The organism is Tenebrionibacter intestinalis, from assembly GCF_016632365.1.
GTDB classification, from domain to species: Bacteria; Pseudomonadota; Gammaproteobacteria; order Enterobacterales; family Enterobacteriaceae; genus Tenebrionibacter; species Tenebrionibacter intestinalis.
Genome location: NZ_JAEPBH010000006.1, coordinates 1 through 57671 on the forward strand (window position 1 = coordinate 1; position 57671 = coordinate 57671).

Below are 57671 nucleotides of genomic sequence, written 5' to 3' on the forward strand. Positions count from 1 at the left end.
ATCAGCACCAGGCGGACTGACTTATTGTCGTCTCATAGCTGTGCGCTGTGCAGCGTTGAAGGGCTGCAAAGAATTCCTACGGAATGGTCGGGAAACTCGTCGGTGATAGCTTGTAGAACTGCGGTTGCACGGGAAGGGGATAGCCCCTTGTCTCTTCGGCTGGCATAAGGATTAAAAAGTATTTGGGGGGAAAGTGCCGCAGGCGGCAGCTCGGCAGGCAACGGCACAATGTACTGGGTGTCGATCGCTTTCGCGCCCAGATCCTGCAGAATATATTTGTACTGCTCCACGATATTGAGCGTGTTTGCAGCAAAACCCATTTTACGATTCACACAGCGCAGTGAATCATCAAGGGAATAGAGACTCGCCGGGCGGAGTAACCGCATAAAAACGATTTCGGCAGGTTGCAGTCGTCCAACCAGATGAACAACGACATCGACATTACTTAGTTGGTTCACCAATTTGCGTAGTTCACCAAGCCCTGGATGCGGTTTCGTAACGATGACTTCATCCACACCGAAGGTGTTGGTATGCATTTCAGCTAACTCGTTAACCGTAAGTACAGTCAATCGGGCATTGAGCTTACGTGATTCGCGAAAAAAGAAAGAAGATACGATGGAGTCGCCCAATTTTGCATCCCAGCGAAGCAGAAGAATATGCAGTTTTTCGCCGGGGGTTTTCGTGGGCAGAGGTTTGTCCGCCAGCAGGCGAAATATCAGCCTGGAAATTGCTTTGCGTAAAATCTTTAAACTTAACAATGTGCTCATCAGTCCTTTGCTCAGAGGGCCGATCCCCACCATACGGTTTTTTCGGCGTGATGCGGTGTATTCTAATTAGCCTCAAACTCCATCTTGCTGCCAATTGGGAAGCGCAATAGCAAGCGAGGTGAACTGAGATTTATTAACAGGACGGTAAGCAACTAACGGTTTATACCGACCAAGGAACACAAACGCACTTAAATCAATGTTGTTCAATACCGAGCGCGCGCCTGATGAACGTCTGATCCACGAACCCAATCGATCGACTCCAAACGTCCTGAGTATCCCGAAGATACTGGCACAACTCATCCACATCAGCCTGGTCGGAAAATTCCAGCAAGTCTACCAGTCGGTGTAACGTCTGAATGGGAATGCCCATCTCTTCCAAGGCATTTACACCTGGTGGTAGATGGAAACTTTCGAACGCCAATTTGACATGCTTGTAATCGACTTTGCTGCGGATACCTCGCTTCAACGCGTGGTATTTGACTACATCCTCCATCAAGCTGAGCACCTTAGGTAGGGTGTAACCGAAGGTATTGGTGATGAGCTTCAAATCATTGTTGAGGGCGACGGAAAGAGTGCGCTTCTCCCCTTCAGACACCCACTGTCGTGCGTAATCGATCTGATTTTTCAGATATTCCGAATAGCTTTCAGCGCTTAAATAGCCGGCAAGTTTGGCGACCATGACATCCGTAGGCTTAACAGGGACTCCATTGCGACTGAACGTATGGGGAACCAGTCTGGCAATGATCTTTGCAAAGATCTTGAGGAAGTTTGTCGCCGGGGTCCAGTGAAATACCAGCGAGGAAAATTCGGTGTCGTCCATCATCTCGAACATGCTTTGCAGCACTTCGAACTGCTCGACACGGAAGTACGAGTGCTTCTTCACAAGGTCGATGGAAACACGGTCGTTTATGAAGACCTCATCAAAGCGATCCTGTGAAAACTCGGACAAGTGGTCTGGTTGAACGCTGGCCAAGAGGTTGATTGGGGTATCAATGTCCTGAATACCGAGTGGAATATCCACCTCTTGATTGAGGTTGTCTTGCGGGATTTCCTCCAGGCAAAAGATTTTGCCGACGAAGTGAACGCCCATGCGCCCGGCGCGGCCCTTAATGTTCCCATGGGTGAATTTGTCAATACTGCGAGTTCCATCGCGGTTGTCGTAGATCACAACGTTCTTAGCGATAGTGTTGACACCTTCAATGATCGTGGAGGTGCAGAGTAAGAAGCGCAGTTTTCCAGCATTGAATTGGTCGGCGGTGTATTGCTGCAGCGCCCTAGGTAGCGCGCCAAAATGCAAGCCGATACCGTTTCTGAGTGCGACCGTGTAATCCCAGTCGGCATCGAACTCTTCGCTGACCCAGTCGACATGAGGACTCTCAATCAGAGTGCCATGCCCAAGCCTGATCAGCTCGCGCGCCACCTGGCCGGCAACAGTTGGTGATTTGCAATAAATGATCGTTGCGCCGACGCATGCGCGCGCGATCTTCCCCAGTGCGTTGAGCTTAGTTTCGTCGTCATTCGCTTTAATGCCGAACGTCTGAACATCTAACGCGACAGTATTGAAGTCAGTGGAAACGAAAGTATGCGGATACCCAAGTCTTTCGAGACCGCGAATACTGTTAACGAAAGGTCCTGTCAGGTAAAACTGCCTGGAGACCTTAAGCAGTTTGCTCAACGCAATGTTGAGCTCGATGACTCGCTCGTCTTGATGATCAGTGGCCCCGCTTTTGAGTTGCCGGAACGCCAACTTGTAAAACTCGTCAATGACGAAGAGGTCAATGTCGACGATGTCGTCACGCTCGTTCACTCGCTCCTGCGTTAACACGTAGACAGCCTGATCGGAATGGCACACTTGGGAACTGTGGTGAATGATCTGATATCGGTCACCGAATCGCTCTTGCAGTCGGCGACGGGTTTCGTCGGCAAGAGCCACAGTCGGAACAACCAGAACGAGCCGCTTCAACGTTCCCATGCCGAGCAACGAATCGACGATTGCGCTTTTGCCCATGCTTGTAGGCGCGCTCAGTACCACGTTTTGACCGGACTTGAGCAGATCGAATATGTGGAACTGCATTGAGTGGAAAACGTAACCATCCGAGAATGGCGTTCGGTATAGCTCAAGCACCCTCAGGTCGTCCGGTGTCAGGCCGGTGAACTCCTTTTTGAGGTACGGGAACAAACCTGATTTTCTCACCATATTTTTCAAAATTGTGGTGTGCTCGGAAAACCGCTCGCGCGAATCGAGAGCACGCACGATCAGGTCCCGTCCCAAGTCATACGAAACAGGATTGGATAACAGCTTGTTGACCGCAAACAGGTAATTGAAAGATGAGAAGTCCTCACCCTGCAGGCTATGTTTCGCCTGTTCATAGACCTCTGTCATACAACCTCTCTCACCTTCTCATCAACCAATTGGGTTAACCGCTCAAGACTCGGAGCTGGGTAAATGAACACGTGGATGCAAAGATTCGCGAACGGCGAATCCTCGATGAGGTCAGCCACGAATTTTTCGAACAGCACCGTTGTTTCCTTCTCCAGGTCATCCTCGAACCCCGGCGTTTCAGGCTCGGTTAGCAGGTTCGAGTCATAGCCCACGAACAGAACAAACGTGAAACGATCGAGGTGAGCATCGAAAGGTTGGCTGCCATCAAGAATTTCGTCAATGTCGTGGCGAAGCAGGTAGTCATCGTCTTTAATGTCGAGGATCTTTCTGCGTGCTGTATCGATGCAATCCGAAATGTCCTCGTACAACCGATCCCGTATCTCCGGCAATCTGACGGCAATGTTAATATCAGTCACCAATTCGCTGAAGCCAATCCAAAGCTGATCACCTTCTGGATCGCGGCGAACGATATGCACGTTTTCAAGAATTTTTTCGGCCCCTGCTTTTTCCACGTATAACATGCAAGGGATAGGCTGGCTTTCGTGGTGTTGCCGGATCGTTGCGTGCAACAGCACTCGACCCAAAAATTCGCTGACGTCATGGAGCGATTTGAAGACGGAATTCTTTAGTCGTTCTCGCTTTTCAATGAATGTCAGTTTATGAATATCAGACATTTCTTTTGGTCGGAGAAAGACCTCATCCAACCATTGGCAGACGTTATCCGCGATGTGCTTGTAGCGGTATTTCTTAAGCGAGTACTGCTGATGTAGAACTTGGCCTTTACGCTTAGCGCAGGCCGAAGCCATAGGCGCTCTAAATGGCGTAAGGATGTGGGGTAAGTCCCGTTTGACGTAGATTTTGCGGCCTGACCGAGATTGGTCATCTTCGACACGCTGTTTGAACCACTCAAGTAGGTCTGGTCGTAAGTAGGACTTGTCATCAGCACTGTGAATGCGTCGAGAATGCTCGCCCTTGCGCGTCACGGTATCAAGGATGCGGCACCAAATGTCTTCGGCGACGGTTTCGGAACTGAGAATGACCCCATGTAGATCTTGGGAGGCTAGCCGTATGTTCTTGATCCCTAGAAGTTCCAGTTCGCGTAGGGATGAAAACACTTCCCATGTAGCCGCATCGATCCAATCTGAAACGCTTATACCTGAGTCTGTTAAATAATTGCCTGTGCGTTTGTTGAGATCATCGATGAGTTCCTGTCTACCTGGCTTATCTAGTCGGGCGTTTTGGCTGATCGTCAAGTACTCAAGGGTTTTGTTGACCTTTTCCTCTGTGACGATGGAGTACCTCCGCCCAAGGGCCGGGTCAGACTCACACTGCATTGATTTGTGCAAAATTGAACTGCAGGGAATCGTCTTTTTACCAGCACCTTTTGAATTCTGAACGATGTCCGAAATGTTCCAACGTGTTTTGCCGGTGCTTTTTACCTGAACGAAGTCGATGTATCCATCAGATACAATGTCGATATCGTCTGTGACCTCGCAGCGAACACTGCGGATAGTCTTGTCACGAAGCATTCGGGTGACATGGTAAGCGGCTACGCAGTCCTGAAATAAGAAACCGTGCTTGGCGGCGACTCCACCTGAATCGTTCGATTCCATTTAGGCATCCGTGACAATTTTGCGAAAATTAAGAAGATTTTATGACACAGCCCAATCGGATGACTGAATCATCACCAGTGATCTAAATACTTCACAGCCGTTCTCGGTCGCAGGTATCAAACTTTTTAGGGAAAAATAAATATTGGAACTATAACATACTGATCCAACTCACGGGAGGTGGACACAGTCTTAGGCGAGGCTCTGGTTTTCAAATTGTTCAGGGCCTCGAGCGCCATAGGCACTATGGTACCGCCGGCGATTGTAATCACACTTGATATAATAAAACACAGTTGGGTGCATTATTTTCTGGTTGGTAAGGTCATATCTCATTGCGTTTTGAGCAAGGTCAACATCGAGTGTTCATGGCTTGCTATGTTTTTGATGCCTTGTCCTTCTGATCCCCATTCCTCATAGCTCATCATGATTGCTTGTTTTAAGCTCTCTGCTCGCTCTGTTTCGACGTAGAAATTTTTCTTGTCTGCCGGTGAATAATTACTGAGTCTCGAGTTGCTGCTTGGTGAGATCAGGGCACTCAGATGCGGCCATGTGCATAGGTGGCAATTTGTGTGCGCCATAATCTCACCACCACATGGCCAATCCTTTATATTTTACTTCACCACTTCCATCAGCTTACCGAAGCTATCCACTACGTCATACTTCACGTTTTCTGGAGCAAACTTCTTGTTGATCTCATCGAAGAATTTACGGGCACATTTAATCTTGGTGGCTTCAATAGGCCGTAAATCCAGTGATGACATCGAGCCCTTGGTCTCAGCAACGAAATACACATGCTTGACCGAGCCTTCTTTAAAGGAAATGGCCCAGTCGGGGTTGTAATCGCCGACAGGGGTTGGGATCAGAAAACCACGTGGCAACTTGGCATATACCACCACATCCTTGCTGGTATCCAGCTCTTCGACGAACTTGCGCTCAATCGCAGAGTCGGTAAGCACGTAGTCATAGATGTGATTTCGCAATTTATTCCCGGCCTTACTGAGATCCTGTTTGCTCTGGCCCGTGGTAAAGATGTCCAAATCAAACTTGTCTTCTAGCGTGTCATAAGCCAGATGCTCGATGATGACATTGGCCTTTTGTTCGTTGACCAAGCGAATGGCTTCGGCAATGAAGCTTTCCGGGTTACTCTTGAATTGTGCGAAGATGTCAGCATTGAGGCCTTTTAGAATTTCGGCAACGGTTCGTCTTGTAAGCAAAGTCCCCTCTGCTAACTTGCCAATCAGATCGTACTGCACAGCGGAGTGGATGGAGGCGTTGTGCGATTCTGTTTCGGTAACTTTCAACTCGAAGGCATTACCCTTTTTGAGGTCATCGTAAGTTGCCGTATCAGCCTGCTCGCCACGGTGAATGGTGTATTGCAACGGCGTCACACGCAACCCAGCATTCTTGTCATTGAGCGCCTTGATCGCATTGTTCACTAGCTCAACATCATCAAACAACACGTTGTAAGTAGCCTTGCGATTGATTCGCCCCCACAGCGCCTTGAATTCCTGCTTTTCAAAGTTGGCGTTGGTCTGCAGTCTTTTGGGCTTGCGTCCATCTTCTACCTGCATGAGCTGGCTTTCGCTGAATACGCTATCAATCAGCTGGAATATTTGCTCTGCATAGGGCTGCAGTTCATCTGGCAATGCCTCCAGCGCGCCGTCTTTCTTAGCTTGATGGTACTTCTCCGTGATATTGCGCTTCTTATCGACATAGCCGTTCTGGATCAGATAAAACTCAATGTCCGTGGCCTGGTCGTCCGATACCGTAATCGGGCCTTCCTTCGTGTTCAGCATCTTGCCCGTGAAGTAGGCCTTGTCCGCCACACGCGGACGAGCTGACAAGGACTCGCTAATGTCCTTCTGCAAGGCGGTCACGAAGTCCTTGTAACTTTCGCTGGCCACGACTGTCAGTACGTTAATGTCATGAACAATGGACGGGTGATCCATGCGATCACCATTTTGATTAACGGACAAACGCAGGCCGCGCCCGACCTCCTGGCGGCGTGAAATGGTGTTATCACTATGCTTGAGAGTGCAGATAACAAACACGTTCGGGTTATCCCAGCCCTCACGCAAGGCCGAGTGTGAGAAGATAAAACGCACCGGCTCAGCTAGTGATAATAACCGTTCCTTGTCTATGAGGATCAGATCATAAGCATCTACATCATCCGACAAGCCAGCATTTTCACCGCGCGCAGCGACCTTGGGATCGATGAGGCGCTTACTCTTCTTGTCGATGGAAAAGTAGCCTTTGTGCGTCTTATTGGCTGCAATGCGGCGTAGATATTTAGCATAAGGGGAATCCCCCTGCATAAACCCATTATCAAAGGCTTCTTGAAGGTGCTGAGTGTACTCCTCTTCAAAGATTTTCGCGTACTCCCCCTTTTCATCGGCAGCGGAGTAGTCCCGGTACTTGGCTACTTCGTCGATAAAGAACAACGAGAGAACCTTCACCCCTTTATCGAAGAGCTCCATCTCCTTGTCAAAGTGTGCCTTGACCGTCTCACGGATCTGAATGCGGCGCAGCGCTAACTCGGAAATATCACCAGTCGCATCACCCACCGTCAGCTCTACGCCATTAGTAAAGCTCAAGGTGTCCGTATTGGCATTGATATCCGATACCACAAGCCCATCGCGGTATTGATCCAGCTCGTTCGATAGCACAAACAGATTGTCACCCTTGCCCAGTTTGCGAGTGACGCGCTTGATGTTTCCTCCGCTGAGTTTCTGTTCAAACTCCACAATCGCGACTGGCGGTTTTTTGTTTGAGATTTCGATGGCTTGTAAATAGAGATATGCGTTGGTTCCCGCCTGTCCCTTCACCGAGATCCCGCGCACCTCAATCTTCTTCACCAGCTTCTGGTTGTAGGCATCAAGCGCATCCAGGCGGTGGATCTTGTTGTGTGTGGTCTTGTGGGTAGCGGAATAGCGCAACACCATCAGAGGTTTGAAATTCGCCAGGGAATCCAGCGTCTTGCTCCCCTCCATCCGCTGCGGCTCGTCGAGGATCAAGATGGGCCGGTTGGCGCTGATCACATCGATAGGGCGGCGTGACTGAAAATCATCGAGCGCTTCATAGATGCGGCGATTATCTTTGCCGGTGGCGTTAAACGCTTGTACGTTGATCACCATGACATTGATACCGGCATCGGAGGAAAAGCTCTCCAGATGGTGCAACTGCTTAGAGTTGTAAATAAAGAAGCGCACCTTCTTGTGGTAGGTCTCCTGAAAGTGCTCGGCCGTGATTTCCAGCGATTTGGCCACGCCTTCGCGGATGGCAATGCTCGGCACCACTATGACGAACTTGCTCCAGCCGTACTGTTTGTTCAGCTCGAAGATTGCCTTGATGTAGCAATAGGTTTTGCCAGTACCCGTTTCCATCTCGATATCAAGATTTAGCTTGGCGACCGTGGTCTTGACCAAGTTCTCCGACAACGGCAAATTTTGCTGGCGCTGCGCCTGTTGGATGTTATCAAGCAAGGCAACCTCACTGAGGGTTAGCTCAGCATTTTTAAAACCGGTATCTAGCGCAAACAGATCACCCATGCCGTTTTTGGTATTACCAGGGTCAAGGCGATAGCTCATGGCCGCATCAGAGGCCGGTAGCTGCCCCTGAAAAATATCTACGACCGCCTGCACGGCGGCAGCCTGATAGGGCTGATGTTTGAATTTAAGTTTCATCACATGCCCCTCAGATGCATTTCACTTCGGTGGCGGGCGACACGAGCTTGAAAATCTGCTCGACGTTGATTTTGGCCGCGCTGTTCTTGTAGCCCGCGTCGCGGAATACCACGCGCAGCGGCTGCTGCTTAGCCAGTTCCTTCACAAAGGCTTCGTCGATGCTGCCGCTGGCGTCGAAGCAGGCGGCCAGTACATTGCCATCGACAAAGAACACGTCCTTGCCTTGGATGGACTGCTTGGAGATAGGTAGAGCCAGATCGACCCCCCAGTTCAGCATTACCTGGAACAGCAGATCCTCAGGCGTGCGGTCAGGTTTGATGTTGTCGACGAACAGATCGAACTTGGCTTTGTCGAGCGCGTCAGGGGTGTAGTAGACGTCCGCCATGTTAGACGCATCAATTTTAAAGACTCGAAAGCCAACGTCCGGTCTGTCGCCGCTTTCGAGCGCACCGAATTCCTGCTGAGTCATAACCCCAGAACGCCGAATTCGTTCCTTGGAAATCTCGGCGATAGAAAGCGGAATACCTTCACTCCGGCAGAACTCGATGACGGACTCATACTTCTTGTTTTTCTCGTCGATCAGCTCGTTGACTTGCACCGCTATGAAGCGGCGTTTTCCCGTGTCCCCCGTATTAGCGAGCATCACTGCATGGGCCAGCGAACCGGAGCCGGAGAAGAAGTCCATGAAGATTCCCTCTCGCCCGTTATAGAGATCAATGCAAGTGCGTAGTAAATGTACCGGCTTCTTGCCATCCGGAAAAGGAATCCCTCCTTCCTTGCCTACATTGTTGTAGTCGAAATTATCCCAAAATGTGCCGAGTTTCTCTTTCTTGATGATCTTGTCACCGCTGGCGTCAGCCACGTCATGAAGCCAAATGACTCTGCGTACGGATGGGCTGATATATGCGTGTGTTACCTTCACACCCTTGTCTCGTCCAGAGCGTGGAACATATTCAACTTCAAGGAGCTCACTGTCGTCGAGGCTCCCCACTGCATCGATCACACGGGTGCGGATGCTAGTCTGGGCATTGGTATCCGAGAAAATCTGCTTGAAGTATTTCTGATACGCCTCCGCTTCGGTAAGACCTTCGTTCTTGCACACCTTACTGATCGTCGTCCGCTCAACACCCTTTCGCTTGTAAATCTTGATGGCATTGCCGTCGCCATCCTTCACTTCGCCAAAGAATGTCCGTTCACCTGCCCCAAGAAGAATGCTCGTGTACTTCCAGCTTTCACCGGCGTCACGCATTTCCTTAATGACATCGGTCAACGGCCGTTCTGTATATAGATGCGACAGCGGATTGAACGATCCTAGTGACTTGGCGTATATGATTATGTACTCGATATTCTTCTTTAGCCGCTTATCCTCTCCCCCTCCAGAGGCTCCTGCGGACACCTTGGCCATGACACTGATGGTGTTGACATAATTCTGCTCGCCAAAAACTTCGTTACATAGCGCCAACGTGTTCTTCAGTTCGATATCGCTGATGGAAATACAAATTGCTCCGTCGTCAGCAAGAAGATTGCGCGCCAGACGCAACCGTGGGTACAACATCGACAACCATTTAGAGTGAAATTTTCCACTCGACTCGGCATTTACAATCATGCGATTCCCAGACTCATCGATCTGAAAGGACTTTCGGAAATATTCCTCTGCCGATTCGGAAAAGTCATCTTCATAGATAAGATCGGAACCTGTGTTATAGGGGGGGTCGATGTAGATCAACTTGACTTTGCCGAGATAGCTTTCCTGCAGCAACTTCAACGCATCGAGGTTATCCCCTTCGATGAACAGGTTCTTCGTGCTATCGAAGTCTACGCTTTCCGCACGGCAAGGGCGCAGTGTTTTGGCAATCGGCGCGTTGGCTGTAAGCAAGGCTTCACGCTTGCCCGGCCAGTTCAGGTGGTAGCGTTCCTGTGGCCCTTCAACAATCGACTCGGCAAGCTCTTGCCGCAACTGATCGAAATCTACCGCCAGCTTCACGCTAGCATCCTCGTCCTTGGCTTCGGTAACGCAGCCCGGAAACAAATCACGAATACGAGCAATGTTGTCCTGCGTGAGATTGGGCGAATGCATTTTTAGCTTTTCCATATTCTTTTCCTCTGGTCGCCAGTATTTATCGGCTCATAACTCAAGTTCGTATTGGTATAGTCAGTCGCCTTGTTGCCAATTCTGGCAAAAGTGCGTGCGCAGACTTTCAATGGTGTATGGCAGGCTGCCCTGGCAGGTCACACCCAAGTAGGTGGCGGCGCGAGTGGTGCCGACGTACAGATATTTGTCGAACAGCGCCGGGTGCAGCGTGGCTAGCTGGTCAATGCTAACAAAGAATACCGCCTCGAACTCCAGGCCTTTGATGTGCTGAATGTCGAACACGCGCACGTTGCTTTCCTGCCCCACAGTCTGGCCCTCTCGGCAGGCGATGACATGGATATTGTGCTCCGCCAAGGCTGTGTTGAGTGCTTCGGCAACCGGGGCTACGTCGTCCTCGGTATTTACAAAAATGGCGGTAGATGGCAACTGTCCGACAAAGCGCTCAATCTCGCGAATGCGATCCGCCAGCCAACCGACAATGGGTTCTGCGTTGGTCGCGTGCTCCAGCAAGGCAGGCGCAACGCCCATGCTGTCCATATGCGCAGGCAAGCTGGCGTTTTGCTCGGTGCCACCGACAGCGCGGATCATGGCGCGAGCCAGATCGTTCAGTTGCTTGCTCTGCCGATAAGAGACCGTAATCTCCTTGATATCAAAATCAGCAAAGATCCACTTCAAGTCGTCGACAGAGCGTGTGCCCCAAGCGGTCAGTCGCTGATTAAAGTCACCACAGGCAAAGAATGAGCGCAGTCGTGGATGCGCAAGCGCCGCCATACTCGCGAGCTGAATAGGCGAGAAGTCAGTGGCTTCATCCACCAGGATCTGGTTGCAGTAATGCCCCAGTATGGGCTGAAGTGATGACCAAGCGGGACTATCAATGTCGCGCTGGACGTTGGGCCGACTGAGCAGATTGCCTGCGGCGCGCAAGATCGCGAGCAGTACGATGTCCAACTCCAGTGGATGGATGTCGCGCGCCTCAAAGCCTTCGTGGCTATACCAGGTATTTGCCGGTTGGCGTTCACGCCTGAATGCACGGTAGCGCTTCGGGATGCCGTCTAGGTAGCGCTTGACCGGATTAACGAAGCGGCGTGCACTGGCCTGCACCAGAAGGCTTGCACCCACTTCAGCGCGATCCGCTTCTGTCAGCCCGCGCTCTCCCAACCACTCGATGATTTTGCCATTGCGAGAGGCTTTGCTGACTGTGCGCTTGGATGCTGCTGCCCGGGCTTGGGCGCGTACCGCTTGCATGTAGGCACTGAGCGCGGCGGCACGGCCTGTACGGGGGGCGGTTGCGTCTTCTTCTTCATCGGTATCCGGGTCGTCCTGGTCGTCTACATCAGTCGCTTGCGCCTGTTGCAGGCTGTCGATCACGTGGGCCAACTCATCTAGAAAACCTCGGTTGCGGTTGAGTTGCAGGTTGAGTGCGGCTTTTATCTTGATGTCCGAGCCTTCCTTCAGGTTGCTGACGAGTACCTGCACTTTGGCTATCTCCACAGCCAGCGAACCAAACATTGTCGCCAGTGCGCCATCGGCCGCCCGAGACAAGATGTTTTGCAAGCGTGTGCTGAGACTAAGGACTTCGGGAGTTTTGGCATCGTGGAGTTGGGTTGCGGCTTCACGCAGCTCCTGCACATAGGCCTTCTGCTGGTATTCGTTGAAATCGTCAAACCATTGAATGGGACGCTCTACTGCGGCATCGGTCAGGCTGGTCAGTCCGTCTTTTAGAACAAAAGTACCGCCACCGGAAGCCCTTCTGAGGACACCGAATACGTTTCGGGCCAGCTCGCGTCGATAGTCTTGCCACGTTCTGATGCGCAGATCCGAGGCGGGAACACCTTCACGCGCAAATGCCTCCTTGAGGTACTGCTTGAGCAATTCCGTGGGCGTGAACATCAACCAGCTGTTGGCGTGCGCAATACCTTGGGCTGAGGCGATTGTTTCAACCAGACGTTCTTCGCCTTCTTCCAGGAAGGCGGTATCGAGCTTTTGGCCGAGTCGGCGGATCAGAGTGGTCGTCTTGCCTGTACCCGGCGGGCCCAGGATCAAAAGACGATTGTCGATAGGGCGGCGGAAAATCTCATCTTGATATTGATCGAGAATGGGCTGATCACGTAGTCCCATCTTTGTAATAACGCTGCGGCGAACACCGTCGATGATGTTGGCCTTGACTAACTCCTCGGCCAGCAATTGGCCAATAATGTCTTCAGTGACTTCTTCTCCCGCAACCACGGTCAGCAGCGCACGCAGCGACTCGATGGTGAACGGCCCAAAATGCTCGGCTTCAACGATGGTGTCTCGAGAGTCCCACCCATCTGCAAGCGGATTGGGCCGAAGCAGAGCCCGCTCAAGAACCTCAACGACGGCTCCATTGGGGAGCGTGAACTCTGTGCCAATTGCCAACGAGGCCAAACGTCCAACCGGCGCACGGTAACTAGACAAATTGGGAAAGCCTGATACCGGCATCGTGCGGCAGATGTAGTAGATTTTTTCATCACCCTCTTCATCGCTCACCACAACGCGGGCGATGGCAGGCTCTGTCACTAGTACCTGATAGCTTTCGCGGTTCGCCTGGCTGATCTTATCCAACCTTTGGATGGCTGAACTGGACGTCATTGTGTTGATGTTTGCCAGCGCATCTGAACCAAGTGTCCGCCCATCGTTGAGCTTGCCCCTAGCGGTTTCAGCGATCCTTTCGAGTTGTGCCAACGCTTCACCGGCGATCTGCTCGATGTGTATCCTTGACTCATCATTCAAGCTCTGTGTCATGCACTCTCACTCCCGGTCAATTCTTCAAGTTCTTTTTTAAGCAGCCGCAAATGCGCGTTGATCTCTACTTTGCGGTTGAATTGCTTTTCTTTGGCAAGTCTGCTGGCAGCTTTCTCAACCTCACGCAGCTTGGCTTCAACCAGTTCGACGCGTACGACCAAGTCAGCGAGACTTTCTCGTGGGCGCGCAGGCGTGGGGATTAGGCGGTGAAGCATCTGCTCATACAAGCCGCCCAAGTCGAGTGCTAAAGGCATGGCGGCGCGCTCACAGTCACTCGGAAACCAGGCTGTCGTAAAGTAGTCACTAATGACCCAACGGCTGGTGTCTAACTCATTCGGTCGCTTGTATGCAGCGATCACCTTTGTTCGGCCATCAAAGCTAAGCTCGAAGATGATGGGAAACTGCACCGCGCCATCGATGCAACGCAAAACATCCAGATTCAGCTCCGATGTCTTGAGCTGGATTGAGAAAATCTGAAGCTCAGGCACTCCCGGCCTGGCGGGCAGATTGATCGTTTCCGGGGCCAACTTATATTGCCAGACGATCTGCTCTACTTGCTCGACGAACAAGTCCTTCAGCCTTGTATTGGCGCCGCTGTGTTCGTAGATCTTATTCTTTGGCAGGGTACGACCAAAGACAGCCTGCTTCGGATAGTAGATGAACGCGGTATTCGACCCAAATCGCGCAGACTGACTCATCCGGCCTCCTGAATCACGAGGAAGGTAATCAGTTCGAAGTCGTCTAGCCCGACGATAGTATTGACCAACGCGGTGGTCTTTCCGCCGCAGAAGAGGCTGTCCAGATCCTTCTCTTCCTTCACCTCGATCATTGAGCGGATGGCCTTGCCAAGCAGGTCCGAATACATCTGCATCTTGCGGCCATCGGCCGTTTCCTTATTGAACAGGAGACAGGCATCTGTAATAGGCTGGGCTTGTCCCTTGCAGCAGGAGCGAACCAGATCCAGCAAACGTTTGACTTCGGTGTAATCGTGAATGACTTCCCCCTCGCGATTAATGTAGACGAGGTAAAAAGGGTGCAGGCGGTTGTGCTGACTGACGTTGACGCTTGGATTCCGGTTGCGTAGCGTGAAGATCACACCCGGGCGTAGGCCCATCTCCGGCTTGGCAGGCACTACGGCGTGCATCCCGCTTGGCACGTTGCTCAATTCGCCATTGACCTTCACATAGTTGAGCAAGTCCATTCGGAAGTCATTGAGCCCGAGATCAGTAATCGACACTCCGGTTTTCAGGTCTTCCAGCTCAATCACTTCCTCTTGCAAACGTCGCAATTGCTCTTTGCGATAAGACACATCGTTGGCTTGGGCGCTCAGCACATTGTCGTCACCGGTGGCTGTAACATCGGCAATCATCATTCGGCTCTCAACCCGTTCCTTCAGGTTGATGTATTCGTCGAGAGATATGTCTGGCCAGTAGTTAACCAGTTGGATGCTGCTGTTGGGGGAGCCGATGCGATCCACACGGCCGAAGCGCTGGATAATGCGCACGGGGTTCCAGTGGATGTCGTAGTTGATGAGGTAGTCGCAGTCCTGCAGGTTCTGACCTTCAGAGATACAATCGGTGCCGATCAACACATCTATCTCTGCCTCCTCATTTGGCAGCACGATGGCTTTCTCCTTCGAGTGCGGCGAGAAGAGGGTAAGCAGTTCCTGGAAGTCATAGCTCTTCTTGAGCGTGCTCTTCGGTGCCCCTTTGCCGGTGACTTTTGCACTGTGCAAGGTCTGTGTAGCCAGCAATTCCTGAGCCAAATTGGCATACAGATAGTCAGCGGTGTCGGCGAAGGCGGTGAAGATCAGCACCTTCTTGTTGCCGGGATTCAGCGGTGCTGCGATCTTCTCCAGAACCAGTGTCTTGAGATGCTGCAGTTTGGCATCATCGGCAGCCGTGATCTTGTTCATCGACGTCAGCAAAGCATCAATGATTTCCAGATCGACCTTCAGCTCGTGCTCCCAAGAAGGCAAGTCCATATCGGCGAGGCTGATTTTGACATTGCCTCCGATCTTACTGTCGCCATTGATTGGCAGGTCGTCGTCCGCGTCGAGGTTTTCTAACTGGTCGGTGAGGTCATTGATTCTGCTGTCAATGCCACTGAGGCCGCCAGTCTCATTGAAAGTGCTGATCTTGCCTAGTGTATTCGTGTGGTTCGCACGCAGGGACTTGAGCGTCAAGCGGAAAGACTCAATCGAGCTTTCCAGGCGCTTGAGCAGGTTGGTCGTCATCAATGCCTGCAGGCTCTTTTCTCGGTCGACTTGTTTAAGCTTGCCTTTCCCTGCAACCTGAGTGTCATACATTTCCTCGTACTTCTTGAGCCGACTGGGCAGGATGTAGCTGATCGGCGCGTAAACAGCGAGCTTGAGTAACGACAGCTGCTCGAAAATTTCGTTGAAGCTCATCACATCCGTTCGCTGCGTGAGCGGGCTATGGAACGACAAGGGTTTGCGGCGCTCAGGGAATTGGCCGATTTCCTTGGTATCATAGAAGGTCTGAATATGCTTGCGCGAACGTGCGATGGTGACGCTGTCGAGCAATTCGAAGAAGTCGAAATCCAACGAATCCAGGATGGCCCGCGCTGTGCGCTCTTCCGATGGAAGCTTTGCCCACGCATTGAAGCTGGCCTGTGCACTACGGAAAATGTCCTCTACCGTCTTGCCGGTGCGCAGCTTCTTGCTGAGGTTTTCGGAGTCGCCTTCGTAGGCCAGTGCCAGTTGGTTGCGCAGGTCGTTGAAGCGGTTGTTCACCGGGGTGGCCGAAAGCATCAATACCTTGGTTTTCACTCCCTCCTTGATAACCTTGTTCATCAGCTTCTGGTAGCGGGTTTCCTTGTCCTTATAGGCGTCATTGTTGCGGAAGTTGTGCGACTCGTCGATGACGACAAGGTCGTAGTTGCCCCAGTTGATACGATTCAGCGGTGTGCCGAACGACTCACCGCTCGTACGGCTGAGGTCGGTATGACAAAGCACGTCGTAGTTGAACCGGTCGCGAGCAAATATGTTGGTCTTGAGGTTGCGGCTGTAGTTCAGCCAGTTGTCCGCCAGCTTCTTAGGGCATAAAACCAAAACTGACTTGTTGCGCAGTTCGTAATACTTTACCACGGCCAGCGCGGTAAAAGTCTTTCCCAAACCCACGCTGTCGGCCAAGATGCAGCCGCTGTAGCTTTCAAGTTTGTTGATGATCCCGGTAGCAGCATCTTTCTGGTAATTGAAGAGTTTGTTCCAGATGAGCGTGTCTTGATAGCCCGTGCGGTCGTTCGGCAGGACATCCTCGTTGATGTCGTCCAGAAACTCATTGAAGATATTGTAGAGCATCAGGAAGTAGATGCTCTCTGGCGAGTTTTCTTGGTAGACGGATGCAATTTGATCGCAGATCTGCGCCGTTACATCCTCCAGCTTCTCGGGGTCCTGCCAGATCTGGTTAAACAGACTGAGGTAGGTCGCCGTAAATGTCGGCTCGTCCATCTTGTTGACGAAGTTGGAGACAGCGTTGCCCTGCTGGTAGCCGAGATCGACGGCGGTAAAGCCGTGCAGTGGCATGTAGGCAGTATCTGCGGCAGCAGCCTGAATGCAAGTAAACTGCTGCATCGGTGCCTTGCTGCGATTGGACTTGAATGTTGCCTTGCGCCGCATCCAGTCCGCGCACTCTTTTGCAATTGCGCGCTGGGTCAGTTTGTTACGCAACTGAATTTCGAACTCACTCCCGTACAAGCTCCGTTCGCGGTCAGCCTTCGGTATGTGGAATTCTCTGCGTTCCTTGCGAATCTTGTCGGTAACCTCGTTAGCGGTAAACGTCGGCGAGGTAAAGATGAATTGCAGCTCGTCGATTTTTTCCAGCTCTGCTTTGAGCGCTTCGAACGCGTACATCGAAAAGCAGGAAGCGGCGATCTTCAGGCGAGCACCAGGTTTGAGCGTCTGCTTTAGGTCGTCTCCGAGCAGGCGGTTGATATTGTCGATCAGTTCCATTAATAGTCAGCCTTCTTAGTGGCGCTATAGCCTGGTGCCAGTAAGGCATTTTTTACGCCGTAAATTGCGAGATGATCTTTGAGCCATAACCGGTACTCCGGTCCACGAAGGCAATGATCGGGTGAGCAGTCTACCCGCCAGCGCTGCAACATATAGCCCACCACCGCAGCGCGAACGCGCATTCTGATCGAACCATCTGTCATCCCGTAGTCCATCTTGATAATATCGGGCCGCTCAACGCTCGGGTGCGGCACTAAATCCAGCTCGACGATGCGCGTCCACTGGTTGTCGTTATCCTGTCGTTCGTTGGCCTGTGGCTCCTCATCGAGCAATATTGGTGCTTCGATGCGGGTGACGACGAAATCCCGAAACTCGCCACTCTTGCGATCAAAAGCACGGACGTGCCAGCGCAAGCCTGTATCTATCAAGGCAAAAGGCACAATGACACGCGCGGACTCGCCGCTGCTCATCGAGTGGTAGCGGATAGCAACAGGTCGGTTGGCGTGAATAGCTCGGCAAATCGCGGCTAATATATCCATCTTGGGGATGCTCAGGGCTGCGGGAGATTCGCATGGTAATAGCGCCTGCATTAGGCCACTCACGCCATCGCCAAAGCCGAGAGCCAGCGCCGACAGAACGCGCTGTGATGCATGCTCGAACAATGGGGAGAACGCCTGCCCAATGCGATAGATCTTGTTGCTACCATCGAAGGTGATGTTATGCGGCACGATTTCCCGGTACAAAGCCAAATCGCGTGTTGCCCCTGCCGGAGCCACACGGAAGCGCTCAATCAGATCTGGACGACCAATATCCCCGAAAAAGTAGAGCCGAAAATCGATGTAGGCCAGCCGCTCGCGTTGGAGCAGACTCAAGTCCTCAAGCCGCTTAGAAGGGGAGCTAGGCATAAATCATCACTATAGGGAAAAAATGATATTTAATACGGTAATCCATAAAGTGCCATGATTATAATCAAATTGATGACAATCAGCATTAATACTTATGTAACAGCAAGAATTTATGTCTTGAACGTAGGCAGTCATCGTATGGGTTGATGTTTCTATACCGTTAAATTGATGCCATCCAACTATAAAACCTTGCTGCCCAAGGCCCTATAGCCCCCTCAGGCAATTTGCCCTTATCCACTATTTTGGTATTGGGATGAGGGATACCAGAATAACCTAACGACTCAGGGACCGGGATCACAGGCGGCTGTGGCTCGTCGCTTACCTTAATTCAAATTATTTTCAGATAGATATCATTCTTCTGAACATACCCGATTAACGGCAGAATCTCACGATTCTGCCGTTTTTGTATTATTTTTCAGAGGAGTAGTAATGAACAATTCTGAAGGTTTGAAGTCGTTTCACCAATCGCTTTCTGGTCTGCCACAGTGGGCATCAGAGCGGATTCTGCAGCAAATAAACCAGTTAACCGACTACGAGCCAGTGATCGGCATTCTGGGTAAAACCGGCGCGGGAAAGAGTAGCCTTTGCAATGCCTTGTTTGTCGGCGAAGTATCGCCGGTCAGCGATGTGGCAGCCTGTACCCGTGAACCTTTGCGATTTCGTCTGCAAGTCGGTGAGCGGTTTATGACAATCGTGGATCTGCCCGGCGTGGGCGAAAGCGGCGCTCGCGATACCGAGTATGCTGCGCTGTACCGTGAACAGCTTCCCCGACTTGACCTGGTATTGTGGCTGATTAAGGCCGATGACCGGGCGCTGGGAGTGGATGAGCACTTTTATCATCAGGTGATTGGGGAGGCTTACCGGCATAAGGTGCTGTTTATTATCAGCCAGTCAGATAAGACTGAACCCACCAGCGGTAATGGTCAGTTATCAGCAGCGCAGAAGCAGAATATCAGCCGCAAAATCTGCCTGCTGCATGATTTGTTTCAGCCCGTACATCCCGTGTGTGCGGTGTCGGTGCGACTGCAGTGGGGACTGCGGGTGATGGCCGAGCGGATGATAAAGTGCCTGCCGCGCGAGGCCAGCAGCCCGGTGGTGGGGCAACTGCAGTCTCCCTTTCGCACAACGACAGTCCAGGAAAAAGCGCGTGACGATTTTGGTGAAACGGTCGGCGCGGCGCTGGATGCGGTAAGTGCTTTCCCACTGATACCGGCTCCGGTACGGGCCGTAATACAGGCCGTCCGTAACACCGTGGTGTCCGTTGCCCGGGCTGTCTGGAATTTCTTCTTCTGAACGTTTAACGCCTGCCTGTTCTTTCCCAGCCCTGTCGCTAGTGCGGCAGGGCTTTCTTTATTTGTTTTCCCGTTATGAGGAGTCTGCTTATGACCCGTCTGGCTTCGCGCTTTGGCGCTGCAAATCTTATCCGTCGTGACCGTCCGTTAACCCGCGAAGAGCTGTTTCGCGTGGTGCCCAGCGTATTCAGCGAGGACAAACACGAGTCCCGCAGTGAACGCTACACCTATATTCCCACCATCTCCCTGCTGGACAGCCTGCAGCGGGAGGGTTTCCAGCCATTCTTTGCCTGTCAGACCCGTGTGCGGGACCCCGGTCGTCGTGAACATACTAAGCATATGTTGCGCCTGCGTCGGGAGGGGCAGATTACCGGTAAGCAGGTGCCGGAAATTATCCTGCTCAACTCCCATGATGGCACCAGCTCGTACCAGATGTTGCCTGGCCTGTTCAGGGCTGTGTGTCAAAACGGTCTTGTCTGCGGCGAGTCATTTGGTGAGGTGCGGGTGCCGCACAAGGGCGATGTAGTGAGTCAGGTGATTGAGGGGGCCTATGAGGTGCTGGGGATTTTTGACCGTGTGGAAGAAAAACGGGATGCCATGCAGTCGTTGCTTTTACCGCCACCTGCGCAGCAGGCACTGGCAAAAGCCGCGCTTACGTATCGTTTTGGTGAGGACCACCAGCCGGTTACTGAATCGCAGATACTCTCCCCGCGCCGCTGGCAGGATGAGAGCAATGACCTTTGGACCACTTATCAGCGTGTGCAGGAAAACCTGATTAAGGGCGGACTCAGCGGGCGTAATGCTAAAGGTGGACGGACACATACCCGTGCCGTGCGTGGCATTGACGGGGACGTGAAGCTTAACCGTGCGCTGTGGGTGATGGCGGAAACACTGCTCACGCAACTACAGTAGATGTTTCATGTTGCCACGTTGTTAATATCGGACACCACCTGTCCGCGTTGCGACGTGCTGGCGGTCCTCACTCCCCCGGGGATGGTCTGTAACCCCCGCCACAACTGACATTTGCAGAAATGAAAAATACTTACTGGGGTGTCCATACCCTGACCGCGCCCCTCTTTAAAGTAATCATATCATTTTCAGTCAGTTAACTTTCCCGGAGAACCTCTCATGACACAGGCAGAACGCCGCCATGACCGGCTGGCAGTCAGGCTGTCGCTGATAATCAGCCGTCTGGTTGCCGGGGAAACGCTGAGCGTGCGTAAGCTGGCGGCAGAGTTTGGCGTATCGATACGCACGCTGCGGCGTGATTTCCGTGAGCGTCTGATGTACCTGGACCTGGAGTATCAGTCCGGTTACTGCCGCCTACGCACCGCTGGCAGTGAGATGCAGATGGTGCCGGATGTGCTTATCTTTGCCCACCGCAGCGGGCTGGCCGGGCTTTTTCCGGGTCTTGACCGCCGACTGGTAAATGCGTTGTTGATGTGTGATGAAGCACCCTGCGTTATACCACCTGCCAGTCCGGCGTCCTCACCGTCAGAGCCTCTGTCATTCTGGCGACTGGTTCAGGCAATCACTGACCGCAGAAAAGTCACGCTGCTTGCTGACGGGCAGCGCTGCGAGCGACTGGCTCCGTGCCGGTTACTCATCCACCAGCAGACCTGGTATCTGATTGCCGAGCATAACGGACATATTGCCGTGTTCACCCTGGATGAAATTCATCTGGTTCAGCCCCTGCAGGAGTCTTTCCGGCGTAACGACAATTTATGCCGTCTGGCTGAAGACCCGGTTTTCATTCAGGCCTTACCCCATTTTCGATTTATTCAGCAATCACTGCTTGCGTTTGTTCCGGCTGATAACAGGCCGGAATAGTGCAGTTTTTTATCCACCTGGCAGCAAAGAGGAGCCCGATGCTGTTATCGCCAGTATCGTCAAAAATCGGGGTATTCAGCCGACTCCTTGCCCTGACACTACCCACTGATGTACCGGTGGGTATTATCCGGGGCATTTATGTATTCACGAAAACCATTCATCTGATTTCAGTAAGGAAAAAAATGAAACTGATTAAATTATTACCTCTGATGGCAATGATTGCTGGCTCCAGCTTTGCTGCATCACCGGAGAGTACGGTCAAAGCATCAGGCTGTCTGGCAGTAAACGATATGCTTGAGAACCTCAATTCGCGGGAGTCCTGTGTTTCAGTCGATATCACCAGAACCTTATCTGAAGGCCGTTATCTGGCGGTTGCTAACCTGAGTAATGGCAATATCTACCCGGTCCGCATGACCCTCAGTGACGGTGCCATTACCGCACGTCCGGACGCGGATGAGATTGATAAGCTCAATCAGCAGCAGGCGCAAAAGCGCCGGGAAGAGCAGCTACAGAAAAAGCTCGATTATTACAAAGCCCACCCACAAAAAGAGAGCGAGTTCGATAAAGCGAAAAAGGCACATCTGAACCTTACTCAATATCACTCAGCCGCCTGCAGGGCCATTGGCGAAAAAGTATGGGACTCCATTCATGAAGATGTGTCGTGCCTGATGATTGAGAATGCACAGCCGGTCAGTGATACAGAGCAAACGGGAACAGCCATTCTTAGCGGGCCAGGTGCGAGCAAATTTAAGCTCCCGGTGAAGTTCAGTGTGATTCAGGAGAATTTTATCCGTGTTGACGCCGATATTGCTCCGGCTGCGCTGGCGCAGCTAAAGGCACAGATAGACGCGTATAAAGAAAAACTGAACCAGCGCTAATGAACTGAAAAGGATAACAGTATGAAAATTAAACCCTGTTTGCCTGTCCTGCTGTCTCTTCTGGCCCCGGCCTTCACTCATGCAACGGTGACCGAACAGCAGTGGGGTGAATGGTACGGCAATACGGGCGGTATGGAGTTTGCACTCAGCAGCGACAATCTGGCCGGAGAGAAACTGACCATCAGTTGCAGCGACAAAAAGATGGTTGTGGCCTGGCAGCTCCCGAAGGAGGATTACCGCGCCACCTCTGATGAAGGAATGAGCGAGGTGTATCTTCTGATAAACAATAAAAAATACTCGCTTGAGAATGAAACACTGCTTCCGGGCGAGGCTGTTCCGGCTAAGGTGGCTTTTGAAGCACTGAAGCACACTGGAGCAAAAGACACACTGGCTTTCACCGCCTTACAGTCAGGGGAATCGAAACCGTTCAGTGCCAGTGGCTTGCACGATGCGCTGAAAGATATCACCTGGCAGGATTGTCTCGATCAACCCTGACGGATTTTCACATAAGTCATTCGACCAGCCCTGTTGCCCATGTGCAACAGGGCTTTTTACTTTTTAAGGTGTTCATCATGCCTGAATCCCCGTTACTACCACCTGGTTCTTTTACCCGGCAGCAGGCCGAAGCCATTATCTGTTGGTACCACAACGTCACCATCGAAGATGACCAGAACACGCATTTCCGTCTGGTTGTGCGCGACGATGATGGCAGCATGGTCTGGCGGGCCTGGAACTTTGAACCCGATGCTGGTGCAGGACTCAACCCATATATCCGGCGCTATGGCATCCGCAGGACGTTACTCACCGACTGACAATACCCATTTCTGAGAGTCTGCTCCCGAACCATCCATTATTACCCCATAAGCCAGCCATCGCCGCTGGTGTTTTTCTATTGACGGAGACTTACCCATGACAACAGCGACACAGTACGACCTCGTACCCGCTAACGAATCCGATTTCAAACTCACAGTAACGCAGGTTCCCGACGAACAGCGTCTCGATTTCTGGCCGCTGCACTTTGGCTCTATCCCACAATGGATAACGCTGGAACCCCGCATTTTTGCCTGGATGGACCGCTTCTGTGATGAGTACAGCGGCGGTATCTGGTCCTTTTACACGCTCAGCAATGGCGGCGCGTTTATGGCCCCTGATGCTGACAGTGACGATAAATGGCGCCTGTTCAATAGCATGAACGGCAATGGTGCGGATATGAGTGCAGAAGCTGCCGGTATCGCTGTCAGCCTGATTGAATACAGCCATCACGCCTGCTGTACAGAGTGTGACGCAATAACCGCGCACTATTACCGCCTGCGGGACTATGCCCTGCAGCATCCTGAAGCTCAGGCCATTCTGCGCATCATCGACTGAACAGAGGGACAACGGATGAAACAGCTTTCCTTTTTACCCGGCGAAATGACGCCACAGGACCGGCGTCTCATTCAGCGGGCGCTCAGGGCTCTGGAGCAGCACCTGCATGAGCCTGGGGTAGCCTTCACCTCCACTCATGCCGTCCGGGAGTGGTTGCGGCTGCATATGGCCGCGCTTGAGCGAGAAGAGTTCCGGGTGCTGTATCTGGACAACCAGAATCAGCTTATTGCCCATGAGACGCTCTTCACCGGCACGATTAACCGTACCGAGGTGCATCCCCGGGAGGTGGTAAAGCGCGCCCTGTATTTCAACGCGGCAGCGGTAATACTGGCGCATAACCATCCTTCCGGCGAGACGACGCCCAGCCAGGCTGACAAAGCCCTCACGCAGCGACTGGTTCATGTACTTCAACTGGTGGAAATCCGTGTCCCTGACCATCTGATTGTTGGTGGCAGGCAAATCTATTCGTTCGCAGAACACGGTCTGCTTTGAGGTATTACATGAAAATTATCAGTAAACGCAGGGCAATGACGATATACCGCCAGCATCCTGAGTCCCGAATCTTTCGCTACTGCACCGGCAAATACCAGTGGCACGGTAGCGTCTGTCATTACACCGGCAGGGAAGTTCCGGATATCACAGGAGTCCTGGCGGTATACGCCGAACGCCGCCAGGACCGCAACGGGCCTTACGCCTGCCTGATGAGTATCACCCTGAACTGACAATAAAGAGGTTATCAATGAGCCACATCACATGGGGCCTGCAGCGGGATATCACGCCGCGCCTGGGAGCTCGTCTGGTGCAGGAGGGCAACCGGCTGCACTACCTGGCTGACCGGGCCAGTATCACCGGTAAGTTCAGTGATGCCGAATGCCGAAAGCTGGATGAAACTTTTCAGCACTTTATCAGCCAGATGGAATTAATGCTGACTACCGGTGAACTGAATCCCCGTTATACCCACTGCATTACCCTGTACCACAATGGTTTCACCTGCGAAGCCGATACTCTTGGTAGTTGCGGCTACGTATACATCGCCATTTATCCCACTCAACGCTAACTAATTTCACGAGAGCAAAAATGAAACTTCAACCTGCAGCAACTTCGCGGGCGGTAAAGCCCTGCCTGTCACCCGTAGCTGTCTGGCAAATGTTACTGACACGCCTGCTGGAACAGCACTATGGCCTGACACTGAACTACACGCCATTCAGTGATGAAACCGTTATACAGAAACATATCGATGCCGGTATCACTCTGATTAATGCCGTTAACTTTCTGGTGGAAAAGTACGAACTAGTACGTATCGATCGCAGGGGTTTTAGCTGGCAGGAACAGTCTCTATACCTTCGGGCTGTAGATATTCTGCGGGCAAGACAGGCAACTGGCTTGTTGCGACAAAGCTGTAACAATGCAGTACGCTGAATATTGCGTACAACCTTCCCAATTTAAATTTCTGATCTTTCTCCCTTGTTTACATATTGCATAATACGCCTGCCACTACCCGGCGGGCGCGTTTGTTTTTTAAGGACAAAATGTCATGCAAACTGAAGCTGTAGTATTAACCGATCATAGCGAGCTGATTTGCTCGACCAGTATTGAACGCATAGTGACAGGCCGCAATGCAGCACTTAAACAGATAGAACAACTCATTGAGCATCTTAATGCCATTTCACGGTTAACCTCAGAAATTGGCGGTGGTACAGCGCAAGACTGGGCGATGAAAGCCGGGCATCGTTACGATAGCTGGATGACCGAAAAGGTCGATAAAGCGCTGCCTGCCGTTACCCGCAATATTGACCGTAGTATCTGGCGCGATTTGATATTGAAGTCTGGCATGATGGCCTTGATGGATGCTCAGGCCCGTGACCAGTGGCATAAGAACTTGGAGGAGGGGGATCTGCCTGCCATCAGCGAGGCGAATATCCTCAGTACTTTTGAGCAGCTACATCTGAACAAAATGGATGTATTTGAGCGCGGCATTATCAATGTCTTCAAAGGGCTGTCGTGGGATTACAAAACCAATAGTCCTTGTAGCTTCAATAAGAAAATCATCGTCAACAATCTGGTGAGTCACAATCGCTGGGGATTCAGTCTTAACTGGGGTTGGCGACGGGATCAACTAGCGGACCTGGAGAGAATGTTGTTTCTGCTCGATGGTAAACCGATACCTGACAATCGTGGCGATGTCACTACACGGTTGATGGAGCATATTCGGGACAACCCTTCGAAGGATGCCTACGAAGATAATTTTTTCAGTATACGGTACTTCCAGAAAGGAACAGCGCACATCACTTTTAAGCGGAGTGATCTGACAGAAAAAATGAATGATATTGTGGCGAAGCATTATCCGGGGATGTTGGCTGCGAGATGAAGAGGGCAGGGAGGCAATTACTTACCTGACCCATTACCTGACCCAATTCGTATAAAACGAAAAAGGAGTCAGACGATTTCTCATCTAACTCCTTGTTTTATTTGGTGGCCCCAGCTGGACTTGAACCAGCGACCAAGCGATTATGAGTCGCCTGCTCTAACCACTGAGCTAAGGGGCCGTGGCGAGGCATTATAGAGTAACTCGTCGCCCCAATCCAGCGTTGCGCGTTGCGTATGCTGATTTTCTAACCAACGGATTGCAAAGGTTTTATACTGTCATTTCCGTCGTAGAGGAGAAGCAGCATGATTGAAGATATCCTGGAACCAGGATTGCGGGTCGTTTTCTGTGGCATTAACCCCGGGAAATCGTCGGCGCATACCGGCTTTCATTTCGCCTATTCAGGTAATCGTTTCTGGAAAGTTATTCATCTGGCCGGCTTTACCGAACGTCAGCTACGGCCTGAAGAAGAAAAACGGCTGCTTGATACCGGCTGCGGCATAACGATGCTGGTGACGCGCCCAACGGTGCAGGCCAGCGAAATTACGCGTGATGAACTGCGCAACGGTGGTCGTCAACTGATCGCAAAAATGGAAGCTTACCAGCCCACAGCGCTGGCTATCCTTGGGAAACAGGCTTATGAGCAGGCAATGGGCGTGCGCGGCGTATCGTGGGGAAAGCAGCCGCAGGGGATTGGCGATACGCAACTTTGGGTGCTGCCAAATCCCAGTGGGCTGAATCGTTTATCGCTGGAGCAATTGGTTACTGCCTACCGCGAGCTTGAGGATGCATTAAGCGTGGTCGGGCGCAGAGTGTGTTCCACGTGCCGGCCAGTTAAGCTTATTTCCTTCCTGCACGGTTGAGGAAAGGAACTGTTCGCCAGACGGAAGCAGCCTGTCCTGCGCCTTCGGGGCCGCAGGAAAAATAAAGGGACGCGCGGCGGCGTCCCTGAGACTGCTGACAAACCCCGTCCTGTCGCAGACAGGATGGATGAAATACAATAAAAAATAAGTAAAATCAAAGCGTTGATTTTCGCCTGCTTACCTCAAAAAAGAAAAATTTCGTATTTTCCTTCTTTGTCAACAACCTGAGGGACGCGCGGCGGCGTCCCTTATCTCATTTACCAGTGAGAAAACCCCCGTCCTTTTACCCAATGCAGAGTAAAAAATACGCGCTTTGCAACCTAAGCGATCGGCTTTACGCCGCGGTGTTTTTCAGACTCAGAGTTAGTCGTCCAGGAAGCTGCGCAGCACCTCAGAACGGCTCGGATGGCGCAACTTACGCAACGCTTTCGCCTCGATCTGGCGGATACGTTCGCGGGTGACGTCGAACTGCTTACCCACTTCTTCCAGCGTGTGGTCAGTATTCATGTCGATACCAAAACGCATACGCAGCACTTTCGCTTCACGCGCGGTCAGGCCTGCGAGCACATCGTGCGTGGCGGCGCGCAGGCTTTCAGTGGTTGCGGAATCCAGCGGCAGCTCAAGCGTGGTGTCTTCAATAAAATCGCCCAGATGCGAATCTTCATCATCCCCGATTGGGGTTTCCATAGAGATAGGCTCTTTGGCAATTTTCAGCACCTTGCGAATTTTATCTTCCGGCATCAGCATACGCTCGGCCAGCTCTTCCGGCGTCGGTTCGCGGCCCATTTCCTGCAACATCTGACGTGAGATACGGTTGAGTTTGTTGATTGTCTCAATCATATGCACCGGAATACGGATGGTGCGCGCCTGATCCGCAATGGAGCGAGTAATTGCCTGACGAATCCACCAGGTGGCGTAAGTGGAGAATTTGTAACCGCGACGATATTCAAACTTATCAACGGCTTTCATCAGGCCGATGTTGCCTTCCTGAATCAAATCGAGAAACTGTAATCCGCGATTAGTATATTTTTTGGCAATAGAAATCACCAGACGCAGGTTCGCTTCCACCATCTCTTTCTTGGCGCGGCGAGCTTTCGCTTCACCAATGGACATGCGGCGGTTGATATCTTTTACCTGTTCAATCGTCAGGCCGGTTTCTTCTTCAATTTGCTGCAATTTTTGCAGACTGCGATGTACGTCTTCCGCCACGTCGTGCAGCTTTTCAGACCACGGTTTGTTCATCGCAATCGCTGCGTTAAACCAGGTTTCAGCCGTTTCATTGCCGGTAAACAGCGTAATGAAATTTTTCTTCGGCATTTTGCACTGCTCAACGCACAGCTTCATGATGATGCGTTCCTGAGTACGGACCCGGTCCATCATTGCACGCATGTTGCTGACAAGGTAGTCAAACTGTTTCGGCACCAGGCGGAACTGTTTGAAAACTTCGGACAGTTGTAAAATTTCAGCCTGCGCGGCAGTGTGACTGCGGCCTTTGCTTTTAATCGTGTCGCGCGTTGTTTCGTACTGGGTGCGCAGCTCGGCGAATTTTTCACGCGCCAGCTCAGGATCGATGCTGTTGTCATCATCGCTGCTGTCGTCATCGCCGTCTTCGTCGTCATCGCTGTCGTCATCGAGCTCTTCCTGGGAAAGCTCGGAACCTACGTGCGTGGCGGTCGGCGCCATGTCTTCTTCAGCGTTAGGATCGACAAAACCGGTAATCAGATCCGACAGGCGCGCTTCGCCTGCCTCAACGCGATCGTACTGCTCAAGCAGATAGGTGATAGCTTCAGGGTACTCGGCAACCGAGCACTGAACCTGATTAATGCCGTCTTCGATACGCTTGGCAATGTCAATTTCGCCTTCGCGGGTAAGTAGCTCTACGGTGCCCATCTCGCGCATATACATACGAACCGGGTCAGTTGTGCGCCCGATTTCGGATTCTACGCTTGAAAGCACCTGTGCGGCGGCTTCGGCTGCATCTTCGTCCGCGGTGTTTTCAGCCAGCATCAGGTCGTCAGCATCCGGCGCTTCTTCCAACACCTGGATGCCCATGTCATTGATCATCTGGATGATGTCTTCGATCTGATCGGAGTCGACGATATCTTCCGGCAGATGGTCATTGACCTCAGCATAGGTCAGATAGCCCTGCTCCTTACCACGGGTGACAAGGAGTTTTAGCTGCGACTGCGGGTTTTGCTCCATAAGACGGTTCCACACTGTATTTAGGGTTGGTGTCGGTCGGCGAAACCGCCAACAATAACGTATGCGGGCTGTTTTGTTTTCTTGCCGCTGCCCGGCTGTGCGGCCTTCGGATCTATTCCGAGGACATAACGGCAGTTAAGCCGCTTAAATTACTTTTTGGCGCGCGCCTGATTGATAATGCGCACTTCCTCACGCTCCGCAGGCGACAAACCTTCCGTACGCGAACGGGCGATTAATTCGGTGAGCCTCAGCTCAAGCACGGAATCGAAAAGGTGATTCAGCGCATCGGTAAATGTTTTTTCTGCAATATCCTTATCCGCTATATCGTCCCAGGCGGCCAGTTTTTCAAGGGTGGCCGCTTCTTTTGTGCCGCGATAAAGCTCCAGCAACTGGCCGGTTGTCAAACCAGGCTGCGCGAGACAGGCGTTCACCAGCTCGTTGAATAATTTCAGACCCGGAATTTTACTACTGTCCAGCGCGCCAGGGAGCGGCGCCAGCGGCGCCAGTTCTGGGTTTTGCAGCAACAACCCTATCAGTATACGCATGGTTGTGCGTTTTAGCTGTGGCGCTGCCCGGCGGCCGCTGTTTTCCGCAATTTTTGGCATAAGGCGATCGAGCGCCGCGTCGTCAAAAATCCCCAGCTTGTTGCCTAACTCCTGGCGCAGATAAATACGCAGCGTTTCTCCCGGCACCTGGTTGATTAACGGCAATGCCAGCGTAGCGAGGCGGGTGCGTCCGTCAGGCGAACTCAGATCCACCTGCGGCAGCAGGGAGTTAAACAAAAACGTCGAGAGCGGCTGCGCCGTTTCCATGCGTGCTTCAAAAGCGGCTTTGCCTTCTTTACGTACCAGCGTATCCGGATCTTCGCCATCCGGCAGGAACATAAAGCGTAGCTGACGCCCGTCAGACATGTACGCCAGCGCGGTTTCCAGCGCGCGCCATGCGGCGTCGCGCCCGGCGCGGTCGCCGTCGTAACAGCAAATTACTGTGTTCGTCACGCGAAACAGCAGCTGAATATGGTCTGCGGTGGTGGATGTGCCCAGCGATGCGACGGCGTAATTAATATCGTATTGCGCCAGCGCTACCACGTCCATGTAACCTTCGACCACTAACAGGCGCGACGGTTCCGCTGTTGCCTGTTGAGCTTCATAAAGGCCATATAGCTGGCGGCCTTTATGGAAAATATCCGTTTCCGGCGAGTTGAGGTATTTAGGGGTATCATTCCCAAGAACGCGCCCGCCAAATCCGATAACTCGCCCACGCTTGTCGCGAATCGGGAACATTATCCGATTGCGAAAGCGGTCATATGTATTGCCCTGGTCGTTGCTGACCAGCATACCGGCATCCAGCAGCAGCTTTCTGTTATCGCTGTTGCCGCCAAATTCATTGAGCGCGTTGCTCCAGCCCGCTGGCGCATAGCCAATAGCGAAGCGCGCAATGACGTCGGCGCTCAGGCCGCGCGTAACCAGATATTGCCGGGCCGCATCCGCCGCCGGGCTTGTCAGCGCGTTCTGATAGAACGTGTTTAGCCCGTCCATCAGTTGGTAAAGATTTTGCCGCTGGTGGCGCTCTATCTGGCTAAGCCCGGTTCCCGTTTCATAGGGAATGTCCAGATTGTGCATAGACGCCAGTTCTTCGACGCTTTCAACAAAATCGAGCTTGTCGTATTTCATTAAAAAGTCGATGGCGTTACCGTTCTCGCCACAGCCGAAACAGTAAAAAAACTGCTTTTCACCATTTACGGTGAAAGAGGGGGTTTTTTCGTTATGAAAAGGACAGCACGCGTGGAAATTCTTGCCCTGCTTTTTAAGTTTTACGCGCGCGTCAATAAGATCGACAATGTCGGTACGCGCCAGCAGGTCATTGATAAAAACACGTGGTATTCGTCCAGCCATAGGCCCCGGTTTACCCGTTCATAAACGAGAACAAGCCGCGCATTCCTTGCGGAAGCACGGCCTTTACAACAACAACTCCGTCTGAGGAGTGGGAGAGATGCCCCCCACCAGAGACTAGTACAGACGAGTGCGGCGTGCGTTTTCGCGAGCCAGTTTCTTCGCGTGACGTTTCACTGCAGAAGCTTTAGCGCGCTTGCGTTCGGTAGTCGGTTTTTCATAGAACTCGCGACGACGTACTTCCGCCAGAATGCCCGCTTTTTCACAGGAACGCTTGAAGCGACGCAGTGCTACGTCGAACGGCTCGTTTTCACGTACTTTAATTACCGGCATGTGCCTCTCACCTTGTTAAATTCGGTTTGCCGCTGGCGTGAATGCCAGCCTGTTTCAAAATGGTGCGGAATTTTACTGCAACTATCGCCGCTTTGTAAAGCACCGCCGGAACCTGGCCTCTGCTTTTTGCTTTGCCGGGCCCCGATAAAGACCCAATAGTATACACCAGCGCCGGCGAGGAAGTGAGCAAAGTTTTACTTCAGCGTTGTGCGGGAATACACTGCGCGGTATCAACAAAGACAGAAAGTAAAACCATGCGTGTACTGGGTATAGAAACATCCTGCGATGAAACCGGCGTTGCTATCTACGATGACGAAAAAGGGCTGTTAGCCAATCAATTATACAGCCAGGTCAGGCTGCACGCCGACTATGGCGGCGTGGTGCCTGAGTTGGCCTCCCGCGACCACGTGCGTAAAACGGCGCCGCTGATTCAGGCGGCGCTGAAAGAGTCGGGGCTACAGCCTGCGGATATCGACGCCGTAGCGTATACCGCAGGCCCGGGCCTGGTAGGGGCGCTGCTGGTTGGCGCGACAATAGGGCGTTCACTGGCGTTTGCCTGGGGTGTGCCTGCGGTTGCCGTGCATCATATGGAAGGGCATCTGCTGGCGCCCATGCTTGAAGATAAGCCGCCGGCGTTCCCTTTTGTGGCGTTGTTGGTGTCAGGCGGTCATACCCAGCTAATTAGCGTCACAGGCATTGGCGAGTACAGGTTGCTGGGCGAATCTATTGATGACGCCGCAGGCGAGGCGTTTGACAAGACCGCCAAGCTGCTGGGGCTTGATTACCCGGGCGGGCCGATGCTCTCGAAAATGGCGGCTCAGGGCGCGGCCGGGCGTTTTGTGTTTCCGCGCCCGATGACCGACAGGCCTGGGCTGGATTTTAGCTTTTCCGGCCTGAAAACGTTTGCGGCCAATACTATTCGCGACAGCGACGGCGATGCGCAAACGCGCGCTGATATCGCCCGCGCATTTGAGGATGCGGTGGTGGATACGCTGATGATTAAATGCAAGCGCGCGCTGGAGCAAACCGGCTTTACGCGCCTGGTTGTGGCAGGCGGCGTGAGCGCTAACCGTACGCTGCGCGCGAAGCTTGCGCAAATGATGGCGAAGCGTCGCGGCGAAGCCTTTTACGCGCGTGAAGAATTTTGCACCGACAACGGCGCGATGATTGCCTATGCGGGCATGGTAAGACTGAAGGCGGGCAATATAGCTGATTTGAGCGTCAGCGTGCGTCCACGCTGGCCGCTGTCTGAACTTCCTGCGGTGTGATTTTGTGAGAAGCAAAGGGCTACTTTGCTTCTCCGTCATTATCCGGCGTCTTTTTGCGGCGCAGCTTCTTCCAGATTTTGGTTTCCTGCCCGCGCCACAGGCGCTGGATATTATCGTGGTGTCGCCAGAGAATCAGGCATGAGAGCATTGCGACAGGAAAAGTGAACTGCGGTTTGAACCACCATACGTAAAACGGTGCGATAAGCGCGCTGACGATGGCGCCAAGCGAAGAGTAACCGCCCAGCAGTACCGTAAGCAGCCAGGTGCCAGCCATGACGCCGGTCAGGTCCCAGCCAATAGGCGCGATAGCGCCAAACGCGGTCGCAACGCCTTTCCCTCCGCGAAAGTTAAAGAAAATCGGCCAGATATGTCCCAGGCAGGCAGCAATAGCAATAAGCCCCAGCCAGAATGGCGTAACGCCCAGCGCCCACGCGGCCCAGACCGGCAGCATTCCTTTCAGAACGTCGAAAATCAGCACCGCGACGGCTGCGCCTTTACCACCGATGCGTAAAACATTGGTGGCGCCGGGGTTATGTGAACCGCTGTCGCGCGGATCCGGCAGGCCGGCGAGACGGCACACCAGTATGGCGCTGGAAACAGAGCCGCAAAGGTACGCAAGGATAATCATCACAGGCGCGATTGCACTCATAACGCTGTTCCGTTGTGAAAATGTCGTGTAGTTTTCTGCATCAATGGATAATACGCATATTTAGCGACAAGTGGTATCCCCAGGACGCTTTACGGCGCAGGAGCTGAGGCGCTGTTTACCTGCATCAGGGCGCCGTAACGCCGCAGCCAGGCGCATTGCGCGGCATGCGGCAGGGCCGGAAGGATACCCATCAATACGGGTAAATTGTGATGGATATTGTATTTATAGAGCAGCTTTCGGTAATCACCACTATCGGTGTTTATGACTGGGAACAAACCATCGAACAAAAACTGATGTTCGATATCGAAATAGGGTGGGATAACCGCAGGGCGGCTGTCAGCGATGAAGTCAGCGACTGCCTGAGCTATGCCGATGTCAGCGATGCCGTCGTCGCGCACGTTGAAGGCGGGCGCTTTGCGCTGGTAGAGCGCGTAGCGGAAGAAGTCGCTGAACTGCTGCTGCGCCGCTTTCGCGCGCCGTGGGTGCGCATAAAGGTCAGTAAGCCCGGCGCCGTGGCGCGTGCGGCAAATGTTGGCGTAATTATCGAGCGTGGCAATTTTCTGAAAGCAAAAAATAATGTCTGAAGAAGTAAACCAAACGTAGGTTGGCAGGTCATACTGCGTAACGTTTTGGCCGGATGGCCTTTTTTCATTTCAGGGTGTAGAGGATTTTTTAATGGGTGATGTGCATTCACTGGTGATAGCCGCCGTTCTTGGGATTGTTGAAGGGCTGACGGAATTTCTGCCCGTATCGAGCACCGGGCATATGATTATTGTGGGTCATCTGTTGGGATTTGAAGGCGATACGGCGAAAACCTTTGAGGTAGTTATTCAGTTAGGCTCGATACTGGCGGTCGTGGTGATGTTCTGGCGTCGCCTGTTTGGCCTCATCGGCATCCATTTTGGGCCGCAGCCTCACGAAGGCGAAGGAAAAGGGCGGCTGTCGCTTATCCATATTTTGTTAGGCATGATCCCGGCTGTGGTGTTGGGGCTGGTGTTTCACGATACGATCAAATCGCTGTTTAACCCGATTAACGTTATGTATGCGCTGGTGGTGGGCGGCCTGTTGCTGATTGCCGCCGAATGCCTTAAGCCGAAGGCGCCGCGTGCCGTCGGTATTGACGATATGACTTACCGGCAGGCGTTTATCATTGGCTGTTTTCAGTGCCTGGCGCTGTGGCCTGGTTTCTCGCGCTCGGGCGCGACCATTTCTGGCGGTATGCTGATGGGCGTAAGCCGCTATGCGGCGTCGGAGTTCTCGTTTTTGCTGGCGGTGCCTATGATGATGGGGGCGACGGCGCTGGATCTCTACAAGAGTATGGGTTTTTTGACAATGGCCGATATGCCGATGTTCGCGGTGGGTTTTATCACCGCTTTCATTGTGGCGCTGATCGCTATTAAAACGTTCCTGCAGCTAATTAAACGCATCTCCTTTATTCCGTTCGCCATCTATCGTTTCATCGTGGCGGCGGCGGTGTATGTCGTTTTTCTGTAAACGTCAGGCCTGCCCTCAGCCCGCAGGCTGCGGGCAGGCCCGTGCTTTCCATTGCGCTACGGCATGAATACGCCGACGCGTCATTTCTTCACGAATCTCTGCGCCTTTAAACCCTGCGCTCACCACCTCTTTTGTACAAACGCTCTGCGCTGCGCGCCACGCCTCACGCAGCAGTCTTCCCTGGGGATAATCGCTGGCCTCAAAGCCGGTACGCCCGCGCGCGTCGGCCTCGCTGGTTAAGGCCATTTGCTCCACGCGTTGCGGTTTTCGCCATGCGTCGATGGCGTCAAAGAGTTTGACCAACGTTTTTGGTTGCAGGATGGGCAAGGTGTGAATCAGGTCATGATATTCCGCGACCAGCTTTGCCAGATCGCGGATATCGTTAGGCACGCGCAGGCGCTGGCAAAGCTGTTCGACCTGTTTAACGCCCGCCGGGCCGTGGCCGTGGTGGCGCGGCCAAAAGCGCTTTGGCGTCAGCGCCTTGCCGAGGTCGTGCGTAAGCGCTGAGAAGCGTACATCCACCTGCGGGCTAAGCCGGGCCGCCATTGCCAGCGTCATCAGAGTATGTATCCCGGTGTCAATTTCAGGGTGCCATTTCTCGGGAGCAGGCACGCCGAACAGCGCATCCACTTCCGCAAACAGCACCGCCAGCGCGCTGCAGTCGCGCAGCACCTGGAAAAAAACCTGTGGATTGCGTGAAGCCAGCGCGTTTTCTGTTTCTTTCCATACTCGCTCCGGCGTCAGGTGCGCGAGCTCGCCGCGCGCGGTCATGTCGCGCATCAGCGCCTGGGTTTCATCGGCAATGCGGAAGTTAAGATGAGCGTAGCGGGCAGCGAAGCGTGCCACGCGCAGCACGCGCAACGGATCCTCGCTAAAGGCGGGGGAAACGTGGCGCAGCAGACGCTTGTTAAGATCGGCGCGCCCGCCCCACGGATCGACGTAATTACCGTGACTGTCAAGAGCGATGGCGTTAATCGTCAGGTCCCGGCGCTGCAAATCCTGCTCCAGCGTGACGTCGGGATCTGCGTGGCACACAAAGCCGGTATAGCCGTGGCCGGATTTACGCTCGGTGCGCGCCAGCGCATATTCTTCACGGCTTTCGGGATGGAGAAACACGGGGAAATCCCGGCCCACCTGCTGGTAGCCTGCCTCGATCATCTCTTGCGGCGTGGCGCCTACCACAACCCAGTCTTTATCTTTAACCGGCAGCCCTAACAACCCGTCTCTGACTGCGCCGCCGACCAGATAAATCTTCACCCTGCAATTCTCCTCAGGCTGTGTGCGATTAAACAGAAAATATACGTAAGTGTAGGGAAAAAGGCTAAGGAAAGGCGCAGGCGACGCGCTGCCGCCTGGCTTATGCTATTAATTCATCCAGCGATCGGAACGCTTACGGCTTGGCAGCATATAAGGCAACAGCAGGCCTAACAGCAGGCCAACGCCTGCCACGCCGCCGCCGTACATAAACCACTGCATAATGATATTGCGCTGTTTGTCATCAAGCTGAATGTTGGCGGCGTTGACCTTTTTCTGCGCCACGACCAGTTGGTTTTTCAACTGCTGATTTTCCTGCTTCAGCCCGTTGATTACGCTGTCGCTTTCAGCCACTTTTTTCTGCATTTCAGCGGTACGCTGGTTCCAGGTATTATCAATATTGTTAAGCCGGTCGGTCAGCGTTTTCACCTGGTTTTCCAGATCCGGCACGCGGGTGCGCAGGCTGGGTTTGTTTTTCAGAGAGTCAAGCTGTATCCAGGCGATGCGGCCGTTGCCGTCCCGCACCTGGCCGTATTTGCCGTTGCTCTGAAGTAAAACGACCTCCTCACCGGCATTAACGGTGCCGACCAGACGATAATTGTCGCCCGGTCCGCTGCGTACCCAGGTGGTCAGCTCATCAGAAACGTAACGTTTTTCTTCCGCGTGAGAGACGGCGCAAACGCTGAGGGAAAGTAAAGCAAGGCTAATCAGGCGTAATTTCTGCATTAGGGTGTCGTTGTTGTCATCATTAAGCGTGGAACGTAATAGTGAAACCAGTCTGACGAGCTGACCTGTAAACCTGAATGAGAATTGTCCAGGTGTCGTCTTAACCCTGCTGGCTGCACTGCTTCAGGTTTTAAGCTCGTCAAATTGCGCAGGCCGTGGCAATTTGACGCAAAATACTATCTACTGACAAATATTCGTTTCGTAAGTTCGCGGTATTTTTAACAGTCCGCTCTATAACGGTAAATAAGTAAAACATGTCTCAGGAAATCGAACTTAAATTTCTCGTTCATCCCGACGTCACTGACGCGCTGCGCGCTGCGCTCAATGCGCTGCCCGGCGATCATACCACCCCACGCAAGCTCCTCAACATCTATTATGAAACGCCGGATATGCTGTTGCGCCGACATGATATGGGGTTGCGTATTCGCGGCGTCGATGGTTGCTACGAAATGACAATGAAAACGGCGGGTCGCACCGTTGGCGGGCTGCACCAGCGCCCGGAGTATAACGTGGCGTTAACTGAGCCCCGGCTGGCGCTTTCGCGATTTCCACAGGAAATGTGGCCGGAAGGGCTGGACGCGCAGACGCTTGAGCCGCAGTTGTCACCGCTGTTTCACACCGATTTTGAAAGAGAAAAGTGGGTGGTTGCTTACGGCAAAAGCCGTATTGAAATTGCACTTGATATGGGCGAAATTCGGGGAGGCGAGAGCCGTGAACCGCTGAGCGAGCTGGAGCTTGAGCTGCTTGACGGACGTGTGGAAGATATTCTGGCGCTGGCGCGCGAGCATTTGCTGCGCGACGGGCTGCGTCAGGGCGGTTTAAGTAAGGCGGCGCGCGGCTACAATCTGGCGCGCGGCAATGCGCCGGGCGAATGCAAAGCGCTGTCGGTGCTGGAACTGGCGCCAAAAGCTACGCTGGAACAGGGGTTAAGCGGCGCGCTGGCGCAGGCGCTGGCGCACTGGCAGTATCATGAAGAACTGTTGGCCCGCGGCGTGCCCGGCGCGCAAAAACAGGTAGCGCACGCCGTTGCGCTGGCGCGTCATATACTGGCGCTTTTTGGTGTCGTCGTGCCGAGAAAAGCGAGCGCTCGCTTACGCGAACAACTGAGCCAGTTCTCTGACGCGTTGGACGCTGAAACAGATACGGACGCGCTGGCGTGGCGCGTTGTCTGCGGTAGCGCAAAGCTAACGCTTATCGACTGGCTGGTAACCTGCGGCTGGCAACCGTTCCTCAGCGAGGCCGCGCGCAGCAAAATGCAGGGTTCGTTCAAGCGCTTTGCCGATACGCACCTCTCCCGTGTGGCGGCGGAGCTGAAAGCCGCTTTTCGCCAGCCGCTGGCCGGGCGCGATATTGATCAACTGCCGCGTCTTGAACGTGCGCTGCATTGTGCTTACGTGTTGGCCGGCTTTTATCCGCATGATGCCAGGCAGCCGTGGATTGAGGGCTGGCAGGCGCTGGCGCGCGCTATTGATGGCAATCTGGTTTATCAGATTGAGCCTTTACGTAAGCAGGCGCTCAGCGTTGCGCCTTTCTGGCGCCACAGCGGGCAATAATAAACTGACAAGGATGACGCTATGATGCCGCTTTCTCCCCTTTTACAGCAGCAATGGCAGGCCGTTTCAGCACGCCTGCCATTGCTGCTCAGGCCGTCGGATATCAGCGATGAGGCGCGCGCAGCGCTGGTTTTTAGCGATTTTATCTGCGATAGCATAATAATGGAGCCGGGCTGGCTAAAGGAATTGCAGCGCACGCCGCCGCAGCCGCAGGAGTGGCGGGAGTATCATCAATGGCTGGCGCAGGAGCTTGACGGCGTGGGGGACGAGGCGACGTTAATGTTGGCGCTGCGTCGTTTCCGGCGTCGTATTATGGTGCGTATTGCCTGGAGTCAGGCGCTGAGGCTGGCTGATACGGAACAAACGCTGCAACAGTTGAGCGTACTGGCGCAAACGCTTATCGTCGCCGCCCGCGACTGGCTGTGGGCCGCCTGCTGTCGGGAATGGGGAACGCCGACGAACGCGCAGGGCGAGCCGCAGCCGCTGCTTATTCTGGGCATGGGCAAGCTCGGCGGCGGCGAACTGAATTTTTCATCGGATATCGATTTGATTTTCGCCTGGCCGGAAAACGGGGTCACGCAGGGGGGGCGGCGCGAGCTGGATAACGCGCAATTTTTCACCCGCCTTGGTCAGCGGCTGATAAAAGTAATCGATAAGCCCACCCGGGAAGGTTTTGTCTACCGGGTCGATATGCGTTTACGGCCCTTTGGCGACAGCGGCCCGCTGGTGCTGAGCTATGCGGCGTTGGAGGAGTATTACCAGGAGCAGGGGCGCGACTGGGAGCGCTATGCGATGGTGAAGGCGCGCATTTTGGGCGAGGACGATAAGTGGGCGCAGGCGCTGCGCGCTATGCTGCGTCCGTTTGTGTTCCGCCGTTATATCGACTTCAGCGTTATCCAGTCTTTGCGCAATATGAAAGGGATGATCGCGCGTGAAGTCAGGCGACGCGGCCTGACCGATAATATTAAGCTGGGCGCCGGCGGCATCCGTGAAATTGAATTTATTGTGCAGGTATTTCAGCTTATTCGCGGCGGCCGCGAGCCGCAGTTGCAGGGGCGCGCGCTATTGCCGACGCTGGAGGCCATTGACCGGCTGCGTCTGCTGCCCACGGGCGAAGCCGCGCGCCTGCGTGATGCTTACCTCTATTTGCGGCGGCTGGAAAACCTTCTGCAAAGCATCAACGATGAGCAAACCCAAACGCTGCCGGGCGATGAACTCAACCGCGCGCGGCTGGCCTGGGGAATGGGCGCGCCAGACTGGGATGCGCTAAGCGAACAGTTGCATGACCATATGGAACGGGTACGCCAGATATTTAATGATCTTATTGGCGATGATAGCGAGCAGAGCGAGGATCCGGCTGCGCCGGAGATCTGGCGTGAACTTTGGCTGGATGCGCCGGATGTGGATGCCGCGGCGCCAGCGTTGCGCCACCTGGCAGAGGACGACAGGCAAAAAATTATTGCGCAAGTTACCGATTTTCGGCGTGATATCGACCGTCGCGCTATTGGCCCGCGCGGGCGCCAGGTGCTCGATCAACTGATGCCGGCGCTGCTTAACGCCGTGTGCGCCCGTCAGGATGCGCCGCTGCCGCTGGCGCGTATTATGCCGCTGCTGTTGGGCATTGTGACGCGCACGACGTATCTTGAATTACTGGTGGAGTATCCGGCCGCGCTACAGCATCTGGTTCGCCTGTGCGCCGCCTCGCCGATGGTGGCAAGCCAGCTTGCGCATTACCCGTTACTGCTCGACGAGCTGCTCGATCCCGGCACGCTTTACCAACCTCCCGCGCCAGGCGCCTGGCATGATGAACTGCGCCAGTATCTGCTGCGCGTACCGGAAGAAGATGAAGAGCAACAGCTTGAGGCGTTGCGTCAGTTTAAACAGGCGCAGTTGCTGCGCGTGGCGGCCGCTGATATCGCCGGTACGCTGCCGGTAATGAAAGTGAGCGATAATCTTACCTGGCTTGCGGAGGCGATAATCGACGCAGTTGTGCAACAGGCGTGGCGGCAAATGGCCGCGCGCTATGGCCAGCCTCGCCACCTGCGCGAGCAGGGAAGACGCGGTTTTGCGGTGGTGGGATACGGCAAGCTGGGCGGCTGGGAGCTGGGCTACAGCTCCGATCTTGATCTGGTGTTTTTGCACGACTGCCCGGCGGATGTGATGACCGACGGCGAGCGGGAAATCGACGGACGTCAGTTTTACCTGCGGCTGGCCCAGCGCATTATGCACCTGTTCAGCACGCGCACTTCGTCCGGCATTCTTTATGAAGTGGATGCGCGCCTGCGCCCGTCTGGCGCTGCCGGGATGTTGGTGACCACCGCCGATGCTTTTGCGCAGTACCAGCAAAATGAAGCCTGGACATGGGAGCATCAGGCGCTGGTGCGCGCCCGCGTGGTTTACGGCGACCCGGCGCTTTGCGCGCGCTTTAACGCCGTGCGTAAGCAAATCCTCACTACCGAGCGCAATGGCGACACGCTGCGCGTTGAGGTCCGGGAGATGCGCGAAAAGATGCGCGAACATCTGGGTAATAAGCAGCGCGATCGTTTCGATATCAAAGCTGATGAAGGCGGGATCACCGATATTGAGTTTATCGCGCAGTATCTGGTTTTGCGCTACGCGCATAAGGCGCCGGGGCTGACCTGCTGGTCAGACAACGTGCGTATTCTCGAACTGCTGGCGCAAAACGGGATTATGGACGACAACGAGGCACGCGCGCTAACCCAGGCTTACGTGACGTTACGCAATGAGTTGCACCGGCGGGCGTTGCAGGAATTGCCGGGGAATACGGACATTTCAGCCTTCAGCGCCGAGCGCCGCCTGGTGCGCCGCAGTTGGCAAACGTGGCTGGGGGCGCAGCCGGGCGCGTAATTATGCTATTATCGCGCGCAAATTTTAGTTCTCTGTGGAGAGTCAGGAATGAAAGTAACGCTGCCCGAATTTAAGCGTGCCGGCGTCATGGTCGTTGGGGATGTGATGCTGGATCGTTACTGGTACGGTCCGACCAGCCGCATCTCCCCGGAAGCCCCCGTGCCGGTTGTGAAAGTCGACACTATCGAAGAGCGCCCTGGCGGTGCGGCCAACGTGGCGATGAATATCGCCTCTCTTGGGGCTTCCTCGCGTCTGGTAGGCCTGACGGGCATTGATGATGCGGCGCGCGCGCTAAGCCAGGCGCTTGCGAACGTAAACGTGCGCTGCGACTTTGTTACTATCGCGACCCATCCGACGATTACCAAGCTGCGCGTGCTGTCGCGCAATCAGCAGTTGATTCGCCTGGATTTTGAAGAAGGTTTTGAAGGCGTGGATCCGCAGCCGCTGCACGAGCGTATAAGCCAGGCGCTGGGGCATATCGGCGCGCTGGTGTTGTCTGATTACGCCAAAGGCGCGCTAAGTAGCGTACAGCAGATGATACAACTGGCGCGCGCGGCTAACGTACCTGTGCTTATTGACCCGAAAGGCGTGGATTTTGAGCGCTATCGCGGCGCAACGCTGCTAACGCCGAATCTGTCGGAATTTGAAGCCGTGGCGGGAAAATGCCGAAGCGAGGATGACCTTGTGGCGCGCGGCATGAAAATTATCGCCGATTACGAGCTTGCCGCGCTGCTGGTGACGCGCTCGGAGCAGGGCATGACGCTGCTCCAGCCGGGTAAAGCGCCGCTGCATCTGCCGACGCAGGCGCAGGAGGTTTATGATGTCACCGGCGCAGGCGACACCGTGATTGGCGTCCTGGCGGCAACGCTGGCGGCCGGTAATTCACTGGAAGAAGCCTGCTATTTTGCGAACGCTGCGGCGGGCGTGGTGGTAGGCAAACTGGGCACCTCCACGGTTTCGCCCGTTGAGCTGGAAAACGCAGTGCGCGGGCGTGCCGATACCGGCTTTGGCGTGATGAGCGAATCGGCGCTAAAAAACGCGGTTGCCGCTGCCCGCAAGCGCGGTGAAAAAGTGGTCATGACCAACGGCGTGTTTGATATTCTGCACGCAGGCCACGTCTCCTATCTTGCCAACGCCCGCAGGCTGGGCGACCGTTTGATTGTGGCGGTCAATAGCGATGCCTCCACCCGCAGGCTTAAAGGAGAGACCCGCCCGGTTAACCCGCAGGAGCAGCGCATGATTGTGTTGGGGGCGCTGGAAGCTGTGGATTGGGTGGTATCGTTTGACGAAGATACCCCCCAGCGCCTGATTGGCGAAATCCTGCCGGACCTGCTGGTAAAAGGCGGTGACTACAAACCGGAAGATATTGCGGGCAGTAAAGAGGTGTGGGCCAACGGCGGCGAAGTGAGGGTTCTTAATTTTGAGGACGGTTGTTCAACAACCAATATCATCAATAAAATCCTCAAAGACAGCTAGCCTGCGTTTTTCGATACAAGCGCAAGTGAAAACGCCCCCAAGGAGCGCCCCTGCGTTGAAAAAACCGCACGCGGGGCGTTATTTAGCGAGGGGGGCTTTGTCGTCAGGAGCCCACGTTGTCGCTTTTGGCCGGAGGCGGGATTTCATCCGCCGGGGCCGGCGCGCCAGGCGCGGGGCGGTTTTCCAGCTCGGCAAGCCGCTGTTCCAGCGCGTTGAGTTTTTCCCGCGTGCGCAGCAGAACCTGAGTCTGGATATCAAACTCTTCGCGGCTAACCAGATCGAGGCGCCCTAACTGCGCCTGCAAAATCTGACGCGTCTTTTTCTCCACGTCTTCCCCGAATTCGCGTAGCCCTTTTGGCATCGATTCATGGATCTGACGGGCAATCTGTTCAATTTTCTTCGGGTCAATCATGATGGTTCCCTGTGATCGGACGATGATTTTTCAATTGTAATCGCTGATGTGCAGGGGATAAACCAAAAAACCGCATTCCCCGTTGATGAGTACAATATGCCGTTTTCAGCGCCGCCGGCAGCGGGCGGGCTTATGCGCGAAACAGCGTTGCCGGAAAAAGTAAATGGCGTTATAGTGATGACGCTTATTCTCAGGGCGGGGCGTAATTCCCCACCGGCGGTAAATCAGCACAGGCTGAAAGCCCGCGAGCGCTCCGGTAGTTGATGCCGGAGGACAGCAGATCCGGTGAGATTCCGGGGCCGACGGTTATAGTCCGGATGGGAGAGGATAACGAGTCATGTCGGGCGCTTGCGTCCCGCACGTTATTGTTATAGCCGTTTACGGCATCCCCCTAAGACCGCCCTGATTCTGGTAATCCATAATTGTTACGAGGTTAACTTACCATGAATCAGACGCTACTTTCTGCATTTGGCACTTCTTCTGAACGCGTTGAACATGCTCTGGCCGCGCTGCGCGCGGGCCGTGGCGTGATGGTGCTTGACGATGAAGATCGTGAAAACGAAGGCGATATGATTTTCGCCGCCGAAAACATGACCGTTGAGCAAATGGCGCTGACTATCCGACACGGTAGCGGCATTGTTTGCCTGTGCATCACCGAAGAAAGACGCAAACAGCTCGATTTGCCAATGATGGTAGACAACAATACCAGCGCCTACGGTACCGGTTTTACGGTAACGATTGAGGCGGCAAAAGGCGTAACGACAGGCGTTTCTGCCGCCGATCGCCTGACGACCGTGCGTGCAGCGATTGCCGACGGCGCGCTGCCGATCGATCTGAATCGTCCAGGCCACGTTTTCCCGCTACGCGCCCGTGAAGGCGGGGTATTAACCCGCGGCGGCCATACGGAGGCAACCATTGATTTGGTCACGCTGGCAGGGTTTAAACCGGCCGGCGTGCTGTGCGAATTAACCAACGACGATGGTACAATGGCGCGTGCGCCGGAATGTATCGCGTTTGCGCGCGAGCACGGCATGGCGGTTGTCACTATTGAAGATCTGGTGGCGTATCGCCAGACGCACGAGCGCAAGGCCAGCTAAGCATGAACAGGGGCGGAGCGTTTTTCCGGTAACGAAAAACCGGTATCGCCGCAATGCCTTTCGGTTCATATTCAAAGGATGTTCCGTTTACTTTGCGTTAAGCGGAAAAAACGGGGCTTTCAGTATCGTTAAACGGGTAAGGCGCGCCTGCCTTCCCGTCTTGCGGTTTTGCCGGCAAACCGCCGTCCTCTTAACGATGCGCTCACCGTCCGGGCTGCGCCTGGCCCATCGTCTTCTTATGTGTTTCCGGCCTGCCTGCGGGTTGTCGCTTTTAACCGCCTCTGGTGCTGATTTAACGGGTATGCGCTTTCTGGCTGTAAGTCATTGCGGTTTAACGGCCCTGGCGTTATTTTTGAGCATAAATTTATCTTACAGTTCATAAAACGCCTGCGTGACCGGCGCTACGTTTTCACCCTGCCAGGAAAAAATTAGCCGATACCGCTGCTTTGCAGAAGCGTCAGGCTCAGGCCCATCGCCGCCATGCCGCACAGTACGCCGTAGCTTGGATTGCTGTTCGGGTCGATCTCTTTTGCCAGCGGCATCAGCTCGTCCACCGACAGTGCGACCATAATGCCCGCCACGGCCGCCATTACGGCAGCCATAACCACCGGCGACACCATGCTGCCGAGAATAAACCACGCGAGCAGTCCGCCGAGAATTTCCGCAAAACCGGAGATGCCCGCCCAGAAAACGGCTTTACGCCTGGAGTGGGTTGCGGCGTAAAGCGGGCCGGCTACCGCCAGCCCTTCGGGAATATTGTGTAGCGCCACGGCAAGCGCAATCCCGATCCCTAAATCTATATCGCTGCTGGCGGTAACGAATGTGGCGATCCCCTCGGGAAAATTGTGAAGACTGATGCCGAGCGTAAGTAATATCGCCGTGCGGCGCAGATTGCGCGTTTTAATGGTGCCGTCAGTAAGGTCCTGCGGATGGGCGTGGGGCAGGAGGCGATCGAGAGCAAAATAGCCCAGTAAACCGAGCATGAACATGCCGTACCCTAATACCGGCGATATTCCCGGCGTATGGAGAGCGGCGGGCAGCATTTCCATTAAAGAAATTAACAGCATAATGCCTGCGGCGAAACCGAGCGAAAATGCCAGCATGCGGTTGGTGGGCCGCTGGCCAAGCACGCCAAGGAAAGCGCCGATAAACGTGGCGCTGCCTGCTACCAGGGTCAGGAGCAGAGGTACTGACATCGGTGACTCCATAAATGATAATTATTCTCATTAATATAAGTAGGCACACGAAAAAAAGCGATATGCGACGTGAGGTTTTACACAATGATTACAATTAAATTTTCCGGCTCTCTCCATAAACAGGATTTGCCTGCGTCCGTCGGGAAAAAGCGTTAAGGAAGTAATGATGTTTGATAAGCCAGGCTAACCGTTATGAACGCCCGCCTTTTACCCGCGTTAATTCTGGGCCATGAAAACCCAATCAATGAACCAATATACCCGCACGTGGCGGCGTTTGGGAGAGGCGTTGGCGCGCCCGGAAGGCAATACGCAATGACTGCACGCGCAGCGCTGGTCCGTCTGCGTGATAAGGGAGAGGCTGCTAACGGCCAGCGGCGGCCCCCCCGCTTAAACTTACGCGGCCAGCATTACGCGTTATTGTCGCCCTTGCCGGCTCCCCCCTGGTTATTCAACAAAGATGTGGGGATAGAAACGGGACAGATCCTGAGTGATCAATTCGCGATCTTCACGCAGGCCGATACCGGCTGGCCGATCGTTGATAAGCCAACTGCCAATCAGCGTATAGCTGTCGCCAAATTTCGGCAGGGGGTGAAATTGCTGAATAATAGCGCCTTCTTCGCCGTAAGGGCCATCTACCCGCGCAATTTCCTGCCCGTCTTTAACAATATGGATATTTGCCCCCTCGCGGGAGAAAAGGGGTTTTACCACATAGCTGTCCAGCGTTGGGTGCGCTTCGTCGGCAAACCAGGCCGGTAGCAGGTTGGGGTGATCGGGGAACATCTCCCACAGCATGGGCAGCAGCGCCTTATTTGACAGAATGCTTTTCCAGGCCGGTTCCAGCCAGCGAATGCCGGCGTCTTCGAGCTTAGTGGAGAACATTTCACGCAGCATAAACTCCCACGGGTAGAGTTTGAACAGGTTGCTGATAACCTGATCCTGCATATCGGTGAACTGCCCCTTTTCTCCCAGACCAATATCTTCGATAAACAAAAACTCGGTGGCGACGCCCGCTTCGGCGGCGCAGTCCTGCAAATACTGAACGGTACCGCGATCTTCAACGGTATCGCGGCAGCAGGCAAAGTGCAGCAGGCCAAAGCCGTGCTTCTCCCGCAGCTCAGCGAAGCGCGCTATCACTTGCTCCTGAATGCTGTTGAACTGATCGCAGCCCACGGGCAACTGGCCGGCGTTAAGCCTATCTTCCAGCCATATCCACTGGAAGAAGGCCGCTTCATACAGTGAGGTGGGCGTATCGGCGTTGTTTTCGAGGAGCTTAGGTTCGCCTGTGCCGTCCCACGCCAGATCCAGACGCGAATAAAGCGACGGCTGGCGCGTGCGCCAGGAGTGACGCACGAATTCGCGGGTGTGTACAGGAATGCGAAAACGATCCATCAGCGTATCGCTTTCAACGACTTTTTCCACCACCTGAAGACACATCTGATGCAGCCCGGCGGTAACCTCCTCAAGCTTTTCAACCTGCGTCAGGGTGAGCTTGTAATAGGCGTCTTCACACCAGTACGGCTCGCCGTACAGGGTATGAAAATTGAATCCATATTCTGCCGCCTTTTCACGCCAGTCGGGGCGCTCAGGAATGGCGATTCTTTCCATTCGTTAACCGCCCATTGTGTGAGAGCGGGTAGCGTTGCCGGCCGCGCTGCGCTGCATCGTGGCCTGCCTTGCGACGGTTTCTCCGAAGCCGCCGCGCGTAATGGTGGTTGTGGTCGCCGGTTTCGGCGCCATAGCGGTTTTCGGCACCGTCATTGTGCGGCCAGGCTGAGCGGCGCCGTAACTTTTGCCGGCGGCGTCAGAATATTTACCATAGGCGGGGCTTGCCGGGTTTTTTGAACTGAACAGCGGCTGCTGGGCGTAACCGCCGCTCATCATGCGGCCCATCATGTAACCGGCCATCAGCGGCATCCAGAAGCTGCCGCTGGATTGAGCCTGCGCCTGGTTTTCGCCGCCGGCCAGGCCCGCCTGCGCCGGGGCCTGCTGGCACTGGCCTTCGCCAAATTCCGCCACACAGTCTTCACGCGTGGCATATTTCGGCGCGGTGCGCTCGGCTTCTTTCTTTGCATTATTCCATGCCGTAGTACACTCGGCGGCTTTGCCCGGATTGGCCTGCGAGCAGTCATCAGCATTCTGGTATAGCGATACTGTTTCATCGCTCTGTTCACAGCCGGAAAGCATAAATACGGCGGTAACCGCCAGTGCGACCGGCGTTAAATGGCGTGCGCCCCAGCTTTTGCGGAACGAAGCGTGATTGATTGTTTTTGTCCGTTTCATTCTGTCTTCCTGAAATCCCGGAGGTAATGCCTGATAGTGATGCTAAGAATAGGGGATGAATGGTTGAATTTAAAGCGAAACGATAGAACGGGAAGGCGATCTTTACGTTGTCTTACGCAGGAGGCGCGGCGCGCCTCCTGGTAAATATTACTGGCGGAACGGGTTGCCGCCAGCGCTGGCAGGCGCGATCGCCGTCTGGTCGCTGGCCGTTGGCGCCGGGCCGTCAGGCACATAGACATTCGATACGCTGTATCCGTTAACCGCGGCGTTCTGCTGTGGGTTTTCTGGCGCGACTGCGCTCGCGGAGGTAGAAACCGGCTTGCCAAGCGAGGCGTTTAGCTGCGCCAGATCCTGTTCATTCAGCGTGCCGATGGCATACTTAATGTTTAACTGATTAATCAGGTAGTTGTAGCGTGCGTTGGAAAGTTGCTGGCGGGCGTTGTACAGCGCCGATGTCGCGTCCAGCACATCGACAATGGTGCGGGTGCCGACCGAGTAACCGGCTTCCATGGCGTCCAGTGAACTTTGATAAGAGACAACGGATTGCTCGTAAGCTTTGATGTTGCTCAGCGAGGCATTGACGTTGTTCCAGGAAGAACGCACGGTTTGCACCATGCTGCGGTGCGCGCTCTCAAGCTGTTCGCTCGCGCCCACGTATGCGTACTGCGCCTGCTTAACTTTAGAATTTACTGCGCCGCCGCTGTAAATGGGCAACGACAGGTTCAGGCCAATGGTGTTTTGGCCTGTATGCGAGTTGCCCGCCATTGCCTGCTCTCTGTTGGTGTAGTCGCGATCGGAGATACCGGTGGAGGCGTTAAGGCCAAGCGTCGGGAGGTGCCCTGTTTCTGCATAGCGAATCTGTTCGCGCGCCAGGTCCTGGCTCAGGCGCGCCTGTAACAGCGCCAGGTTACGCTTCTCGCCTTCCTTGAGCAGCGCATTCACCTGCTCGGGTTTGCCTGGCTTAAAGTTGTTGATGTTCAGCGAGGCCAGTTGCGGATAGAACATGCCGCTGACCTGACGCAGTTCTTCAAGGGCATTATCCAGATCGTTACGGGCGGAGACTTCGTTAGCCAGCACGCTGTCATAAGACGCGCGGGCGTTTTGTATGTCGGTAATGGCGACCAGACCTACGTTAAAGCGCTGGGTTGTCTGATCCAGTTGGCGATAGATTGCCTGCTTTTGAGCTTCAATATAGGAAAGGCTGTCAATCGCGCTCAACACTTTGAAGTAGGCCGTCGCTGTGTTCAGTATCAGCGTTTGCTGATCGGCCTGGTAAGTGACATCCTGCACGCCTGCGGTTTTTTCCTGCAGAGTAAGCGCGCGCCACTTTGACATATCAAAAATTGTCTGGGTCAGGGCGAGCGAAGCGCTGGTGCTGTTGTAATCAATGCCGTTGGCATCACGGTATCCGCTATTGTAGCTGTAATCTGCCGCCAGCCCTAACTGCGGCAGCAGGGGGCTGCGGGCTTCGTTAATTTTTTCAAATGCGACATCGCGGTCAGCGGCCGATTTACGTAAATCCGGGTTGCTCTGACGCGCCTGTTGATAAACCTGCAGCAGGTTTTCAGCCTGGCTCATGGCGCTGAACCCAGAGAGACTCAGGCCGATTAAAACTGGGAGCAGTTTCTTCATTTGCTTTCCTTGTTGTGAAGCTTAATTTTATTTAGCGCCGATACTTAATCGAAAAATGATCGCTAATTTTAGCAGAGTTGGCCCGGCGTCAGGCTTGGCGTAACGTGCCATCGCTGCACAATTTTTATTAATCTACCACACGGCTAATGAAACGATAGCCAAATGGCTTAAAATCCGTCATTCCAGGCGCACCAGGAGCGAACAACAGAATGGATAAAATGAACGAACAGGGCGTTACTTTTACAAAAAATGATGTTGAAATTATTGCACGGGATACGCTTTATAGCGGCTTTTTTTCGCTGGTGCGTTACCGCTTTCGGCATCGTCTTTTTAACGGTGGAATGAGCGATGTCGTACAGCGCGAAATTTTTGAGCGCGGCCATGCGGTCGTGCTGCTACCCTATGACCCGGCGCGTGACGAGGTCGTGCTGGTTGAGCAGATTCGGATTGCTGCTTTTGATACCAGCTCAAGCCCGTGGCTACTGGAGCTGGTGGCGGGCATGATAGAACCTGGCGAAACCCATGAGGAGGTTGCGCGACGCGAGGCGCAGGAAGAGGCCGGACTGACGGTAAAACGCGTTCGCCCGATTATAAACTATCTGGCAAGCCCCGGCGGCACCAGTGAACGTCTAATCGTGATGGCGGGCGAGGTTGATGCGCGCAGCGCGCAGGGCATCCACGGTATTGCGGCAGAACACGAGGATATTCGCGTACGCGTGGTAAGCAGAAAACAGGCTTATCGCTGGGTAGAGGAGGGGATAATTGATAATGCGGCCTCCGTTATTGCCCTGCAATGGCTACAGTTGCATTATGAAACGTTACGAAAAGAGTGGTATGTCTGATGTTAAAGCGCTATACGCCTGATTTTCCGGAAATGATGCGTCTGTGCGAAACCAATTTCGCGCAGTTGCGTCGCCTGCTGCCGCGCGATAATGAACCCGGCGCGGCGATTAGCTATCAGGTTAACGGCGCACGGTATTGCCTGACGGTGCGGGAATCGACCCGTTACACCACGCTTGTGGAAATTAAACAGACCTGGCCGCGCATCGCTTACTGGAGCCTGCCGTCAATGACTGTACGGCTTTACCACGATGCAATGGTGGCGGAAGTGTGTTCGAGTCAGCAGATCTCTCGTTTTAAAGCGCGTTATGATTATCCGAATAAAAAGTTGCATCAACGCGACGAAAAGCATCAAATTAACCAGTTTCTTGCTGATTGGTTGCGCTACTGTTTAGCGCATGGAGCGATGGCGGTTCCGGTTTGTTAGCGTCGTTGAAACCTAAGGACACCATTTGGAAAGCCTGTTAAATCTCCCTGTGGCCGGTGGGGCCAGGGTGAGGATTTTACAAATTACTGATACCCACCTGTTCGCAGATAAGAATGGCACGCTGCTTGGCATCAATACCTGGGAAAGCTACCAGGCTGTGATGGCGGCCATTCGCGCGCAGCAGCGCCCCTGCGACTTGCTTGTAGCGACCGGCGATCTCGCTCAGGATCAAAGCGCTATGGCTTATCAGCACTTCGTTGAAGGCGTCGCGGATTTTCCCGCGCCTTGCGTTTGGCTGCCCGGCAATCATGATTTCCAACCGGTTATGTACAGCGCGTTTCAGGCGGCGGGCGTTTCTTCGGCAAGAGTGGTTTATGCTGGCGACGCCTGGCAAGTCGTTCTGCTCGACAGTCAGGTGTTTGGCGTCCCCCACGGCGAACTGAGCGAATACCAGCTTGAGTGGCTGGAAAAAACGCTGGCGCTGGCGCCGCAGCGTTATACTTTACTGCTGCTTCATCACCATCCGTTACCCGCAGGCTGTAGCTGGCTCGATCAGCACAGTTTGCGTAATGCAGGCGAGTTTGACGCGCTGCTGCGCAACTGGCCGCAGGTGACAACGCTGCTCTGCGGCCATATTCATCAGGAAATGGATGCGGACTGGAACGGTCGCCGCCTGCTGGCGACGCCCTCTACCTGTATTCAGTTTAAACCCCACTGCGCCAACTTCACCCTTGACACCATCGCTCCCGGGTGGCGCTGGCTGGAGCTTGGCGCCGATGGCTCACTGACCACCGAGGTCTGCCGCCTTGAAAGCGCGGCATTTTGCCCCGATACGGCTTCAGAAGGATACTGATGTCAACACTGCTTTATCTCCACGGCTTTAATAGCTCGCCGCAGTCGGCCAAAGCTACCCGTCTGCAGCGCTGGATGGCGCAGCATCACCCGCAAACGGAAATGCTAATCCCGCAGTTGCCGCCCTATCCGGCAGACGCCGCCGGGTTGCTGGAAACACTGGTATTCGAGCGCGGCGGCGAGCAGTTGGGCGTGATAGGCTCTTCGCTGGGGGGGTACTACGCCACATGGCTTTCACAGTGTTTTATGCTGCCTGCTGTGGTCGTCAACCCTGCGGTTAGGCCGTTTGAACTGCTGATCGATTTTTTGGGTCATAATGAGAATCCGTGGACGGGTCAGGAATATGTGCTAGAGTCACGCCATATTTACGATCTCAAAGTGATGCAGATTGAACCGCTGGAATCGCCGGATCTTATCTGGCTGCTGCAACAGACCGGCGATGAGGTGCTGGATTATCGCCAGGCGGTGGCCTGGTACGCCTCCTGTCGCCAGACTGTTGAAGAAGGCGGCAACCACGCATTTGCAGGCTTTGAACGCTATTTCGCACAGATTGTTGATTTTCTTGGCCTACGTTAAGCCGGGGAACAATACGGTTTCGCTATCTGAATAAAAAAACATGACGCAATCCTATAACGCAGATTCCATTGAGGTATTAACCGGGCTGGAACCGGTTCGCCGCCGCCCGGGCATGTATACCGATACCGCACGCCCTAACCATCTCGGCCAGGAAGTTATTGATAACAGCGTGGACGAAGCGCTGGCAGGACACGCAAAGCGCGTGGATGTTATCCTGCATGCCGATCAATCGCTGGAGGTTATCGACGACGGGCGCGGAATGCCGGTGGATATCCACCCCGAAGAGGGGGTCCCGGCGGTTGAACTTATCCTGTGTCGCCTCCATGCGGGCGGCAAGTTTTCCAGTAAAAATTATCAGTTCTCCGGCGGCCTGCACGGCGTGGGCATATCGGTAGTGAATGCCCTGTCGAAACGGGTGGAAGTTACCGTCAAGCGCGACGGGCAAATTTACCGCATCGCTTTTGAAAATGGCGAAAAAGTGCAGGAGCTTGAGGTTATCGGCACCTGCGGCAAGCGTAATACCGGCACCAGCGTGCATTTCTGGCCGGATGAATCCTTCTTTGATAGCCCGCGTTTTTCCGTTTCCCGCCTTACGCACCTGTTGAAAGCCAAAGCGGTGCTGTGTCCGGGCGTGGAAATTACGTTTAAAGACGACGTTAACAACGCCGGGCAGCGCTGGTGTTATCAGGATGGCTTGAAAGACTATCTGAACGAGGCGGTTAACGGCCTGCCGACGCTGCCGGAACAGCCGTTTATCGGCAATTTCTCCGGCGAGACGGAGACGGTGGACTGGGCGCTGCTCTGGTTGCCGGAAGGCGGCGAACTGCTGACGGAAAGCTACGTTAACCTTATTCCCACTATGCAGGGCGGTACGCACGTCAACGGCCTGCGTCAGGGGCTGCTGGACGCGATGCGTGAATTTTGCGAATTGCGCAATATTTTGCCGCGCGGGGTGAAGCTGACCGCAGACGATATCTGGGAACGCTGCGCCTATGTGCTCTCAGTGAAGATGCAGGACCCGCAGTTTGCCGGCCAGACAAAAGAACGCCTGTCATCGCGCCAGTGCGCGGCGTTTGTCTCCGGCGTAGTGAAAGACGCTTTTACGCTCTGGCTGAACCAGAATGTGCAGGCGGCTGAGCTGCTGGCGGAAATGGCGATTTCCAGCGCCCAGCGCCGTATGCGCGCGGCGAAGAAAGTTGTGCGTAAGAAACTCACCAGCGGCCCGGCGCTGCCCGGAAAACTGGCAGACTGCACCGCGCAGGATCTGAGCCGCACCGAGCTGTTTCTGGTGGAGGGCGATTCGGCGGGCGGATCGGCCAAACAGGCGCGCGATCGTGAATACCAGGCCATCATGCCGCTTAAGGGTAAAATCCTGAACACCTGGGAAGTCTCCTCGGATGAGGTGCTGGCGTCACAGGAAGTACACGATATTTCCGTGGCGATTGGCATCGATCCGGACAGCGACGATTTAAGCCAGCTACGCTACGGCAAAATCTGTATCCTCGCAGACGCCGACTCTGACGGCCTGCATATTGCTACGCTGTTGTGCGCGCTGTTTGTGCGCCACTTCCGGGCGCTGGTAAAAGGCGGCCACGTTTACGTCGCCATGCCGCCGCTTTATCGTATCGATCTTGGCAAAGAAGTCTATTACGCGCTCGATGAAGAGGAAAAAGCGGGCGTGCTGGAGCAGCTCAGGCGCAAGCGCGGTAAGCCGAACGTGCAGCGTTTTAAAGGTTTGGGCGAAATGAACCCGATTCAACTGCGTGAAACCACGCTTGATCCCAATACCCGCCGGCTGGTTCAGCTTACTATCAGCGATGAAGACGACGAGCGTACGCGCGCTATCATGGATATGCTGCTGGCGAAAAAACGTTCTGAAGATCGCCGTAACTGGCTGCAGGAAAAAGGCGATATGGCGGATATTGAGGCCTGATGCCGGTCAGTTAAGCCTGTTTGGGAATAACGATTCCGGTTAAGGCAAAAAACCTGACACGTTGAGGCCCGGTTCATTATGAGCGGGCCTTTTTTCTTTTTATTTGAATCAGTCTCCCTGTTCGCTTTTAACGCCTACAGGCTTACCGTGCGGGGCGGGCGTCTGCGAAAGACGGCGAACCGCAGGCGAAGGCAAGGTCAGACTACAGGGATGGCGGGCTGAGGCGAAACGAGGCAGCGCGGCGGGTCGAGCCTATGTAAGCCGGCGCGATGGTGGGCCGTTAACCACAAAGAGGGCAAAACCAGGTTTGCGCTCTTTGCCATCAAACAGATTAGCGCGGCCCTTGTCGCTTAGATGCCCGCCTCCAGAATACGGATACGGGTATCGAGAACGTGATCTTTTACTTCTTCAGCCCAGGCTTTCATGTGCGCAGTATTCAGGTGGGCCTGTAGATGCGCCACGCTGTCCCACTTTTCCACCATCGTTATGGCGTCCGGGAAAGAGGCCTGGAAAACAACCTGCGCGTTATGGTCTATCAGCGGCGCATAGCCGTGGCAACCGGCTTCCTGGAGTACGCTCGGCACGATTTTCGCAAACGCATCAAGCACCGCCTGGCGATGGTGCTGGCCCGGACGAGTACGAATATCGGCAATGACTGTCAGCATGTTTTTATTCCTGTTGTTTTTATCCGTGGTCAGGCAGGCTGCCGGCGCGCCGGCAGCCTGAGTGCGCCAGTGGGCAACACTGCTAACAGTTAAGCAAAAATCTCGCCCAGATGTTTACGATATTCTGCGATGTAGCGCGGAACATCGGGCAGTTTCATTACATCATTAACGATAAATGTCGGCAGGCTTTCCATGCCGAGAAACTGGTTAGCTTTATGGAACGGCAGATATACGCCATCCACGCCGACGCCGTGAAAAAACTGCTCACGATCGGTAAACGCTTCCACTGGCGCGTTCCAGGTCAGAGAAAGCATATAGCGGGTACCCTGCATCAGGCCGCCGGAGCCATATTTTTTTGAGGCGTCCGAGCGGCTACGTCCGTCGCTGGCGTACAGGGTGCCGTGACCTTCGGTAAACACGTCATCCATATATTTTTTCACGGTCCACGGCGCGCCCATCCACCAGCCCGGCATCTGCCAGATAACGGCATCGGCCCACTGGAATTTCGCCACTTCGGCCTGAATATCGTAGCCGTCGTCGACACGGGTGACCTGCACGTCGTGTCCGGCGTCGCGCAGGAAACTTTGCGCCACGTCGGACAGAGTATCGTTAAGCTGGCCGTTGGAGTGGGCGAATTTTTTAGCGCCATTAATAATCAGTATGTTGCTCATCATATAACCTTAAAGGGGTTAGCGTAGGAAGTGATTTTAGTGTGAACAGTATCACGTTTAAATGGCTGAAACAGGTAAAGACTTTTGCTTCTGGCGCAATAGTTACCTTCGCTGTGCGTGAAAGGGCCAGATACTGTATCATCTGGGGCAATATTGCCGTTTTGTCTGACGGCGCAGCCAGTCTGAGGATTTACGATTAATGAGCGATATGACTCATGATGGTACAGAGCGTCTTGCGCTGCACCAGTTTACGGAAAATGCTTATCTTAACTACTCCATGTACGTCATCATGGATCGCGCGCTGCCGTTTATCGGCGATGGTCTCAAACCGGTACAGCGCCGTATCGTCTATTCGATGTCAGAGCTTGGCCTGAACGCCAGCGCCAAATTTAAAAAATCGGCGCGCACCGTTGGCGACGTACTGGGTAAATATCACCCTCACGGCGACAGCGCCTGCTATGAAGCGATGGTGTTAATGGCCCAGCCGTTCTCCTATCGCTATCCGCTGGTGGACGGGCAGGGCAACTGGGGAGCGCCGGACGATCCTAAATCTTTTGCGGCGATGCGTTATACCGAATCACGGTTATCGAAATACGCAGAACTGCTGCTCAGCGAGCTGGGCCAGGGGACCGTAGATTTTGTCCCCAACTTTGACGGCACGCTAAGCGAGCCGAAGATGCTGCCCGCGCGGCTGCCGAATATTTTGCTCAATGGCACCACCGGCATCGCCGTTGGCATGGCGACCGATATCCCGCCGCATAACCTGAAAGAGGTGGCGCAGGCGGCCATCGCGCTCATTGAGCGCCCCCACACCACGCTGGAGGGTTTGCTGGAAATTGTACAGGGCCCGGACTACCCGACCGACGCGGAAATCATCACGCCGCGCGCCGATATTCGCAAGCTCTATCAGAACGGCCGTGGTTCAGTACGTATGCGCGCGGTGTGGAAAAAGGAAGATGGCGCGGTTGTTATCAGCGCCCTGCCGCATCAGGTTTCCGGCGCGCGCGTGCTGGAGCAAATCGCCAGCCAGATGCGCGCGAAAAAGCTGCCGATGGTGGACGATCTGCGCGACGAGTCCGACCATGAAAACCCGACCCGGCTGGTGATTGTGCCACGCTCTAACCGGGTGGATATGGACCAGGTAATGAACCACCTGTTCGCCACCACCGATCTGGAAAAGAGCTACCGCGTTAATCTTAACATGATAGGCCTCGACGGTAGGCCTGCGGTGAAAAACCTGCATGAGATCCTCAGCGAATGGCTGGTGTACCGCCGTGATACGGTGCGCCGCCGCCTGAACTACCGTCTCGAAAAAGTGCTTAAGCGCCTGCATATCCTTGAAGGTTTACTGGTTGCGTTCCTTAATATCGATGAAGTTATCCATATCATCCGCAGCGAAGATGAGCCAAAACCGGTGCTGATGTCGCGCTTTGCGCTGAGCGAAACCCAGGCCGAGGCCATACTCGAACTGAAGCTGCGTCATCTGGCAAAGCTTGAAGAGATGAAAATTCGCGGCGAGCAGGGCGAGCTGGAAAAAGAGCGGGACTGGCTGCAGGCTACGCTTGGTTCCGATCGCCGTATGAACACGCTGCTCAAAAAAGAGCTTCAGGCCGATGCCGATGCCTTCGGCGACGAACGTCGCTCGCCGCTGCGCGAGCGCGAAGAAGCGAAGGCGATGAACGAACATGACATGATGCCCTCAGAAGCGGTCACCATTGTACTCTCGCAGATGGGCTGGGTGCGCAGCGCCAAGGGGCATGATATTGATGCCGCGAGCCTGAACTATAAAGCGGGCGATAGCTTCCTTGCAGCGGCGAAGGGCAAGAGCAATCAGCCGGTAGTGTTTATTGATTCCACCGGGCGCAGCTACGCGCTCGATCCTATCACGCTGCCGTCTGCGCGGGGGCAGGGTGAACCGCTGACGGCGAAACTCACGCTACCGCCGGGCGCGACGATAGAGCGGATAATGATGGCCCCGGACGATCGTAAGCTGCTTATGGCCTCAGACGCCGGCTACGGTTTTATCTGCACCTTCAGCGATCTGGTGGCGCGCAACCGTGCGGGCAAAGCGCTGATAACCCTGCCGGCAAATGCGCGCGTGCTGCCGCCGCTGGAAATTTTTAGCGACGACGACATGCTGTTGGCTATCACGGCCGCAGGCCGGATGCTGATGTTCCCGGTGGGGGAACTGCCGCAGTTGTCTAAAGGGAAAGGCAACAAGATAATCTCTATTGCGTCTGCACAGGCCGCAGCGGGAACCGATAGACTCGCGTATCTGAATATTCTGCCGCCGCAAAGCGGCATCACTATTCACGTAGGCAAGCGCAAGCTGAAGCTGCGGCCTGAAGAGCTGCAAAAGGTGCGTACCGAGCGCGGCCGACGCGGCACGCTAATGCGCGGGTTGCAGCGCATCGACAGCGTTGAGGTGGATGCGCCGCGCCGCACGGGCGATGAAGACAGCGAAGCGTAACGCTGCGCGAGCGCGGCGGCGGGCGACGCAACCTTGCCCTGGCGCCGCAGACGCGTTTTTTCCAGCCAGATCCATTGTTTAATCGTATCTGGCCCATAAAAATAGATGCCTGGGTATCCATCTTAATGGCTGT

Annotated in this window: 50 protein-coding genes, 1 tRNA gene and 1 riboswitch; of the genes, 26 read left to right on the forward strand and 25 right to left on the reverse strand. The window is 54.2% G+C overall.

Going from position 1 to position 57671, the window contains the following annotated elements; translation table 11 throughout:
* Positions 1 to 32 precede the first annotated feature (32 nt).
* From JJB97_RS03320 to JJB97_RS03370, 11 genes are all read right to left on the reverse strand, one after another.
* Entirely contained in the window at positions 33 to 767 is a 735-nt protein-coding gene (locus tag JJB97_RS03320) for a glycosyltransferase family 9 protein (protein ID WP_238712386.1), read from the reverse strand.
* 193 nt (positions 768 to 960) lie between these two features.
* Positions 961 to 3150, reverse strand: coding sequence for a DEAD/DEAH box helicase (locus tag JJB97_RS03325; RefSeq protein WP_238712387.1), 2190 nt, complete (start codon positions 3148 to 3150; stop codon positions 961 to 963).
* Positions 3147 to 4763 (reverse strand): anti-bacteriophage protein AbpA, encoded by a 1617-nt coding sequence (gene abpA / locus JJB97_RS03330; protein WP_100188799.1) that lies wholly within the window; start codon positions 4761 to 4763, stop codon positions 3147 to 3149. The genes JJB97_RS03325 and abpA overlap by 4 nt, the downstream gene beginning before the upstream one ends.
* 189 nt (positions 4764 to 4952) lie before the next feature.
* Entirely contained in the window at positions 4953 to 5093 is a 141-nt protein-coding gene (locus JJB97_RS03335; RefSeq protein WP_399198015.1) for an IS3 family transposase, read from the reverse strand.
* The gene (locus tag JJB97_RS03340) at positions 5090 to 5338 is read right to left on the reverse strand and encodes a hypothetical protein (protein ID WP_238712388.1); all 249 of its coding nucleotides are present in this window, start codon (positions 5336 to 5338) and stop codon (positions 5090 to 5092) included. Before JJB97_RS03340 ends, JJB97_RS03335 begins: the two co-directional genes overlap by 4 nt.
* Positions 5339 to 5371: 33 nt before the next feature.
* On the reverse strand, positions 5372 to 8443 hold the full coding sequence (locus tag JJB97_RS03345) for a type III restriction-modification system endonuclease (protein WP_238712389.1): 3072 nt from the start codon (positions 8441 to 8443) through the stop codon (positions 5372 to 5374).
* 10 nt (positions 8444 to 8453) lie between these two features.
* Positions 8454 to 10535, reverse strand: a complete 2082-nt coding sequence (locus tag JJB97_RS03350) for a site-specific DNA-methyltransferase (protein WP_238712390.1) — start codon at positions 10533 to 10535, stop codon at positions 8454 to 8456.
* A 60-nt stretch (positions 10536 to 10595) separates the two neighbouring features.
* Entirely contained in the window at positions 10596 to 13298 is a 2703-nt protein-coding gene (locus tag JJB97_RS03355) for an ATP-binding domain-containing protein (protein WP_238712391.1), read from the reverse strand.
* Positions 13295 to 13996, reverse strand: a complete 702-nt coding sequence (locus JJB97_RS03360; RefSeq protein WP_238712392.1) for a DUF4391 domain-containing protein — start codon at positions 13994 to 13996, stop codon at positions 13295 to 13297. The genes JJB97_RS03355 and JJB97_RS03360 overlap by 4 nt, the downstream gene beginning before the upstream one ends.
* The gene (locus JJB97_RS03365; protein ID WP_238712393.1) at positions 13993 to 17271 is read right to left on the reverse strand and encodes a helicase-related protein; all 3279 of its coding nucleotides are present in this window, start codon (positions 17269 to 17271) and stop codon (positions 13993 to 13995) included. Before JJB97_RS03365 ends, JJB97_RS03360 begins: the two co-directional genes overlap by 4 nt.
* Positions 17271 to 18176, reverse strand: a complete 906-nt coding sequence (locus JJB97_RS03370) for a helix-turn-helix transcriptional regulator (RefSeq protein WP_238712394.1) — start codon at positions 18174 to 18176, stop codon at positions 17271 to 17273. Before JJB97_RS03370 ends, JJB97_RS03365 begins: the two co-directional genes overlap by 1 nt.
* 429 nt (positions 18177 to 18605) lie before the next feature.
* Between JJB97_RS03370 and JJB97_RS03375 the strand changes: the two genes are divergently transcribed.
* The 12 genes from JJB97_RS03375 to JJB97_RS03430 all read left to right on the forward strand — a co-directional run bounded on the left by JJB97_RS03375 (position 18606) and on the right by JJB97_RS03430 (position 25912).
* Entirely contained in the window at positions 18606 to 19469 is an 864-nt protein-coding gene (locus JJB97_RS03375) for a GTPase family protein (protein WP_050915244.1), read from the forward strand.
* Positions 19470 to 19558: 89 nt separating this feature from the next.
* Positions 19559 to 20380 carry a DUF932 domain-containing protein gene (locus JJB97_RS03380; RefSeq protein ID WP_050915243.1) on the forward strand — a complete coding sequence of 274 codons (822 nt, stop codon included), beginning with the start codon at positions 19559 to 19561 and terminating at the stop codon, positions 20378 to 20380.
* Between the two features lie 216 nt (positions 20381 to 20596).
* Positions 20597 to 21298, forward strand: a complete 702-nt coding sequence (locus JJB97_RS03385) for a WYL domain-containing protein (RefSeq protein WP_103161926.1) — start codon at positions 20597 to 20599, stop codon at positions 21296 to 21298.
* A gap of 182 nt (positions 21299 to 21480) precedes the next feature.
* A complete protein-coding gene (locus JJB97_RS03390) occupies positions 21481 to 22176 on the forward strand; it encodes a hypothetical protein (protein ID WP_146043699.1) in 696 nt (231 codons plus the stop codon).
* 21 nt (positions 22177 to 22197) lie between these two features.
* The gene (locus tag JJB97_RS03395; protein ID WP_238712395.1) at positions 22198 to 22671 is read left to right on the forward strand and encodes a hypothetical protein; all 474 of its coding nucleotides are present in this window, start codon (positions 22198 to 22200) and stop codon (positions 22669 to 22671) included.
* Positions 22672 to 22748: 77 nt separating this feature from the next.
* Positions 22749 to 22988: a DUF905 domain-containing protein gene (locus JJB97_RS03400; protein ID WP_103161929.1), complete on the forward strand. Its 240-nt coding sequence runs from the start codon at positions 22749 to 22751 to the stop codon at positions 22986 to 22988.
* A 97-nt stretch (positions 22989 to 23085) separates the two neighbouring features.
* On the forward strand, positions 23086 to 23544 hold the full coding sequence (locus JJB97_RS03405) for an antirestriction protein (protein ID WP_145508513.1): 459 nt from the start codon (positions 23086 to 23088) through the stop codon (positions 23542 to 23544).
* A gap of 15 nt (positions 23545 to 23559) precedes the next feature.
* A complete protein-coding gene (locus tag JJB97_RS03410) occupies positions 23560 to 24036 on the forward strand; it encodes a JAB domain-containing protein (RefSeq protein WP_103161931.1) in 477 nt (158 codons plus the stop codon).
* An 8-nt stretch (positions 24037 to 24044) separates the two neighbouring features.
* Positions 24045 to 24266: a DUF987 domain-containing protein gene (locus tag JJB97_RS03415; protein WP_100188781.1), complete on the forward strand. Its 222-nt coding sequence runs from the start codon at positions 24045 to 24047 to the stop codon at positions 24264 to 24266.
* Between the two features lie 17 nt (positions 24267 to 24283).
* Positions 24284 to 24601, forward strand: coding sequence for a type IV toxin-antitoxin system YeeU family antitoxin (locus JJB97_RS03420; RefSeq protein WP_046694528.1), 318 nt, complete (start codon positions 24284 to 24286; stop codon positions 24599 to 24601).
* Positions 24602 to 24621: 20 nt separating this feature from the next.
* Positions 24622 to 24963: a TA system toxin CbtA family protein gene (locus JJB97_RS03425; protein WP_145508511.1), complete on the forward strand. Its 342-nt coding sequence runs from the start codon at positions 24622 to 24624 to the stop codon at positions 24961 to 24963.
* A 115-nt stretch (positions 24964 to 25078) separates the two neighbouring features.
* A complete protein-coding gene (locus JJB97_RS03430; protein ID WP_238712396.1) occupies positions 25079 to 25912 on the forward strand; it encodes a DUF4942 domain-containing protein in 834 nt (277 codons plus the stop codon).
* 102 nt (positions 25913 to 26014) lie between these two features.
* Here JJB97_RS03430 and JJB97_RS03435 read toward each other — a convergent pair.
* Positions 26015 to 26090, reverse strand: a tRNA-Ile gene (locus JJB97_RS03435).
* A gap of 124 nt (positions 26091 to 26214) precedes the next feature.
* Between JJB97_RS03435 and mug the strand changes: the two genes are divergently transcribed.
* A complete protein-coding gene (mug, locus tag JJB97_RS03440) occupies positions 26215 to 26772 on the forward strand; it encodes a G/U mismatch-specific DNA glycosylase (protein WP_238712397.1) in 558 nt (185 codons plus the stop codon).
* A gap of 363 nt (positions 26773 to 27135) precedes the next feature.
* Here the strand turns inward: mug and rpoD are convergent, their stop codons facing one another.
* The 3 genes from rpoD to rpsU form a co-directional block, all read right to left on the reverse strand.
* Positions 27136 to 28974 carry an RNA polymerase sigma factor RpoD gene (rpoD, locus tag JJB97_RS03445; protein WP_238712398.1) on the reverse strand — a complete coding sequence of 613 codons (1839 nt, stop codon included), beginning with the start codon at positions 28972 to 28974 and terminating at the stop codon, positions 27136 to 27138.
* A 149-nt stretch (positions 28975 to 29123) separates the two neighbouring features.
* On the reverse strand, positions 29124 to 30869 hold the full coding sequence (gene dnaG, locus JJB97_RS03450; RefSeq protein ID WP_238712399.1) for a DNA primase: 1746 nt from the start codon (positions 30867 to 30869) through the stop codon (positions 29124 to 29126).
* Between the two features lie 114 nt (positions 30870 to 30983).
* Entirely contained in the window at positions 30984 to 31199 is a 216-nt protein-coding gene (gene rpsU, locus JJB97_RS03455) for a 30S ribosomal protein S21 (RefSeq protein WP_005295814.1), read from the reverse strand.
* A 254-nt stretch (positions 31200 to 31453) separates the two neighbouring features.
* On the opposite strand from rpsU, the gene tsaD reads away from it, so the two are divergent.
* Positions 31454 to 32467: a tRNA (adenosine(37)-N6)-threonylcarbamoyltransferase complex transferase subunit TsaD gene (tsaD, locus tag JJB97_RS03460; RefSeq protein ID WP_238712400.1), complete on the forward strand. Its 1014-nt coding sequence runs from the start codon at positions 31454 to 31456 to the stop codon at positions 32465 to 32467.
* 19 nt (positions 32468 to 32486) lie between these two features.
* On the opposite strand, the gene plsY is transcribed toward tsaD, so the two are convergent.
* Positions 32487 to 33116, reverse strand: coding sequence for a glycerol-3-phosphate 1-O-acyltransferase PlsY (gene plsY, locus JJB97_RS03465; protein WP_238712401.1), 630 nt, complete (start codon positions 33114 to 33116; stop codon positions 32487 to 32489).
* 209 nt (positions 33117 to 33325) lie between these two features.
* Here plsY and folB point away from each other — a divergent pair, with 209 nt between their 5' ends.
* Positions 33326 to 33700 (forward strand): bifunctional dihydroneopterin aldolase/7,8-dihydroneopterin epimerase, encoded by a 375-nt coding sequence (folB, locus tag JJB97_RS03470; protein ID WP_238712402.1) that lies wholly within the window; start codon positions 33326 to 33328, stop codon positions 33698 to 33700.
* Between the two features lie 91 nt (positions 33701 to 33791).
* Complete coding sequence (gene bacA / locus JJB97_RS03475) at positions 33792 to 34610, forward strand: undecaprenyl-diphosphate phosphatase (RefSeq protein ID WP_238712403.1); 819 nt, start codon at positions 33792 to 33794, stop codon at positions 34608 to 34610.
* Positions 34611 to 34625: 15 nt separating this feature from the next.
* Here the strand turns inward: bacA and JJB97_RS03480 are convergent, their stop codons facing one another.
* Together JJB97_RS03480 and JJB97_RS03485 are read right to left on the reverse strand one after the other, a co-directional pair.
* Positions 34626 to 35867 (reverse strand): multifunctional CCA addition/repair protein, encoded by a 1242-nt coding sequence (locus tag JJB97_RS03480; protein WP_238712404.1) that lies wholly within the window; start codon positions 35865 to 35867, stop codon positions 34626 to 34628.
* A gap of 108 nt (positions 35868 to 35975) precedes the next feature.
* On the reverse strand, positions 35976 to 36590 hold the full coding sequence (locus tag JJB97_RS03485; RefSeq protein WP_238712405.1) for a TIGR04211 family SH3 domain-containing protein: 615 nt from the start codon (positions 36588 to 36590) through the stop codon (positions 35976 to 35978).
* A gap of 254 nt (positions 36591 to 36844) precedes the next feature.
* Here JJB97_RS03485 and JJB97_RS03490 point away from each other — a divergent pair, with 254 nt between their 5' ends.
* Genes JJB97_RS03490 through hldE form a run of 3 tightly spaced genes read left to right on the forward strand, consistent with a single transcriptional unit; the run spans position 36845 to position 42487 of the window.
* A complete protein-coding gene (locus JJB97_RS03490) occupies positions 36845 to 38143 on the forward strand; it encodes a CYTH domain-containing protein (RefSeq protein WP_238712406.1) in 1299 nt (432 codons plus the stop codon).
* Between the two features lie 21 nt (positions 38144 to 38164).
* On the forward strand, positions 38165 to 41011 hold the full coding sequence (gene glnE, locus JJB97_RS03495; RefSeq protein WP_238712407.1) for a bifunctional [glutamate--ammonia ligase]-adenylyl-L-tyrosine phosphorylase/[glutamate--ammonia-ligase] adenylyltransferase: 2847 nt from the start codon (positions 38165 to 38167) through the stop codon (positions 41009 to 41011).
* Between the two features lie 48 nt (positions 41012 to 41059).
* Positions 41060 to 42487, forward strand: a complete 1428-nt coding sequence (gene hldE / locus JJB97_RS03500; protein WP_238712408.1) for a bifunctional D-glycero-beta-D-manno-heptose-7-phosphate kinase/D-glycero-beta-D-manno-heptose 1-phosphate adenylyltransferase HldE — start codon at positions 41060 to 41062, stop codon at positions 42485 to 42487.
* A 103-nt stretch (positions 42488 to 42590) separates the two neighbouring features.
* Here hldE and ubiK read toward each other — a convergent pair whose 3' ends face one another.
* Positions 42591 to 42899: a ubiquinone biosynthesis accessory factor UbiK gene (gene ubiK / locus JJB97_RS03505; protein WP_238712409.1), complete on the reverse strand. Its 309-nt coding sequence runs from the start codon at positions 42897 to 42899 to the stop codon at positions 42591 to 42593.
* Positions 42900 to 43081: 182 nt separating this feature from the next.
* Positions 43082 to 43232: riboswitch (FMN riboswitch) on the forward strand.
* A gap of 110 nt (positions 43233 to 43342) precedes the next feature.
* Between ubiK and ribB the strand changes: the two genes are divergently transcribed.
* The gene (ribB, locus tag JJB97_RS03510; protein ID WP_238712410.1) at positions 43343 to 43996 is read left to right on the forward strand and encodes a 3,4-dihydroxy-2-butanone-4-phosphate synthase; all 654 of its coding nucleotides are present in this window, start codon (positions 43343 to 43345) and stop codon (positions 43994 to 43996) included.
* 428 nt (positions 43997 to 44424) lie between these two features.
* Here the strand turns inward: ribB and zupT are convergent, their stop codons facing one another.
* The 4 genes from zupT to tolC form a co-directional block, all read right to left on the reverse strand.
* Positions 44425 to 45192, reverse strand: coding sequence for a zinc transporter ZupT (gene zupT, locus JJB97_RS03515; RefSeq protein ID WP_238712411.1), 768 nt, complete (start codon positions 45190 to 45192; stop codon positions 44425 to 44427).
* A 444-nt stretch (positions 45193 to 45636) separates the two neighbouring features.
* Entirely contained in the window at positions 45637 to 46797 is a 1161-nt protein-coding gene (locus JJB97_RS03520) for a glutathionylspermidine synthase family protein (protein WP_238712412.1), read from the reverse strand.
* Between the two features lie 3 nt (positions 46798 to 46800).
* Entirely contained in the window at positions 46801 to 47472 is a 672-nt protein-coding gene (locus tag JJB97_RS03525) for a DUF1190 family protein (RefSeq protein ID WP_238712413.1), read from the reverse strand.
* Positions 47473 to 47619: 147 nt separating this feature from the next.
* Positions 47620 to 49104 (reverse strand): outer membrane channel protein TolC, encoded by a 1485-nt coding sequence (gene tolC, locus JJB97_RS03530; RefSeq protein ID WP_317978199.1) that lies wholly within the window; start codon positions 49102 to 49104, stop codon positions 47620 to 47622.
* 209 nt (positions 49105 to 49313) lie between these two features.
* Between tolC and nudF the strand changes: the two genes are divergently transcribed.
* The 5 genes from nudF to parE are packed head-to-tail and all read left to right on the forward strand — an operon-like array spanning position 49314 to position 53732.
* Positions 49314 to 49946, forward strand: coding sequence for an ADP-ribose diphosphatase (gene nudF, locus JJB97_RS03535; protein ID WP_238712414.1), 633 nt, complete (start codon positions 49314 to 49316; stop codon positions 49944 to 49946).
* Positions 49946 to 50371 (forward strand): DUF1249 family protein, encoded by a 426-nt coding sequence (locus JJB97_RS03540; RefSeq protein WP_238712415.1) that lies wholly within the window; start codon positions 49946 to 49948, stop codon positions 50369 to 50371. Before nudF ends, JJB97_RS03540 begins: the two co-directional genes overlap by 1 nt.
* A gap of 25 nt (positions 50372 to 50396) precedes the next feature.
* Positions 50397 to 51224, forward strand: a complete 828-nt coding sequence (cpdA, locus tag JJB97_RS03545; protein ID WP_238712416.1) for a 3',5'-cyclic-AMP phosphodiesterase — start codon at positions 50397 to 50399, stop codon at positions 51222 to 51224.
* Positions 51224 to 51799, forward strand: a complete 576-nt coding sequence (gene yqiA, locus JJB97_RS03550; protein WP_238712417.1) for an esterase YqiA — start codon at positions 51224 to 51226, stop codon at positions 51797 to 51799. The genes cpdA and yqiA overlap by 1 nt, the downstream gene beginning before the upstream one ends.
* Before the next feature lie 40 nt (positions 51800 to 51839).
* Positions 51840 to 53732, forward strand: a complete 1893-nt coding sequence (gene parE, locus JJB97_RS03555; RefSeq protein ID WP_238712418.1) for a DNA topoisomerase IV subunit B — start codon at positions 51840 to 51842, stop codon at positions 53730 to 53732.
* Between the two features lie 350 nt (positions 53733 to 54082).
* Here parE and JJB97_RS03560 read toward each other — a convergent pair whose 3' ends face one another.
* Both JJB97_RS03560 and JJB97_RS03565 read right to left on the reverse strand, forming a co-directional pair.
* Positions 54083 to 54397, reverse strand: coding sequence for a putative quinol monooxygenase (locus tag JJB97_RS03560; RefSeq protein ID WP_238712419.1), 315 nt, complete (start codon positions 54395 to 54397; stop codon positions 54083 to 54085).
* Between the two features lie 89 nt (positions 54398 to 54486).
* A complete protein-coding gene (locus JJB97_RS03565) occupies positions 54487 to 55068 on the reverse strand; it encodes an NAD(P)H-dependent oxidoreductase (RefSeq protein ID WP_238712466.1) in 582 nt (193 codons plus the stop codon).
* A gap of 208 nt (positions 55069 to 55276) precedes the next feature.
* Here JJB97_RS03565 and parC point away from each other — a divergent pair, with 208 nt between their 5' ends.
* On the forward strand, positions 55277 to 57538 hold the full coding sequence (parC, locus tag JJB97_RS03570) for a DNA topoisomerase IV subunit A (protein ID WP_399198037.1): 2262 nt from the start codon (positions 55277 to 55279) through the stop codon (positions 57536 to 57538).
* Positions 57539 to 57671: the final 133 nt, after the last annotated feature.

Excerpts from the sequence above, each read along its gene's own strand:
- JJB97_RS03380 (WP_050915243.1), top strand. The coding sequence starts at position 19,559 with ATGACCCGTCTGGCTTCGCGCTTTGGCGCTGCAAATCTTATCCGTCGT.
- JJB97_RS03350 (WP_238712390.1), bottom strand. The coding sequence starts at position 10,535 with ATGGAAAAGCTAAAAATGCATTCGCCCAATCTCACGCAGGACAACATT.
- JJB97_RS03355 (WP_238712391.1), bottom strand. The coding sequence starts at position 13,298 with ATGACACAGAGCTTGAATGATGAGTCAAGGATACACATCGAGCAGATC.
- rpoD (WP_238712398.1), bottom strand. The coding sequence starts at position 28,974 with ATGGAGCAAAACCCGCAGTCGCAGCTAAAACTCCTTGTCACCCGTGGT.
- dnaG (WP_238712399.1), bottom strand. The coding sequence starts at position 30,869 with ATGGCTGGACGAATACCACGTGTTTTTATCAATGACCTGCTGGCGCGT.
- JJB97_RS03405 (WP_145508513.1), top strand. The coding sequence starts at position 23,086 with ATGACAACAGCGACACAGTACGACCTCGTACCCGCTAACGAATCCGAT.
- JJB97_RS03560 (WP_238712419.1), bottom strand. The coding sequence starts at position 54,397 with ATGCTGACAGTCATTGCCGATATTCGTACTCGTCCGGGCCAGCACCAT.
- parC (WP_399198037.1), top strand. The coding sequence starts at position 55,277 with ATGACTCATGATGGTACAGAGCGTCTTGCGCTGCACCAGTTTACGGAA.
- abpA (WP_100188799.1), bottom strand. The coding sequence starts at position 4,763 with ATGGAATCGAACGATTCAGGTGGAGTCGCCGCCAAGCACGGTTTCTTA.
- JJB97_RS03360 (WP_238712392.1), bottom strand. The coding sequence starts at position 13,996 with ATGAGTCAGTCTGCGCGATTTGGGTCGAATACCGCGTTCATCTACTAT.
- JJB97_RS03390 (WP_146043699.1), top strand. The coding sequence starts at position 21,481 with ATGAAACTGATTAAATTATTACCTCTGATGGCAATGATTGCTGGCTCC.
- JJB97_RS03365 (WP_238712393.1), bottom strand. The coding sequence starts at position 17,271 with ATGGAACTGATCGACAATATCAACCGCCTGCTCGGAGACGACCTAAAG.
- JJB97_RS03525 (WP_238712413.1), bottom strand. The coding sequence starts at position 47,472 with ATGAAACGGACAAAAACAATCAATCACGCTTCGTTCCGCAAAAGCTGG.
- ubiK (WP_238712409.1), bottom strand. The coding sequence starts at position 42,899 with ATGATTGACCCGAAGAAAATTGAACAGATTGCCCGTCAGATCCATGAA.
- JJB97_RS03370 (WP_238712394.1), bottom strand. The coding sequence starts at position 18,176 with ATGCCTAGCTCCCCTTCTAAGCGGCTTGAGGACTTGAGTCTGCTCCAA.
- JJB97_RS03565 (WP_238712466.1), bottom strand. The coding sequence starts at position 55,068 with ATGAGCAACATACTGATTATTAATGGCGCTAAAAAATTCGCCCACTCC.
- bacA (WP_238712403.1), top strand. The coding sequence starts at position 33,792 with ATGGGTGATGTGCATTCACTGGTGATAGCCGCCGTTCTTGGGATTGTT.
- JJB97_RS03335 (WP_399198015.1), bottom strand. The coding sequence starts at position 5,093 with ATGAGATATGACCTTACCAACCAGAAAATAATGCACCCAACTGTGTTT.
- JJB97_RS03375 (WP_050915244.1), top strand. The coding sequence starts at position 18,606 with ATGAACAATTCTGAAGGTTTGAAGTCGTTTCACCAATCGCTTTCTGGT.
- tolC (WP_317978199.1), bottom strand. The coding sequence starts at position 49,104 with ATGAAGAAACTGCTCCCAGTTTTAATCGGCCTGAGTCTCTCTGGGTTC.
- JJB97_RS03520 (WP_238712412.1), bottom strand. The coding sequence starts at position 46,797 with ATGGAAAGAATCGCCATTCCTGAGCGCCCCGACTGGCGTGAAAAGGCG.
- JJB97_RS03320 (WP_238712386.1), bottom strand. The coding sequence starts at position 767 with ATGAGCACATTGTTAAGTTTAAAGATTTTACGCAAAGCAATTTCCAGG.
- rpsU (WP_005295814.1), bottom strand. The coding sequence starts at position 31,199 with ATGCCGGTAATTAAAGTACGTGAAAACGAGCCGTTCGACGTAGCACTG.
- zupT (WP_238712411.1), bottom strand. The coding sequence starts at position 45,192 with ATGTCAGTACCTCTGCTCCTGACCCTGGTAGCAGGCAGCGCCACGTTT.
- plsY (WP_238712401.1), bottom strand. The coding sequence starts at position 33,116 with ATGAGTGCAATCGCGCCTGTGATGATTATCCTTGCGTACCTTTGCGGC.
- hldE (WP_238712408.1), top strand. The coding sequence starts at position 41,060 with ATGAAAGTAACGCTGCCCGAATTTAAGCGTGCCGGCGTCATGGTCGTT.
- nudF (WP_238712414.1), top strand. The coding sequence starts at position 49,314 with ATGGATAAAATGAACGAACAGGGCGTTACTTTTACAAAAAATGATGTT.
- parE (WP_238712418.1), top strand. The coding sequence starts at position 51,840 with ATGACGCAATCCTATAACGCAGATTCCATTGAGGTATTAACCGGGCTG.
- JJB97_RS03400 (WP_103161929.1), top strand. The coding sequence starts at position 22,749 with ATGCCTGAATCCCCGTTACTACCACCTGGTTCTTTTACCCGGCAGCAG.
- folB (WP_238712402.1), top strand. The coding sequence starts at position 33,326 with ATGGATATTGTATTTATAGAGCAGCTTTCGGTAATCACCACTATCGGT.
- JJB97_RS03425 (WP_145508511.1), top strand. The coding sequence starts at position 24,622 with ATGAAACTTCAACCTGCAGCAACTTCGCGGGCGGTAAAGCCCTGCCTG.
- JJB97_RS03395 (WP_238712395.1), top strand. The coding sequence starts at position 22,198 with ATGAAAATTAAACCCTGTTTGCCTGTCCTGCTGTCTCTTCTGGCCCCG.
- glnE (WP_238712407.1), top strand. The coding sequence starts at position 38,165 with ATGATGCCGCTTTCTCCCCTTTTACAGCAGCAATGGCAGGCCGTTTCA.
- JJB97_RS03485 (WP_238712405.1), bottom strand. The coding sequence starts at position 36,590 with ATGCAGAAATTACGCCTGATTAGCCTTGCTTTACTTTCCCTCAGCGTT.
- JJB97_RS03420 (WP_046694528.1), top strand. The coding sequence starts at position 24,284 with ATGAGCCACATCACATGGGGCCTGCAGCGGGATATCACGCCGCGCCTG.
- yqiA (WP_238712417.1), top strand. The coding sequence starts at position 51,224 with ATGTCAACACTGCTTTATCTCCACGGCTTTAATAGCTCGCCGCAGTCG.
- JJB97_RS03385 (WP_103161926.1), top strand. The coding sequence starts at position 20,597 with ATGACACAGGCAGAACGCCGCCATGACCGGCTGGCAGTCAGGCTGTCG.
- mug (WP_238712397.1), top strand. The coding sequence starts at position 26,215 with ATGATTGAAGATATCCTGGAACCAGGATTGCGGGTCGTTTTCTGTGGC.
- ribB (WP_238712410.1), top strand. The coding sequence starts at position 43,343 with ATGAATCAGACGCTACTTTCTGCATTTGGCACTTCTTCTGAACGCGTT.
- JJB97_RS03540 (WP_238712415.1), top strand. The coding sequence starts at position 49,946 with ATGTTAAAGCGCTATACGCCTGATTTTCCGGAAATGATGCGTCTGTGC.
- JJB97_RS03490 (WP_238712406.1), top strand. The coding sequence starts at position 36,845 with ATGTCTCAGGAAATCGAACTTAAATTTCTCGTTCATCCCGACGTCACT.
- JJB97_RS03325 (WP_238712387.1), bottom strand. The coding sequence starts at position 3,150 with ATGACAGAGGTCTATGAACAGGCGAAACATAGCCTGCAGGGTGAGGAC.
- JJB97_RS03345 (WP_238712389.1), bottom strand. The coding sequence starts at position 8,443 with ATGAAACTTAAATTCAAACATCAGCCCTATCAGGCTGCCGCCGTGCAG.
- tsaD (WP_238712400.1), top strand. The coding sequence starts at position 31,454 with ATGCGTGTACTGGGTATAGAAACATCCTGCGATGAAACCGGCGTTGCT.
- JJB97_RS03430 (WP_238712396.1), top strand. The coding sequence starts at position 25,079 with ATGCAAACTGAAGCTGTAGTATTAACCGATCATAGCGAGCTGATTTGC.
- JJB97_RS03410 (WP_103161931.1), top strand. The coding sequence starts at position 23,560 with ATGAAACAGCTTTCCTTTTTACCCGGCGAAATGACGCCACAGGACCGG.
- JJB97_RS03415 (WP_100188781.1), top strand. The coding sequence starts at position 24,045 with ATGAAAATTATCAGTAAACGCAGGGCAATGACGATATACCGCCAGCAT.
- JJB97_RS03340 (WP_238712388.1), bottom strand. The coding sequence starts at position 5,338 with ATGGCGCACACAAATTGCCACCTATGCACATGGCCGCATCTGAGTGCC.